This window comes from Candidatus Sororendozoicomonas aggregata (genome assembly GCF_031528575.1).
In the GTDB taxonomy this organism is placed as follows: Bacteria; Pseudomonadota; Gammaproteobacteria; order Pseudomonadales; family Endozoicomonadaceae; genus Endonucleibacter; species Endonucleibacter aggregata.
In genome coordinates, this window is record NZ_JAVLSP010000024.1 from 1 (window position 1) to 41,373 (window position 41,373).

The following is a 41,373-nucleotide window of genomic DNA, read 5'->3' on the forward strand; positions in this document are numbered from 1 at the left end:
TCGTCAAATAGCCCCACTATTATCCTCAGAAGCAGAAATTTTTATCCTCAATTTCTCGTAATCCTCGCTACGGGCGCTATTCTCGGTCAGGCTCCTAGTCCACAGAATAGACCATCGAAAATCACAAGTGGCCCACGACAAGGTGTTGACGCTTACACATACCGGGTTGATGGATGATTTTTGTCCATCCACCACAGGGTTTGACATTAAGGGCTTAAATTATCGATATACTTCTCCGCATCCAGTGCCGCCATGCAGCCGGTACCTGCGGAAGTGACAGCCTGGCGGTAAACATTGTCCATCACATCACCCGCGGCAAATACTCCCTCAACAGATGTTTGAGTGGCATTGCCCGTAAGACCACTGTTAACGGTAATATAACCGTCTTTCATATCGAGCTTACCTTCAAAGATACCCGTGTTAGGGGCGTGACCTATGGCAATAAAGACACCGGTAACATCAAGGTCGGTCTTTTCCTGGGTATTTTTGTTTTTTATACGCAAGCCGGTAACCCCTAATTCATCACCGAGAACTTCGTCCACTTCGCTGTCCAATACCAATGAGATATTGCCGTTTTTGACCTTTTCCATCAGTTTGTCCTGCAGCATTTTCTCTGCACGGAATGTTTGCCGACGGTGAATCAGTGTTACCTTTTCAGCAATGTTGGCCAGATACAATGCTTCCTCAACGGCTGTATTACCACCGCCAACAACAGCCACATGACGATTACGATAGAAGAAACCGTCACACGTCGCACAGGCCGACACGCCCCTGCCCTTAAACGCTTCCTCGCTCTCCAGTCCCAGATAACGGGCGCTTGCGCCGGTGGTAATAATCAGGGCGTCACACGTAAAGGTGTTGGCCCCCTTGAGGGTGAAAGGGCGCTTACTCAGATCAACGTCTTCAATATGATCAAAGATAATTTCTGTCTCAAAGCGCTCGGCATGTTCCTGCATCTGCTCCATCAGAGCAGGCCCCTGCAAGCCTGCTTTACCCGCTGGCCAATTTTCCACATCGGTCGTGGTGGTCAGCTGCCCCCCTTTTTGCATGCCAGTGACCATCACTGGCTTCAGATTAGCGCGCGCCGCATAAATAGCAGCCGTATAGCCGGCAGGACCCGACCCCAGAATTAACACTTGCGCATGCTTACTATCACCCATCGAGAAAACTCCTGAAAAGGGCTAAAATTGCGATAATAATAGCGATAACAGCGGAATAGGGGAAATTGGAATTGATGATAAAGAAATAGTCGATTTCTATAGTGTTTCAAATCCAATAGACTATTGTTTTTTATCTGGCAACAAGCATTAACGGTAATGAACAATAATACCCCTGACCTGACAGGCCCCGGTTTTTTCGCAATGGGGCTACGAACTATTTTCGAGCCAGCCCTGCGCTGGTTTGTGCTTTGGCCAATTTTAATCAATGTCGTGGTATTCGCTGGCCTGGCTTACTGGGCTGTCTCCCAATTTTCCGGGTGGCAGGCGTCCATTGTGGCCGGATTACCGGGCTGGTTAAGCTTTCTGGAGTACCTGCTGATTCCCCTGTTTGCCATCGGTGCCGTACTCATGGTTTTTTTCACGTTCACGGTGGTGGGCAATTTTATTGCCGCGCCGTTTAATGCTATTTTGTCGGAAAAAATCCAGCAGCGAGAAGGCGCGCGATTGCCAGAAATGCAGCTAAAGGACTGGCTTGCCATGGTACCTAAAAGCATGGCGCGTGAGTTCAGAAAGCTCTGTTACTACCTGCCAAGGGCCATAGCCCTGATCGTGCTGTCTTTCATTCCCGTCATCAACCTGATATGTCCAGTGCTGTGGTTTTTGTTTAACGGCTGGATGATGGCATTGCAATACTGTGATTATCCAGCCGATAACCGCCAGGTTTCCTTTAATACCATGATGGCGCGCCTTAAACAACATAACCCTCAGTCCTGGACACTGGGCGCGACGGTCAGCCTCGTGATGCTGATACCGTTTGTGAATTTAGTCATTATGCCGGCAGCCGTGGTGTCTGCCACGCTGTTCTGGGAGCGTAGAATAGAAACCAGCAAGGGAGAGGAGGGAGAGTAATCAATGAGCTGCCTGTTTTGTAAGATGGTGACGGGTGAGATTCCCACTGACAAGGTTTGCGAAGATGACGATGTATTGGCATTTAACGATATTAACCCGGCTGCGCCCACACATGTTCTGATTATTCCAAAAAAACATACCAGCACGCTAAATGATGTGTCTGGGCAAGACCAGCTACTATTGGGAAAAATCATGGTAAGGGCCAGTCGTCTGGCTGAAGAACTGGGCATTGCTGAGGAGGGCTATCGGGTAGTAATGAACTGTAACCGCAATGGCGGGCAGTCTGTTTATCATATCCACCTGCACTTACTCGGAGGCCGTGCCATGCAATGGCCTCCGGGCTAGGAGCCTGACCGAGAATAGCGCCCTTAGCGAGGATTGCGAGAAATTTTTAGACCAATTTATCGCGACCGCGGTAGGGTAGTCTATTCTCGGTCAGGCTCCTAGCGCTTCGTTTCAGAACGTTCAACCCTGCCAGTAGATAATACTGGCAGTTTTTTATTACCGTATTGCCGCGTCTTTGTTAAAAGATTCCCGCATTTTTTGCAGAAGATAATAAAAGACAGGAACCAGCAACGTGCCCAAAATGGTCGCGGCAATCATGCCTGACATGACCGTGATACCGATGACACGTCGACTGGCAGCACCTGCGCCACTGGCCATTACCAAGGGCAGTACCCCCAAAATGAACGAGAACGCTGTCATTAATACCGCACGGAAGCGCAACTCGGCAGCATCACAGGCAGCATCAAAAATGCTTTTGCCCTGGGCGCGCTGCTCCATGGCAAACTCCACAATCAATATGGCTGTTTTTGCCGCAATACCTATGAGAAGCACAATGCCGATCTGCGCGTAAATATCATTGGCAATACTGGGAATCAGCTGCCTGGCCAGATTCAGACCAGCAAATGCGCCAAAACTGGCAACAGGCACAGCCGTCAGAATCGCCAGTGGCATATTCCAGCTTTCATATTGCGCGACCAGGAACAGGTAAACAAAAATAAGAGCCAGTCCAAACAGTATTGGCGCGAGACCTCCTGCTTCAATTTCCTGTTGTGATTGGCCGGACCAGGCAAAGGTATAGCCATCGGGCAGTTTGCTCGCCAGTGCTTCCATGGCGCTGATCGTATCTCCTGAGCTGAAGCCACTGGCAGCCTGTCCGCTGATAGTAGCAGAGCGGTGCAGGTTATAGTGGTCGATACTGCTTGGCCCAAGGGTGGGTGTCAAGCTGGCTACCGTTGTTAGCGGCACCATTTGGTTGTTGTTGTTGCGCACATAGAAATGGCTTAAATCAGCGGGACTGGTTCTAAACTCGCTTTCTGCCATCAGCGTTACCTTATAGGTGCGGCCAAATTTATTGAAATCATTGACATACAGCGAACCTAGCTGGGTTTGCAGGGTGTTAAAGATTTCAGCAAGGGGGATACCCAGTGTTTTCGCTTTGTTCCGGTCAACTTCCAGGTAATACTGAGGGATGTTTGCCCGCCAGGTGCTGAATGCCCGACCAATCTCCGGGCGCTGGTTAGCAGCTATAACCAGACCATTAAGCACCTGGGCTAGCTCTTGTGGTGAACGACCCTGTGTATCTTGCAGACGGAAATCAAACCCGGAGGAAGACCCTAACCCTGGAATGGACGGGAAGGCAAAGGCCATAGCCTGCGCGTCGGGCATAGTGAACAGCTTCATTTGTATTTTACGCAGTATCATGGACTGGTGCAGCGCTTTTCCGGGTCGTTTCGCCCAGTCATCCAGGATAGCGATGGCAAAGCCACTGTTTGAGTTGGCGCCACTCATCAAGCTAAAGCCTGAGACCGAAATGACGTTTTTAACGCCGGGTTCTGACTTCATCAGGTTGACGACTTTCTCCAGGGTGACTTCTGTGCGGTTAATAGAAGCCGCATCAGGAAGCTGAAGGTCAACCACAAAAAAACCCTGGTCTTCTTGAGGGACAAATCCGGTGGGTGTTGATGAGAACATCCAACCTGTGCTTGCCAGCAGTACGCCCAGTAAGCCTATACCCAGCACTGACCGTCGAACCAATGCCGTCACCCAATGCTTATAACCACCGGTGGCTTTTTTGATGGCGCGGTCAACGGGCGCCAACCATTTTACATGCCCCATTTTTTCTTTTTTGAGCAGTACAGCACACAGCGCGGGACTCAACGTTAAGGCGTTCACTGATGAAATCAGTACAGCAACAGAAATCGCCACGGCAAACTGAGAATAAAGTCCACCCGTAATACCCGGCATAAAACCGACGGGGACAAACACGGCGAGCAATACCAGTGTTGTCGCGATGATCGGCCCGGTCACCTCTTTCATGGCTCGGACGGTGGCCGCTTTAGGCGCCATACCTTCTTTATTAATCAGACGCTCAACATTTTCAATAACAACAATCGCGTCATCGACCACCACGCCAATGGCCAGTACTAACCCAAATAGCGTAATCGTATTGATTGAGTACCCCAATACGCTCATTACCGCAAAGGTGCCGATCAGGGAAACGGGGATGGCAATGGATGGTATCAGTGTTGCCCGCCAGTCCTGAAGGAACAGAAATACTACCAGAATAACCAGAAATACCGCTTGCAGCAGGGTTAAGACGACCTCCTTGATGGACTCATCAATGAACTTGGTGGTGTCGAACGGGATACCATAGCTTATTCCCGCTGGAAAGTTCTTGGCCAACGAGTCCATGACCGTTCTGACTTCTTTGGCAATCTCAAGGGCATTGGCATCAGACTGTTGATACAACACCAAAAAGGCGGTGTCTTTATTATCGAGCTGAGCATTACCGCTGTAATTGGCAGAACCCATTTCAACACGGGCGACATCTTTGAGGCGAACAATAGAACCGTCCGGTTTCGCGCGGATAATAATATTGGCAAATTGTTCTGGCTCTTGCAGGCGCCCTTGTGTCTTGATGGTATACTCAAACTGCTGATCGGGTTCATTAGGACTCTGACCCAGTTTGCCGGCAGCGACAATGGTGTTTTGCTCGTTAATGGCGTTTGAGATGTCAGAGGTAGTGATATCCAGCGAAGCCATCCGGTCAGGGTTCAGCCAGACGCGCATACTATACGTTTTGTCACTCATAACCTGCGCTTTTGCCACGCCATTGATTCGACTGAGAGGTTCTACCAGGTTATTGGTGGCGTAGTTACTGAGATAAACACCATCCATCGTTGGGTCGCTGGAGGTCAGGTTGACACCAAGCAACATGTTGGATGATTGTTTTTGCACCGTGATACCCAGTCGACGCACCTCTTCTGGCAAAGAGGGCTCAGCAATGGCTACCCGGTTTTGCACGTTCACTTGCGCTATATCTGAGTCACTGCCAGACTCAAAGGTCACCGTGATTGACGCAGTGCCATCACTGCCCGCTTGGGAGCTGATGGAGAGCATATTCTCTACCCCGTTGATTTGCTTTTCAATGGGGCGAATGACGGCCTGCTCAACAGTTTCCGCATCAGCACCGGGATAGGTTGCCGAGACTGTTACCTGCGCGGGCGTAATATCAGGGTACTGGGCCACCGGCAGAGTAAATATGGCAATAATACCGAGCAGTGTGATGACAATGGATACGACAAAGGCAAACTTGGGTCGATTAATAAAAAATTCACTGATCATTTTATGCCCCTTTATTGGAAGCCGGAGGCTCCACAATAGTGCCTGTTTCAGGGTTGATGGTCACGACAGTGGGGGTAACGGGGGCATTTGTTTTCACTTTCTGTAAGCCATCGACGATAATTTTTTCTCCGGACTTAAGGCCGCTATTGACTGCCCACATAGGGCCAATACGTTGGCCCATGGTGACTTGACGAATCTCAACCTCATTCTTGTCATTAACGACCAGAACAAATCGTCCGCTCTGGTTCTCCTGGACCGCAAACTGAGGGATAACGGGCTTTAGCTCCTTATCCTTGGACTCTGCAATCAGGGTAACGTAAAGACCCGGGTATAAAATACCTTCTGGGTTAGGGAAAGACGCCCTGACATTGAGCGTTCCTGTGGTTTCATCAACACTGGTATCAGCAAAGTTAAAAGTGCCTGGCTCATTGTAAGTGGCACCGTTGGGTAATTCCAGGGTGAGCTTAAGCGCATCTGCCGGGTCCCCCTGCTTTTCCTGCATGCGGTAATTCAACAGTTCCTGATCATTAACCTGAAAGTTGACATAGATCGGGTCAACGCTGGTCAACGTTGCCAGTGGTTCACTGGTAGGGGACACGAGATTGCCGACACTGTACCGGGCTTTACCAATTTTTCCGGTAAACGGTGCTGTAATTTTTGTATAGCTCAGGTTCAGTTTTGCCGTTTCAACGGTGGCTTTCGCGGCGTCAACAGCAGCGGCTGCCCGGTCTTTTTCACTGACTTTCGTGTCCAGGTCAGCTTGACTGATATGGCCTTTTTTAAACAGATCCTGGCTGCGGTCAAGATCTTTTTGTGCTTTTACCAGCGTCGCTTCTTTACTGGCGAGATCTGCCTCAGCTTTATTGAGGGAGACAAGATAAGGCTTTTGGTCAATTTCGAACAATAGCTTGCCTTCGTCAACCAGTTCGCCTTCAATGAAATCACGCTTATCGAGGAAGCCCTCTACACGGGTTCGCAAGTCAACCTGTCTGGCCGCTTTTGTCCGGGCAACAAACTCATGGGTATTGCTGACCTCCTGATTGGTCACTTTGATAACGGAAACACCCGGTGGTGGCATTTTGGCGTGTTTTTTCTCCTCGCTACATCCTGCCAGGATCAGTGTTGATGTTATAAAAAAACTTGTTACTAACCAGTTTCTGTGTTTAAAGCGTTTGACTATCGAGTTCATCGATACCTCCGTAGGAAGAATTCAGACAGCTATCTGTAAAAATTGAACAAAGTGTGGAGTTAGGACGGTCAGGAGTCCAGCAAAAAAACAGTTAGTGAGCTATAAGAAGCCGTCTTAAAAGTCATGCTCCTACTGCGGCTACGATAAATGGGGCTAAAAAGCCGCTTTTGTTCGTCAAATAGTCCCGCTATTCTCCTCACAAAAGCGACTTTTTATCCGCCATTTCTCGCGGTCCTCGCTACGGGCAGACTTTTAAGACTGCTTCTAAGAACTCCGTATTCTTCAAAAGGGTACAGATAAAGAGCTGGATTATAGAGAGTTGTATATTTTGTTAATAGCACTATTGTGCATTAATGGTGCTGATCCACTGGCTTTTATTCACTCCTGATGCAGCGCTGAAGAAAGCTAATGACTTTTTATACGCTTAAACTCTGGGTTTACACGAGGTTTACGGGGTGCGTGCACTCAGTGGATACGATCCTGTTTACCATGAAAAAACAAGCAGGCACTTTGTTTCAGGCCCGTTGAGTCCGCCTGGAACTGAGTATTAGCTTAAGTCCTGCTAATCTTATGAGAAATGTTCTGGTCATCTTGACCTGCTGATAATGGTAATACCATCTATCCTGATGGCGTCAACTTGACATAGGGTAGCGATGCCCGCAACAGTCCATTTCGCCGTTTAGCTGGGAAACGAACAGCGCTCTGCTCTGGCTGCTCGGCAATTGATCTGAACCGTGCGAGTATCGAAGTTGTCGTCATAAGGCGTCCCCATGATCCATTGTGCGTGCTTTTGGGTAATTTTTTCTGGAATCAGGTAAACCAATGATGAGTGAAAATATCAGGCTGCTATTGATTGATGATGATATTGAATTATGTGACTTGCTGGTTGAGTTCCTTGGTACGGAAGGATTTCACCTGAGTGCGGTGCACGATGGCGAGTCTGGTGTTGATGCCGCGCTGTCAGGTGATTACGCACTGGTTCTGCTGGATGTAACGCTCCCCAAGCTCAACGGCTTTGATGTGCTGAAAAAAATCCGGCTGGAGTCAGATATCCCTGTACTGATGCTGACTGCCAGAGGCGATGACGTAGATCGGGTCATAGGTCTTGAGTTTGGCGCTGATGACTATTTACCAAAACCGTATAATCATCGCGAGCTGGTAGCACGTATCAAAGCTATTTTGCGCCGGGGTCGCCCCTCACCTCAGGATGCCGCTGCCAAATTTTTGCAGCTCGATGATATCAGCCTGAACCTGTCTAACCGGGAAGCAGCTATTGACGGTGAGCCTCTGGAGTTAACCGCGACAGAGTTTCAGGTATTACGCTCACTGATTGAAAAAGCCGGAGAGTTGATCTCAAGGGATGATTTGACACAAATTGCCCTGAATCGCCGTCTGACACCTTACGACAGAGCTATTGATATGCATGTGAGTAATGTCCGAAAAAAAATTGGCACTCGAAAAGATGGACAGCAACGAATCAAAACTGTCCGAGGGGCTGGCTACTTTTATATCCGCCCTTAGGAAATCAACATGAGTCCTACTCGTAAACGTTTGGTTAGCTGGCACTTGCGAAGCCTGTTCTGGAAAATTTTTCTGTGGTTCTGGCTAACCATGGTTGCCATGCTAGTGGCATTGTTTATCACCTTTGCCGCTACTATGGACCCGTCTGACTTCCTGTCTGAACGACGGGCTCTGTTCAGGGAACTTGAGCTGGCGGCGGGCAAAATGGAAAGCCTGGCTCAGTGGTCTGTTACCTTTTCTCTGCCGAGTTATCCCGGCAGCAATTATTACCTGTTTGACAAGCAAGGTAATGTTCTTGGTGATACGCTAATCTCAGACGGTTTATTAAGCGCTTACGAGACGACACGGCACAACAAAATGCCGGCCATTGTCTTTAAAGGGGGCTTTTTAGTGGTTGGCCCCAGTCAAGTAATACTGAACGATTCGCCGTATCAACTGTACCTGACTAAAGAAATGCCTCGCCTTGTCCATTGGCGAATTCGTTCCGTGCTCGACAGTGAGTGGCAGTTAGTGCTGATGGCGCTCAGCGTAAGTTTCTTACTGTGCCTGATTTTGTCGCGCTATCTGGTAGGACCTATCAGACAACTACAAAGTGCTTCCCGCAAACTGGCCTCGGGGGATTTAACGGCCAGGGTTGGCAGGAAGGTGACTCGAAGAAATGATGAACTGGGCGAGCTGGGGCTGGATTTTGATGTCATGGCCGAGCAGTTGGAGTCATTACTGAGAAGTAAAGAGCGGTTGCTCCGGGATGTCTCCCATGAATTACGCTCCCCCCTGACGCGGCTACAGTTATCATTGGCGCTGGCTCGACGAAAAACGCCTGACGCTATTTCCGAGCATGACCGAATTGAACGTGAAATAGAACGACTGGATCAGCTGATCGGTCAAATTATTCGTTATTCACGGATGCAACATGGCGTGGCTGACCAGGCTTGGGAAATGTTCAACTTGAGCAAACTGGTCAAACAACTGGTTGATGATGGAGACTTTGAAGCCCAGGCTTTTAATAAAGCGGTTATCCTGGTGGATGAGTCAGACATCAGTATTCGTGCGGTTCGGGACTTTATGTCCAGCGCGGTTGAAAACATCATTCGTAATGCCATTCGTTTTACCCCTCAAGACACCAGTATTGAGGTGTCTTTGTCACGGGTAAATTCGGAGGTTATTATCTGTGTTAGAGACTATGGACCTGGTGTGCCGGAAGAAACCCTTGAGCACTTGTTTGACCCTTTTTTCAGAGTGGACGAGACGCGTGGTAAAGAGAATAATGGCACTGGCCTTGGCATGGCCATTGCGCGGGGCGCTGTGGCATTACATAAGGGCGTCATTGTCGCGAGCAATGCGAATCCGGGATTTCGGGTTGAAATACGTATCCCGGCCACGTGTGACTGATAACCAGCAGGTGAGCTAATGGTGTTGAGGTTTTCACAGAACAGCCGTTTTTTTACTGGATTGTTCCCCTTGTGTGGCAACGCTGGTAGCGCAGCGCTAATAATAGGAGCGCTGGTGATACCCCTTTTACTCCAGGGGTGTGCGGAAAAAACAACACAGAGCTTGAGCCAGCGTCAGCTACAAACCCTGATTGATGACAATTTTTTATCACCGCGCATTTTGCCGCTGAGTATTGCTCCTTGGGTTGGCGCTCAACTGTACATCAAAACTCCCCAGGTGACTGTTCGTGACGACGGACAGCCCCTGGGATTTTCCATAGCAGGCCTCATTGATGTGGATTTTATGGGAAACGCTGTGAAAAAGCGCTTGCCCATACAGCTAACAGGTGTTGCTGATCTCATGTACGACAGCAAAGAGCAGGCCTTTTTCTTTCAAAATATTCAACTGCAAGAAGCGCACCTTAAGATAGATATAGTCATGTTTGAAACGCTTATTATTGAGCAGCTAAGAAAAGCCATCACAAAAGCGTTGGCAACGCTGGCCATTATTCCTTTGAATGACGCGTCCGCCTTGCTGAAAAGCATTGCAGGGCGCGCGGTCAGCGTATCGACAGCGTCTGGTGAGCTACGACTGACGTTCAAAGAGCCGTCTTAAGCCCTTGGAGCCTGTCAGGCTTAGAAGCAGTCTTAAAAGTCATGCTCCTACTGCGGCTACGATAAATGGGTCTAAAAAGTCGCTTTTATTCGTCAAATAGTCCCGCTATTCTCCCTACAAAAGCGACTTTTTATCCGCCATTTCTCGCAGTCCTCGCTACGGGCAGACTTTTAAGACCGCTTCTAAGCTTTCGAGCATAAAACTCAGTAGAGCGAGTCAGATTTTTCGATGGATTTGTGCGAATAGTTGACCTATTTAAGCAAATTCATCGGAAAATATGGCCGCTCTTTCTGGATTTCAGGCCGAAATTGCCTTAATTCCGACAGGCTACTTGGGTATTAAGGGTACGCCACTGTCCCGGGCTTAAGCAATCAAGTGACCATGGCCCGATGCTGATGCGAATCAGACGAAGGGTTGGGTGACTGATAGCGGCGGTCATCCGCCTCACCTGACGGTTTTTTCCTTCATAAACGGTAAGTTCCAGCCAACTGTCTGGAATGGACTTGCGTTCTCTGACGGGGGGTATTCGAGGCCAGACAGCCGGTGCTGAAATAAGGCGCACTTTGGCTGGCCGGGTGATACCGTCTTTCAGGGCAATCCCTTCTTGTAATTGCCTGATGGCACGCTCATTGGGAATGCCTTCCACTTGCGCCCAATACGTTTTTGCCATTTTTTTCTCGGGCGAGGCAATGCAATGCTGCAGCTTTCCGTTATTGGTCAGTAGTAGTAAGCCTTCACTGTCACGGTCGAGGCGTCCGGCAGGATAGATGTTTTTGACCGGAATAAAGTCTTTCAGGGTCTGGCGGGACTCGGTGTCAGTGAATTGTGTTAACACATTAAAGGGTTTATTGAAGGCAATAAGCAGCGTATCTTCGATTTTTTTGGGGGCGATTTTTTTTGGGGAGCCCCCTTTGCCACGTAACCTGCGAGGGCGCGTCATTTGCCTCATACTCATATTATCACTTCGTAAATCACGATTTTGATTAAAAAGCCCAGCACGCCCAGACAGAGGGCGCCAAAGAGGATCATTGTGCCCAGTTTTCCGGCCTTTGATTTTTTAGCCAGATCGTACACGATAAACCCCATAAACAGCACCAGGGCTGAGATTAACACTTGCGTACTGACGGTTTCTACCGTTGCTATATCCATCATTTTCATTCCTGTTGCAGAGTATGGTCGCTGAGCAAGTTATAAGGATCTTATGGAATGATTACAAGTGCTTAGGAGCCTGTCGGGCTTAAACTTTCGAGCATGAAATTCAGTAGAGCGAGTCAGGTTTTTCGATGAATTTGTGCGAATAGTTGATCTATTTAAGCAAATTCATCGGAAAATATGGCCGCTCTTTCTGGATTTCAGACCGAAATTGCCTTAAGTCCGACAGGCTCCTTAGAAGCAGTCTTAAAAGTCTGCCCGTAGCGAGGACCGCGAGAAATGGCGGATAAAAAGTCGCTTTTGTGAGGAGAATAGCGGGACTATTTGACGAACAAAAGCGACTTTTTAGACCTATTTATCGTAGCCGCAGTAGGAGCGTGACTTTTAAGACTGCTTCTTAGGGCTGGGTTTCAGAAAATACCAACAATCCCTCATGCCTGTCTTTGCGCGAATGATCCTGAATTGGGGATGGTGCTTTATGGCTGATTTTTGTCATACCCCCCCTAAACTCTTTCTATGAAGCTAAATATTTGCTGTTATCAGTCGATCATTGTTTGGATATTCCATACACAGGGTAATAGACCGTGGCTCAGACAATAAAAAAAATCAATAAAGATAAGCTGCTAAAAAGCAGTGGCTATGTGCAAAGAGCAGCGAAGTCAGTGCTTGAACAGGCGTATGAGGCGCTGGAACAACAGGAGGCTTTTTTTAATCAAGCAGGAGTAACGGGGGAACAGGTAAAAGTGTTTCTGAGTCAGCAGCGTTTGCCTGATAAGGAAAAAGAAGCGCTGGATCTTTGGAAAGCCGCGTTTACTAATAGCCAACATCAGCTAGCAGAACGGGTCAAAAAAGACATGCGGGAGGCTAGAAAACTGCTGAAAAACAGACCGCGCAGTCGGCAATCAAGTGGTTTAAGGCGCTGTACAAAAATCTTTTAGATGGAGAAATAAATCGATGAGCTACGGTAACATTGATATACCCACAGGGAACATAGTATTCGATCCGGCCCTTGATCCAAACAAAAGCATGATGGATTACTCCTCTGATGCCTATCTTCAGCGAGGCAATGTACTGGATGAAAATGTTCGGTATCTGGTTAGAGAAATTGAACAGTCAAACGCTTACCTCGAAGAAATTAATAAGTTAATGGCAGAAGCCAATCGTGTCATTTATAACTCCGATAATTACGTCGCAACAACCTGGCAAACGGATTTTGCACCCGCTACAAACCCAAAAACAGTAGTACTGAGTAATGGCTATAACCTTGCTATTGACGGCAATAACCAATTCAGTTTGAAAGATAAAGATGGGAATACATTAACCTATCAGGCAGGAAATCTACAGCGAATACCAGCAGGAGAAACAGCGTCTGTTGGCGATATCAGTGTCAGCACATCAGGTAATACGACACTTGTCCTGGATGATTCAACAAAAATTACGCTGATTCCAAACGGTAACAATGGTATATCCAGCCTGGTCATTACCAGAGGGAATCAGGCGCTAACCATTAATGGTATTGATGGAGCGCCTTCAACAGCGGGTCCCGTTTTAAATGGGAATGCTGACAGTAATCATAATGATGGGGATGTCTATTTGGAAAACACTGGTGTTCATGAACTCTGGTTAGGGGTTGGCAATGAAAATAATTATGGAACTGGAAATGGCATATTAACGGCTGAGCAAGAAGCCTTTATCCGGGGGCAGCTCAACATTGATATTGACTTGCCTGAACCCATGACAACGCAAGCCTGGAACACCTTGAAATCGGAATTAACCCTGGTTCGGGACAATTTGACAGGAAGTAATCAGTTGCAGACAGTTTTACTGCAAAGTGCCTTGACCACATACAATCAAAACTATGACGCTATGTCTAATACGCAGAACAAGATTTATACCTTATTAAAAGACATTATTGGCAAGGTATAAAAAGAGACTGTAATTAAAATTGTGTAAACGCTCGTCGTTAAAACTCCAAAGAGGAGAATAACAATGAGCGTTACCCTCGACGATAAACTAATCGATCAAACAGCTTGCATTTTTTGCTCTTAATGGCCCTATCAAATTTGTTATTCATCAACCCTTAGACGACTGTCTTATTTTTGGGATGGATTTGAGTATAAATAAATTGTGTAGTGGAGCTAGCCCGGATATTTCATAAACATGCTCCTGTCCGATTGACCAGCTTATGCTCTTGAAAATGGGCAGTTATGCCGCAGTTAGAAAAGGCCACTGGTATAACCGGTATTATCAGGTAGACAATTCTTCTCGCTCCCTGAAGTAAGCAAGTGCTTCGGGGTTGGCAAGGGCTTCCTGATTTTTTACCGGTCGGCCATGAATGATTTCCCTGACCGCCAGCTCTACAATTTTGCCACTGACAGTGCGGGGAATATCAGCGACCTGGACAATTTTTGCTGGCACGTGCCGAGGGCTGGCATGGGTACGAATGGTCTGTCGTATTTTCTCCAATAGCGCCTCAGACAACAAAACCCTTTCACGGAGTTTCACAAATAACACCACCCGGACATCGCCATTCCAATCCTGACCCACGGCCAGAGATTCCAGCACTTCACTGACTTTTTCCACCTGCCGGTAAATCTCAGCCGTACCAATACGGACGCCGCCGGGATTGAGAACCGCATCGGAACGACCATGAATAATGATCCCGCCATCATCGGTAAGCTCACCATAATCACCATGAACCCAAATCCCGTTGAATCGATTAAAATAAGCATCATGGTATTTTTTGTTGTCAGGATCATTCCAGAACCCAACGGGCATTGCCGGAAAACTTGAAAGGCAGGCAAGCTCGCCTTTTTCATTGATAACAGACTGACCGTTGTCGTTCAGAAAGTGAACATCCATACCTAAACCCCGGCACTGGATCTGCCCCCTGCGAACAGGCAGAATTGGGCACCCCAACACAAAGCAAGAGATAATATCCGTGCCGCCGGAGATGGACGACAGGCAAAGATTCTTTTTAATATCACGGTACACATAATCAAAACTTTCGTGGGCCAGTGTCGACCCTGTAGAAAGCAGGGTTCGTAATGCCAATAATTGGTGTGTTTTATCAGGCTTTGCCCCTGCTTTTTCCAGGGCGCTGATATATTTGGCACTGGTACCGAAGACAGAGACTTCCTCTTCATCAATAATATCCATTAATGCGGTAGGTGAAGGATAAAAAGGTGAGCCGTCAAACAACACCAGTGTAGCGCCCAAAGCTAACGCGGATACCTGCCAGTTCCACATCATCCAGCCACAGGTGGTGAAATACAACAATCGGTCGTCTTTTTTAAGGTCTGTATGCAACCCCAGTTCTTTGACATGCTGAAGCAGTGTGCCACCGTGGCCGTGCACAATGCATTTTGGCACACCGGTTGTCCCGGAAGAATAAAGAATAAACAGCGGGTGGTTAAACGCTACCGGCTCAATATGCAGTGTCTGATGATGATTGTCCAAAAAACGACTGTAGCTGAGGGTTTTCTCTTTTTGAACGGTAACGCTATCTCGAATAAATGGCACAACAACAGACTGAGTGATGCCGGGAATGGCTTGTTGCAGCGCGTCGAGCTTGGGCAAACAGTCGATGGTTTTACCGTTATAGTAATAACCATCAACCATAACCAGTACTTTTGGGGTAATCTGACCGAATCGGTCAATAATGCCCTGCAAGCCAAAATCCGGGGAGCACGATGACCAGATGGCCCCGAGCGTTGCCGTAGCCAGCATCATAATGACGGTTTCAGGGCAGTTTGGCATAACACCTGCCACACGGTCCCCTTTAGTGACGCCTGCCTTGATCAATCCGCCTTGCGCTGCCGTGACGGCCTCGGTCAAATCAGCAAACGATAAGACCACGCGCTTGCCCTGTTCGCCTCGAAAAATAATGGCACTTTGGTTGTCTGCGCGCCGTAACAAATGTTCGGCATAATTCAGTGTTGCACCCACAAACCACGTTGCTCCTGGCATTTTGTCGTTTTTCAGGACAGCTTCTGCCGGGGCGTGGAATTGGATGTGAAAATATTCCACGACAGATGACCAAAACTCCGCCCTGTGTTGAACACTCCAGTGGTGCAACGAGTGATAATCAATACCAGTGAACCCCTGCCGGGTTCGAACATGTTGCATAAACTGAGTCAAGGTTGACTGTTCAATACGCTGACGGCCTGGGAACCACATAACCTCTGTCATCATTATTTCTCTTGGTGTGCGGATTTATCAGGAGGCGTTTTTATCGGTAACTTTTCACAAACTGTACGACTGTCTTAAGGTATTGAGCATTAACACCGGTTTTAATGCCCATACCCTGCAACATATATAGCACTTTTTCGGTGGGAACATTGCCTGATGCGCCCGGTGCATAAGGGCAACCACCAAGGCCACCCACAGCCGCATCAATAATGGCAACGCCTTCTTCCATCACAGCATACAAGTTGGCCAGAGCCTGACCGTGGGTATCATGGAAGTGGGCCGCTATTTTGGCGATCGGCACTTTTTCGGCAACGTTTGTCACCACCGCTTTGGCCTGTAATGGCGTACCAATACCGAGGGTATCCCCCAAAGAGACTTCATAGCAACCGATATCAATGAGAGCCTGACTCAAATCGGCGACCTGAGCCACCGGGACATCACCATCATAGGGACAACCCATGACACAAGACAAGTAACCCCTCACAGGAATACCAGCCTTTTGTGCTTGTTCAATCACGGGGTTGAATCGATTGATGCTCTCGGCGATGCTGCAGTTAATATTGTGCCGGGAAAACCCTTCGGAGGCAGAACAAAAAACGGCCACTTCATTCGCGCCCGCTGCCAGGGCATCTTCAAAACCTCGCAAATTTGGCGTTAGGGCACTGTAGATAATGCCCGGCTTGCGTTTAATGGCTTTAAAAACCTTATCAGAATCAGCCATGGCAGGAACCCGCTTCGGTGAAACAAAACTCCCCACCTCAATATGCCGTAAACCCGCCTCTGTCAGTTTATCCACCAGAGCCACCCGGGTTTCTACAGGTAACACCTGGCTGATATTTTGCAGTCCATCCCTCGGGCCCACCTCAACAATTTTTACCCGCGACGGAAAATCACCAGACACTTGCATCAGCTCTCCTCCCCGAAAGCTAGCAATAAAGCACCGGCATTGACCTGATCACCGGCGGCACAACAAAGCTGTTCGATTATCCCCTCATGGGGCGCTTTAATGCTGTACTCCATTTTCATTGCTTCCAGTGTCAGCAACAGTGCACCTTGGGTAACGGTCTCGCCAGCGGCCACATTCACATGGGTGATTAATCCATTCATGGGCGCGGTAATGGTTTTCTCGGTGTCCGCGCTGGCCGACAGCCTGCAACCAGGCAAGCCGATAACGAGGGAATAACCTGAGACAAAAACGTGGAGTTGCTGTCCAGGCTGGGGTATAACACGTCCTTTATATGGCCTGTCAGCCACAAACAGCTGACCCGAGAGTCCTTCGGTTTCTGGTTGCCATTTTACCGTGATGACCTCTTCGCGCTCACCACAACTAACGGAAAATGCGTCAAGTCTGTTATCCACAGGCGTCACTGTGACGGTAAAGGCATTACCTTCCACGGTAAAATAAAAAGGCGTCTTGCGCAGATTATATAAAGCGTGGGATGTGCATTCATGCTTCGTCGTATAATATTGGTACAACCCGGCAAGGCTTAACAGTAATTCCTGCTGATCACAAGTCAGGGTTATCTCCTGCACATGGTCTTCTATAAATGTTGTGCACAGTTGTGCCTGGCGAAAAGCAGGCTGATTGAGTAATGACAACAGGTAGTTTCGGTTATCAGCCAATCCCGCCTGAAAAGTCTCTGACAGTGCCCCCACTAAATGGTCAATGGCCTGTTCACGTGTATCACCTTTAGCGATCACTTTTGCCAGCATCGGATCATACCAGCTACTCACTGTGTCGCCTTGGACCACGCCGGTATCGACGCGAACGGTTTCACTGGCCTGTGGCCAGCTTAAGTGATTGAGCCTGCCAGCAGAAGGCATAAAACCCTGGGCAGGGTCTTCAGCGTAAAACCGCGCTTCAATGGCATGCCCCTGACAGACTAACTCATGCTGTTGCAATGGCAGCTTTTCACCGGCAGCAATCCGCAGCTGCCAGGCCACCAAGTCCAACCCTGTTATGTATTCTGTGACCGGATGTTCCACCTGCAGCCGGGTGTTGACTTCCATAAAATAAAAGTCATTACCAGCGAGCAGAAACTCAACGGTGCCTGCTCCTTCGTAATGGAGTGCTTTACCGGCAGCAACGGCTGCTTCACCCATGGACTGGCGAACAGTGTCTGATACATTGGGGGCCGGTGCTTCTTCAATGACTTTTTGATAGCGACGCTGGAGGGAACAATCCCGGTCAAACAGGTAAATCCCCTGACCATGACTGTCAAAAAAGAGTTGCACTTCAATGTGACGGGTTTCACTCAGGTAAGCCTCCAGTAACAGCGTGGGATCGCCAAAAGTTGACTGTGCCTCTCGTCGAGCCGCCTGAATATTCTCCAGCAACTCTCCTTCAGCCGTTACCACCCGCATACCTTTACCACCGCCACCACTGGCTGCTTTAATCAGCACAGGAAAGCCAATAGCCAGTGCCTCTTGTATCAGGGTTTGATCGGTCTGATCATCACCGTGATAGCCTGGAATCAAGGGGACACCCGCTTTAGCCATAATGGCCTTTGCCTGGCTTTTTGACCCCATAGAGGCAATGGCAGCTACCGGTGGCCCGACAAATCGAATCCCCCTTTGCTGGCACGCCTGAGCAAAGGCCGCATTTTCTGAGAAAAAGCCATAACCCGGGTGAATACTGTCAACATTCGCCTGTTCAGCGATGGCTAATAAGCGATCGCTGTTCAGGTAACTTTCTGATAAGGGGGCGCCACCCAGATGGTAGGACTCATCGGCCATTTGGGTATGTTGCGCCTGCGCGTCAGCGTCAGAATAGACGGCCACGGTGGTAATACCCATGCGCCTGGCCGTGCGAATAATACGACAGGCAATTTCACCCCGATTGGCAATCAGCAACCGGCACACTTTATTACGGCGTGTGTTGATCATGAGGCATCCCATTTGGGTTTGCGTTTATCAAAAAAAGCACCAAGGCCCTCTGTGGCTTCTTCGGTAATCCGAATAGCCGCAATACGTTTAGCGGTCAATGCCATAAGCTCATCAGAGAACGGCTGGCGCGTGACTTCCCCCATCATCTTTTTAACGTTGTTGTGTGCCACCGGCCCTCCTTTTAACAGGTGACTCACCAGGGTATCCACGTGATGATTCAGCCCGTCAAGGTCACAAATCTGGTGAACCAGACCCAGGGCGTTGGCCTCGGTTGCATCAAAGACTTCCGCCGTTAAAAAGTAACGCCGGGCCTGCCGTGCCCCCATGGCACTGATAACGTAGGGGCTAATGACAGAAGGGATCAACCCCAGCTTCACCTCGCTGAAACAAAAGCGGCTGTTATCGGCAGCCACGGTAATGTCCGAAGCGGCTATTAACCCCAGGGCACCCCCATAAGCAGCGCCTTGAACAGCGGTAATCACCGGTGCTGGAAACCGCGACAGTCGCTTGAGAAAACTGGCGAGTTTTAAAGCATCCTGGTAATTCTCCTGCTGTGTCAGGGTTTGGGCTTTTTGCATCCAGCCGATATCCGCGCCCGCTGAAAAGTGATTCCCCCGGGCGCGTAATATCAGCACGCGCGCGTCCTCTCGCACCAGTGCCTGAAGTGTATGATCAAGCTCGCTGATCAAAGCCTCATCCAGGGCATTATTGACCTTCGGTCGATTAAGCGTCAGTTCAACAACACCATGGCTCGCACGGTTTACCAGTAACTTTTTATCGGGCATGTTATCTGTCATGGGTTCACCCTACATTCTAAAAACACCAAACTGTGTCTGTTCAACCGGCGAACTTAACGCTGCCAACAGGCTTAACCCCAGAATATCCCGGGTTTCTGCCGGATCAATAATGCCATCATCCCATAACCGGGCACTGGCATACAAAGCACTGCTTTGTTCTTGATAAGATGCCAGCACTGGCTGCCTTAACGCCTGCCTGTCTTCGTCAGTCATATGGCCGCCTTTTTTTTCGAGGGCACTTTTTTTTACCTGCACCAGCACATCGGCCGCCTGTTCAGCGCCCATCACACCGATACGACTGTTTGGCCAGGTCCATAAAAAGCGCGGGTCATACGCACGGCCACACATACCATAATTACCCGCGCCAAAACTGCCACCGATAATGACGGTCAGTTTTGGTACACGGGCACAGGCTACGGCATGAACCAGTTTTGACCCGTGTTTGGCAATACCTCCCGACTCTGCCTTGGAACCCACCATAAAGCCGGTAATATTTTGCAAAAACACCAAGGGGATACGACGCTGACAGCATAGCTCAATAAAGTGCGCCCCCTTTTGGGCAGATTCACTGAACAATACGCCGTTGTTGCCCAAAATGCCCACAGTAAACCCATGAATATGGGCAAACCCACACACCAGGGTGTCGCCGTACAATGCTTTGAACTCGTCGAACACTGAACCATCGACAATACGGGAAATCACCTCGCGCACATCGTAGCTGTGTTTAAAATCAGTGGGCACAATGCCGTACAGCTCTTTTGGGTCGTACAGCGGCGGTTTTGGCGGATGCTGACGATGAACGTCAGGTGTTGTCAGGTTCAGCCGTGAGACACTGCGCCGAATGATCTCAATGGCATGGGCGTCATTGTCGGCATAGTGGTCTGCAACACCGGATTCCCGGCAGTGCGCATCGGCACCGCCTAATGCTTCTGCCGTCACCTCTTCACCCGTCGCGGCCTTGACTAAAGGAGGTCCTGCCAGAAAAATCGTGCCCGTGTTTTTCACAATAATGCTTTCATCAGCCATGGCCGGTACATAGGCACCACCGGCGGTACACGAACCCATCACGGCGGCAATTTGCGCAATGCCCTGGGCGGAAAGTCGTGCCTGATTAAAAAAGATTCGTCCGAAATGTTCACGGTCAGGAAACACCTCACTCTGGCGAGGTAAATTGGCACCCCCTGAGTCCACCAGATAAATGCAGGGAAGCCGGTTTTGTTCAGCGATGGTTTGGGCCCGCAGGTGTTTTTTTACGGTTAAGGGGTAGTAGGTGCCCCCTTTTACGGTGGCGTCGTTTGCGACAATCATGCACTGCTGCCCTGAGACAGTGCCAATACCCGCTACGGCTCCGGCACAGGCAACGGCTTCTTCGTAGACGCCTTCAGCGGCAAAGCGACCAACTTCCAAAAAGGGGGAACCCGGATCAAGTAGCGCGGCAATACGCTCTCTCACCAGCAATTTGCCCTTTGCCTGGTGGCGCTGACGGGCTCTTTCTCCCCCGCCCCGGGCAATACGGTCAAAGCAGGTATTAAGTGCCTGCAGTTTTTCCTGCATCCACTGACTGTTTTTTTGATACTCAGCGCTGCCGATGGCAACCTGTGATGCCAGAATCATGGTTAGCTCCTCGTTTCTTCAAACAGCTCTCGCCCGATCAGCATACGTCGAATCTCTGAAGTGCCAGCGCCGATTTCATAAAGTTTGGCATCGCGCAGCAAACGTCCTGTGGGGTAGTCGTTGATATAACCATTGCCACCGAGAATCTGAATGGCATCCAGTGCCATTTGAGTGGCTTTTTCAGCACAGTAGAGGATAACACCCGCCGCGTCTTTCCGGGTGGTTTCTCCCCGGTCACAAGCCTTGGCGACAGCGTAAAGATAAGCGCGACAGGCATTGAGCGTGGTATACATATCGGCCACTTTACCCTGAATCAGCTGGAACTCACCGATGCTTTTACCAAACTGCTGTCGGTCATGAATGTAGGGCACAACCACGTCCAGACAGGCCTGCATGATACCGGTGGGGCCACCGGCCAGGACAACCCGCTCATAGTCGAGGCCACTCATCAGCACTTTTACGCCGCCATTGAGGGTGCCGAGTATATTCTCTTCGGGCACCTCGCAATCCTGAAATACCAGCTCACAGGTGTTTGAACCGCGCATACCGAGCTTATCGAGCTTTTGTGCCTGAGTAAAACCGGGGAAGCGCCGCTCAATGATAAAAGCGGTAATGCCGTGAGCGCCCTCTTCTGGTGCTGTCTTCGCGTAGACCACATAGGTGCTGGCATCGGGCCCGTTGGTAATCCACATTTTATTCCCGTTAAGGATATAACGATCGCCTTTTTTCTCAGCCCTGAGTTTCATGCTGACCACATCAGAACCCGCGTTGGGTTCGCTCATAGCCAGCGATCCCACTGCATGACCGCTGATTAAATCAGGGAGGTACCGTTCTTTTTGCGCGTTTGTGCCATTACGGAATATCTGGTTAACACACAAATTAGAGTGCGCGCCATAACTTAGCCCAACGGAGGCTGACGCGCGACTGATTTCCTCCATCGCCAGCACATGGGCCAGATAGCCCATACCCGCCCCACCGGAGGATTCATCCACGGTAATGCCGAGCAGGCCAAGGTCACCAAATGCTTTCCAGAGGTGTGAGGGAAATGCATTTGTTCGGTCGACCTCTTCAGCAATAGGGGCTACCTCCTTTGATGCAAACTGTGAGACCTGTGACCGCAAAAGTTCGCAGGTTTCTCCAAGGCCAAAATTTAACGAATGGTACGCGCTAGAGACTGTCATGTTGCTAACTCCAAGGAAATAAAGCGCTTAAAATGACTTAAAACACAAAACAGGCGCTCAGTTGCTGCCGGTACCCCGAGAGGGGGGTAATGCCAAAACGGTAGTGGGTTAAACCTGTAGTTAATACTCCTGCATCCTTGTCCCCCAAGGGGAGTAAAGTTAAAAACAACACGTTCAGTCACTGCTGCCAGAAGATCAGGGTACAACTCAGCCATGGGCTTTTTTTCTGTTCAGCCAGGAGCCTGTTTATGAAATATCCGGGCTAGAGTTGCCCACAGTATATTTAACCTTTCTTGTGGCGTAAATGCTGGTGTAACTATGTCAATTAAAACGAGAAACCTACACTGGCTTGTTCATGGGAAACGCTGCTGGCAACCCTTTCATTATCGGCCAGTGAACGATGGATATTCTCTACGTCCGCCAGAAAAGCAATCGCCCATGCGAGGATATTGATGAGTATTAATACAAAAAGCGAATGGCATGTCTTATTTTGAAAACCCTTGCATTTATTAATTTTTTTCGATGAAATGGAAAGGAACGCCCTTTGGGGGTAGGCTTTTTGTACATCAGTTTATATTATAAGCAGTGATGGTGAATCCAGGGCGGGACATTAAACATGCATGGAGCTAATAATAATGAAACTCGCACACCTTAGTACCTTAAGTATTGCTGTTATAATGGCCTCATCCGCGCAAGGGAATGCCTTTGTGGAGGATGCCTCACTGGATATTCACCTGCGAAATTATTTTAAAGGTAATTCGTATAAAAACGATCAACAAATGGAAGATTCCCACTCCCAATGGGCACAGGCCGTCCGATTAAATTTTAGCTCAGGTTATCTGGTGAACCTTGTTGGGGTGGACCTGGGAGCCCAGCATTCCTTAAAGATCAGGGGTGATAAAAACAGCGATAACGGCTTGCTGCACCCTGATAGTAACGGTAATGCCGATGGCTATGGTAAAACGTCTTACGCCCTCAAGATTAATCTTTTCGATATGGGGGTGGCAAAATATGGGCGCCTGTTTATTGATACACCGTTACTCAGTGATTCAGATTCCAGGGCACTGACAAGCTTAACAGAAGGTTTCTATGCGGAAGGCCAGTATGACGCGTTAGGCCTTTACGGCGTTATTGCCATTGAACGCAATTTTGTTACTACATCCGGTTTTCAAAAGTTTGGCAACATGAATGCGAATAACGAATTTAAAAATGAATCCGTTAATATCATTGGTGGCACGTATGATTTTGGGCATGGTTTAACAACACATCTGGCCTATGGGAAGCAAAAAAATACCGAAAAACGTTATTTAGCCGATGTAAAGTACTCCACGAATTTACAGGCTGTTGGTCTTGACTTTGGGGTTCAGTATGCCAAAAACACGGTTATCGGTGATCAAAGAACGGAAAATCAATCAAGTGGCACCACAGATAGCAGCCAGCACACCTGGGGGGCCATGGGGACAGCGCATATAGGTGCCGTCAGTATTGGTGTTGCCTATACCGCTGTCCAGAAAACGCAGCTGAATGATTTTGATTTTGAATGGAGCGTGCGCAACCCCGGAGAGGAGGGGAGTGTTGGCGATGAAGGCAACTACTTTGGATACAATGCGGTTCAGTACTCTGATTTCAATAAAGGAGGACAAAAAGCCTGGGGGCTTAACGCAAGCTACAACCTGAATGACATGATTGAAGGGCTAAGCGTCTATGGTGCTTACGTAACGGGTAAAGTGCGCCGGCAGGATGATAATGGGGATAATTTGAGCGCCTGGACTGAAAAAGAATACAATCTGGGTCTTTCTTATTACTTGCCAATGATTGAAGGATTATCAGCTCATCTCATGTATGCGTACAATACGGAGAAAGATCAAGGCGAAAATGACAGTGGTGATACTACAGACCTTATCAATAAAGATACCCGTGTGATTGTAAAGTACGACATAGCTGTTTTCTAACCTGAATTGACCTGACTGAGCGTGTTCTCCCTAGGCGCCTGACCGAGAATAGCGCCCGTAGCGAGGATTGCGAGAAACTGAGGATAAAATTTCTGCTTCTGAGGAGAATAGTGGGGCTATTTGACGAAGAAGCAGGAATTTTTAGACCCATTTATCGCAACCGCGGTAGGGTAGTCTATTCTCGGTCAGGCTCCTGGCAAGCCGAACTTACATCCCTCACTCAAGAGGGTGTCGCGAAACGCTTAATTTTCTCCGTCGTCATCCCGTACAGGGATTGTAAGGGATCTATGCCACAAGGACGTGAATCACTAAACCCGCATGACACGTGCGGTTAGAGTGCCTTCCATAGCGTGTGGTTCCTGTACGTTCCCTGTGCGGGATGACGGTGCGGGGTGTATTTCAGCGTTTCGCGACAGCCTCCCAAAGTAAGGGATTTTACGCTCGTTCCATAAGCGATGAATGCACCTGAACCCATTATTTACAGGCTTGGCTTAATCTTTCTGTTGTTTTGGTATCAAACACATATGGCAACGATTGCTAAACCTATTATCACGACAATCAAAGCGTGCTTGTAATAACGTGTTACCCGTCGCTTGTTTGATCTCATCAAAGTGTAATGTCAGGGCCATGGTGAAGAAGCTGCTTTCTTCAGTAGAAATGCATTTTTTTGCTGCCACGAAATTATGAACGTCTGAGGTCACCGCGAACTCTACCCTCATATCAGGGTACACCATAAAATTCAGGCTCTGAGTTTTAGAAATAAAGGCAAACCCGGCAATATTTTTCCCTTGATACATTGAATTACCCGACATGCTTATTGCCCTGAAAATCAAAGCGACCAAACTCTGGTTCAAAAAGACTGACAACGCTTCGATATTTCTTGTCACCCAGGAAAACTCTTCTTCACTTGTCAGCTTTTGCCATTCTTTAAAACTGTCTTCATCGCTATTTTTAGTTTTCTTAGTAACTAACTTTCCACCAACGTAGTAATTTGCACGGGCCAGATCAACATACATATACTTGGACATACCATGCCCTGGTGGTTTTGCTTCCTTCACAATCTCGGTATTAATCAATTGTATCAGATGATTTTTGAAGGCAAAGGTAAGGGATCCCCTGGACTCGTACCGGTCAGATAGCGCTTGTACTGGAGGGGCTAGAGCAGCATAAGGATATATAGTAAACATAGATTTATCTCCAGATAATACCAATGGCCTTTTGTCGCTACAATCCTCCTATCTTGGCTATCAGGCTGTGGACGTACCCTTCCACCCATGAATTCTGCCAGACGTTAGGGTGATAGAAACCGTATTTCTGACAGGGAGACGAAAAAATGCTTTTTCTTCGAAGTACAGTAAGCATATGTCTCTTGTGCAGTCAGCCTGGTTCTGGCTGGAATGTTTGGGAACAAGGGCGAGAATAAAGTACTTCGAGACAGGCTAGTCTGAGGGTATGACAATTCGTATAAAACCTGTTATCCCATTGCCTGTGGATTGTGGTATCGTCATACCCCATGGAATGTCAAAAGTCGGTTTTCAGGCTATCAATCTTGTTTGCGGCCTCGGCTATCACCTTATTTATTACGCCCTCCTTAAAACAAAATCATAAATTTTATTTTCTTTTGTATTGATCATGAACTTATTATAATATTTCGGGTTAGTGAAAGAGTCATGATCTATCCCTGGCCAGCTATTTGCGTTAACATCACCGGCTTTATAAGTAGTGTGGTTGTCAGAGCTTTGATACTTCCCATTCTTAAAGAAGAAATAGTATTTTTCTTTATCGGGGTCATAAAAAGCTGTTGTCAGCCCTTTATTAGCGACAATTGACTCGTGTATTACCGTACCAAATACATTGGCGATAGATTCAGGCTGGGTAACATGGCCATTTAAAAATTGAAAGCAGGTATTGTTGGATAGGAAAAAATAGGTTTTATCATCCGGTGGATAATAAAATCCTGCGACGATAGTATTTGAACCTATGGCTTTTGTTATTCCCGGCCAGTCTTTTGAATTGTTAAAAGGAGCAGGCCCGTAAACTTCATTCACGTCACCATCAAACCATATATACGTTTTATTATCTAATAAGAAATAATAACTGGAAGGGTTTCTGGAATCTCCCGCAATGGCAGCAATGATATTTCGGTTCCAGGCAGTATCTTTATCCTGAAGGTGCTTTATCAGTGACGGAAAATTTTTTTTCACAGATTTTGGAAAACCGTCATCGACTAACTGAAAACCGTAGTTTAGTCGATAGTCTATGGCCGCTGGAACACAAATAGTTTTAATTCTGTCCTTGTCGTATGCTAACCCTAAAGCTACACTTTGTTTTGCCTCTTTTTCGGTTCTCCCGTACCCACTGCGTGAATAGGCATAGAAGGGGTTATCAAGCTTAAGACCAACAGCCCCACATAATTGTTTATCGCCCTGTGCGACAATGGCCATGGTGTCGCACTTACCACCACAAAGCCTGTTAAGGTCTTTTTTAACGGCTGCCTTGCTGGTGCCGGTTATAGTGTTCAGACGACATATAGCCGTAAAATATCTCGCGTGCGCGTACGCGCCAACACCAGCGTATTCAATTGCCGGTGCGCTAAAACTCATTAAGCAACCTAGTAGTAAAAGAAGGGGATAACATATTTTACCCGATGGCTTACATAATGATTCAATAACGTTAAGACACATGTTAAAACACAAGTTAAAACACATAAGAGTACCTCACATTATTACTTTGCCGTCCGGTTCAGTATTTCGGGTATCGTCCAGAATGATGATCTTAATGCTGAAAGTAAAGCTTTACTTGCCGTTCAAAGTGGTTCACATGTTGCTGGGTACTTACTGCTATCGCAGCCAGCCACAAAGGATTCTATACCCGTCGTTTTGAAATTGCTACCGCCGCATTGCCAGTCAACTACTGGTAGCGCACCGTTTCAATGTGTTTGACAGGTTCAGTGGTTGTAGAGTGATCCTATGCAAAGGGGTACTCCTACGCACTTATGCCAGATCACCAAAAGGCTTTTTTCTTAAATGCGGTAACCATAATCAACCTCATCATTAAAAGCTCTTTGAACTGATACTTTGGCTATAATGGGAAAGCCATCCATCAAGTAAACATTGTCGTGAACCGCTACGTTGGCGGCGTTCGTTCACCCCAATCACCTGCTTTTTTACAGGCTCCTGGGGCTTCACTTACTTGCTGTAGCGTAACAGCGTGGAATTCTTTGGGTACAGTTATGCCTCATGGCATGTAAAAAGTCGCTCTTCAGGCAGTCAAACCGGTACCTCAGCTATCACCTTTTTTATGATGCTTTTCTTAAAACAAGATCATAAATTTTATTTTGTTTTATATTGATCATGAACTTATTATAATACTTTGCGTTAGTGAAAGAGTCATAATCTATTCCTGGCCAGGTAGTCGAGTCAACACCCCAAACGTAATGAGTACTGGTTTTGTCAAAACGTGAATACTTCCCATTTTTAAAAAAGAAATAGTGCGCTTTTTTATCGGGATCATAAAAAGCCGTTAGCAGCCCGTTATTGGCAGAAATCGATTTTTGTATTAAATCACCAAATATATCAGCAACAGGTTTAGGCTGGCTAATATGACCATTTGAAAATTGAAAGCAGGTATTATTGGATAGAAAAAAATACGTTTCATCAGCAAGTGGATAATACAACCCAGCAACAATAGTATTTGAGCCAATAGCTTTCGTTATTCCCGGCCATTCTTTTGATTTTTCGAGGGATACAGGCCCGTGAAACTTGCTATCATCACCATCAAACCATATATATGTTTTATTATCTAATAAGAAGTAATATTTGGAAGGGTTTCTAAAATCTCCCGCAATGGCAGCGGTAATATTTCGTTTCCAGTTACCATCTTTATCCTTAAGATAGTGTCTTATAAGCGACGGAAAATTTTTTTCCACAGACTGTGGAAAACCGTGCTCTACACGTTGAGAATCAAAGTCTAATCGATATTCTATAGCCGTTGGGGCACAAATACTTTTAGCCTTGGTGAACGAGAACCCCACACCTAAGTCGAGTTCTGCTTGCTCTCTACTTCTCGCATATACACTTTTTGAACGAACATACCAGGCAGGCCAGCCAAGATCAAGGCCAACAGCACCACATGGTTTCGCATCACCCTGTGCTGTAATGGCCTCAGCATCACACTTACCGTGACATATCTTTTTAAGGGCTTTTTTGACTGCTGACTCGCTGGTGCCGGTTGTAGTATCCAGATAATACTTCGACGTGACAAACATCGCATGCCCATACCCGCCAACACCCGCGTATTGAATTGCTAACGCGCTAAAACTCATCAAATAACCCAGGAGGAAAAAGGGATAACGCATGTTACAGGATGGCTTACATAATGATCTAATAACGTTAAAACACATAAGAGTACCTCACATTATTGCCGTCCGGTTGAGTATTTCAGGCATTTAGCCTATTGCTGAACATTGCTTCAGTGAGAAGCACAAACTCAACAAATAGAATCTAGTGTCGTATATTAGGACGTAATATTTTTCCAGGAGCCTGTCCGAGAACAGCGCCCGTAGTGAGGATCGCGAGAAATTGAGGATGAAAATTTCTGCTTCTGAGGAGAATAGTGGGCTATTTGATCAAGAAGCAGGAATTTTTAGACCCATTTATCGCAACCGCAGTAGGGCAGTCTATTCTCGGACAGGCTCCTAGCCCGGATATTTCATAAACATGCTCCTGGCCTTGCTTGCTCCTTGCGGCTCTAAGGGCAGTTTATGAAATATCCGGGCTAGTGCTGTTAAGCGCTAATACCCATACAGTCGTCATTCCCGCGAAGGCGGGAATCTACCAGAAAATGGACTCCCGCCTTCGCAGGAGTGACCAAAGTGATGGTTGTGTATATTAACGCTTGTTTGCACTGGATGATAACCCCCTCTGAAGCATGACTATCACTGCGCAAAATCTGTTTACCTTATTACCTGCAGATTTTGGTGTAGTCATGCCCGGTAGAATGTCAAAAGCCGGTCTTCGGGGAGTTAATCCTGTTTGTAGTCAAACCTATACCTCAGCTACCACTTTCTTTATGATGCTTTCCTTAAAACAAGATCATAAATTTTCTTTTCTCTGGTATTAATCACGAACTTATTATAATATTTTGAATGAGTAAAAGAGTCATAATCTAACCCCGGCCAGCTGTGCGAGTCAACATTCCAGACGGAAGTAATCTCTTTGTTTATAAGACGTATATACTTCCCATTCTTAAAAAAGAAATAGTATGCTTTTTTATCGGGATCATAAAAAGCCGTTAGCAGTCCTTTATTGGCGATAGTCTCTTTTTGTATTTCATTACTAAATATATCGGCAATAGGTTTAGGCTGGGTAATATGTTTCTTGAAAAATTCAAAGCAGGTATTGTTGGATAGGAAAAAATACGTTTTATCAGCAGGTGGATAATAAAATCCGGCAACAATAGTATTTGCCCCAACGGCTTTCATTATTTCAGGCCAATCTTTTGATTTTTCGAGTGATACAGGACCGTGAACCTTACTATCCTTATCATCAAACCATATATACATTTTATTATCTAATAAGAAGTAATATCTGGAGGGGTTTCTGGAGTCTCCTGCAATAGCGGCAGTGATATTCCGGTTCCAATTATTATCTTTATCTTTAAGGTATGTTATAAGTGTCGGAAATTTTTTTTCCACAGACTGTGGAAAACCCTTGTCTACGAGTTGAGAACCATATTTTAATCGATAATCCATAGCAACTGGCGCACAAATACTTTTAACCTTGTCGTATACGGACTTTGGAGTGATATTGTCTTGCGCTTCTTTCCTGGTTCTCCCGTATCCACTGCCTGAATGAACATACCAGGAGTCAAGTTTAAGGCCAACAGCACCGCATAATTGTACATCACCCTGTGCTGTAATGGCGATCTTATCACACTTACCATCACATCGTTTGTTAAGTTCTTTTTTAACGGCTGACTCGCTGGTGCCGGTTGTAGCATCCAGATAATACTTAAACATTTCATGCCCATACCCGCCGCCAACACCAGCGTATTCAATTGCCAACGCTCTATAACTCACCAAGCAACTTAGTAGCAAAAGGAGGTAACACATTTTACAGGATGACTTACATAATGATTTAATAACGTTAAAACACATAAGAGTACCCTCACATTATTACTTTTTACTTTTTCGTCCGGTTGAATATTTCAGGCATCTGGCATATCTCTGAAAGCTGCTTCAGCCAGAAAAACATATTCAAAAAATAATACCTAATGTCGTATGTTAGGAAGTGATATATTTTCAACAATCCTTACCTTACGCGCTGTTTATCAACTAATATTCCTGGTGTGATGACCTTGGCGCTGAAAAATATAGCTTTGCTCACAATTAAAAGTGGTTCAAATTTTGCTGAGCGCAGTAAACGGATTACCGCTATTGTGACCTGCCATAAACGAGTCTATACCTGTAATTTTGAAATTGCCACTGCCGCATTGCCTGCTCCACTCCCAGTCAACGACCAATGCTACTGAGCGCTGATACCCTGATATACACAAAAATATGCTTTGATACGCTTTTTTATCTGTTGGTAAAAGTGGCATGGATGCAATCAAAGCATACTCAAAAAATCAGTTTATCAGAACCCTACCGCAATCGGTGTCTCTATGATGTACGGTTTGATCCCGGAACCTGGTTTGTTCCAGGATCAGGGGTCATTATTTATACTGTTCTGCTGTGAACAGGAGTAATATTACAATCCAGATACAAGCGCGCAATACTAACATAACTTCAAGTGGGAGGATATAAACGATACATGTAATTTAAAATAGACGACTTTAAAATAGACGACATTTGACTTTATTGACGTAAGCATAAGTAAAATTCTCACACGATACAGCTCAAAACCTGGGGTATTCCACTGTTTATCCTATTTGGCCGCTTCCCTGGCAATGGCTGAGCCAGTTCGTTATGAGGCGCGCGAGCGAGCAAGCTGTGGTGCCGGGTTGATGCGTGCGGACTGACTGATTGAGAAATTTTTCCCTTGGAGCTTGTCGGACTTATGCCAATACCCATTGGTGCGATGCCAGCAAGCCCTGTTTGTAATCCGAAGGAAATGATCTTCATGATTGATACTAAAGCACTAAGCAAACTCCTGTTCGGCACTGTTTTCTGGGCAGGGTGCAGTGTACAAAGCGCGTATCCCGTTGAGATGAAAAAAAGTCCAGTAATGCATGTTCAGCAATTGCCAGAACAGCAGCAGGAACTCGAAACCATTTATCAACGCTATGTAAACTGGACAGTAGGCAGCGGCACGCTCAGTAAATCGGACCCGTTAGTTCGGGCACAGCACGATGAGATGCTCAAGGTCTTTGCCGAGGTTGAAAAGCAGTTTGTCAGCAAAGGTGGCGTTGCCGGTCTGGGTAAAATCAGTTTTGACCGAACTAAGGACAAACAGCCGGTAGCTCGCTATGTTTTTGATACGCTATTACCGTCGTTAAGTATGTCCTATGCCTATCCTGGTCTGGCAGACAGCCCCAATCCTGGCTATAAAAAACCCGAGACACTGGCCACTATCATTGCTGTGCTTGACCATATGTACGCTTCAGGCTGGAAGCGAGGTGTGGACACCGGTTTTGATTTTGACAGGCTGAGAAAAACCGGCTTTACCGACTTTGGTGGTAGTATTAACAACAACATTTCGGGGTACTCAAAAACGTTATTGTTAATGCGTGACGAATTACGCAAAGCGGGTCGTCTGAAACGTGAACTTAATACGCTGGACTGGGTTACCCGGATTTTTGCTCCCGAACAGGACGGACGGGGCATGACGCAGTTCCAGTTTCCGGGATTCAACTCCGATGGGTTTAAATCAATGGTCAGAAACCGTCTGACTTACGTTGTCACGGAGCTTCCCGACGACCCTGCCCGGATCGAGAATATGACCTTCCTGACTCGGTTTTATAATAAGGCTTACACTCTGGCCCCCGGCTGGGCTGATACCATCAAACCGGACGGTGTCGGCTATCACCACAAGGGCATTTATGGCAACGGTTACTCTGAAGAAGCGCTGGAAGCAGCGGCAAGAAGTATTTATCTGCTCAATAATACCTCCTTTCAAGTCACCGATAAATCCATTGCTAACGTCAAACTGGGGCTGAAAACATTCAGGATATACTCACAAAAATACGACATGCATCGGGGTATTACCGGACGATTCCCCAACAACCTGAATTCATTAGTCCATCTTGTGCCAGCTTATGCCTATTATGGGGTGAAAAACGGTCTTGATGATCCAGAAATGAAAGCCATCTTTGCCCGTCTATGGGATCGTGACTATTTCCAGAGAAGCGGTTTGCTCAGTAAAAATTTTGCTGGTGAAAAGGGGCTGGGCGCATTTGGTGAAATCGAGTCCACGCTCGCCCTGGAGCAGGAGAATGTTGAGCCTGAGCCGCCTTTGTCGGGTCACTGGGATTACCCTTATGGCGCCATGAGCATTCATCGTCGTCCGGGCTGGATGGCTGCGGTGAAAGGTTTCAGCCGATACATCTGGGATTATGAATCAAAGAAGACCAAGAATCTCTATGGAGGCAATGCCAGTTCTGGTGTACTGCGACTCTATACTAAAGGAAATCCGGTCAATGCTTTTGACAGCGGTTATGGCATTAAGGGGTGGGACTGGCACCGTTTGCCTGGCGCTACCACCGTGCGCGTGCCTTATGACCATATGAAAAAAGGTAAAAGAAACTGGTCGTCCGAATCGTTTGTTGGTGGTTTAAGCGCAGAACAGTCAAACGGCGTGTATGCCATGATTTATGATAATCAGGTCGGTGGTGTTTCACTAACCGCTCATAAGTCACTGTTCTTTTTTGACGATCAGATCATTTTGCTGGGGAGTGATATTAATGGCGGTGACGGAGAACACGAGGTTGCTACCACGCTCTTCCAGACTCGTTTGCCTTCAGCGGATACAGTGACTTATTTCAATGGTTCAAGATTGACGGGCGAGAAAAACCGCTTTAATGTCGCCAGTCAACAACCCGTGTGGTTAACAGACAGTGTAGATAATGGCTACTATATCCCAAATCCGGCAGGATTATTAATGGTGCATCGTACCGTACAGGAGGCACCTGATGAGTCCGGTAAAAAGATGACCAAAGGCTTATACGCAACGGCTTGGCTATCCCACGGTAAGCGAGTCAATTCCGGGCGCTATGAATACGTGGCGCTGGTCAATGCCGGGGCTGATAAAACGCGGGAGTTTGCCCGTAACGCTACAAAAATCTACCGGGTCAAACAACAGGACAACCGGGCTCATATTGTTGAGCATATACAAAAAGGCATGACGGGCTACGCCTTTTTTGCAGCCGGTGACGGTTTTGCCTCAGACCTGATTATCGCCACGGACAGGCCAGCACTGGCTATGACCCGAAAAATGGCCAATGGCAATGTGATGCTCAGTGTTGTAAATCCTGATCTGGGCCTGGCGCCAAAGACTAAAACCATTACCAAAAACGATTTACGAGATAATCCAAAGTGGCTGTACCACGACAGTGAAACACCCAAGGTAACCATTACGCTCAATGGTCACTGGCAGGTGGTATCAAGTGGCGATGCCGGTGATATTACGCTGAAGACCAGGATGCAGGGTAACAGGGCCGTTACTGACCTTACCTTCAATACTAAACATGCGTTTAGTAAGAATGTTGAGCTGGCTCGCCAGTGAACAGTTAAATGGCCTGACACATATCGTCGTCTTTGTAACAATATTGGCGCAGTTGCAGGTATGACCCTGAAGCTTTCAGGATACTGGACGTTTCATCTGATATTAGGTAAACCTCTTGTTTCGCCGGGAGGAAAATTTCGTCTAACATTCTGCTAACAACACAATCGAACACTTTGGGATACCAGCGCTGGAACCGCTTCTCACTCATCGGTGAGTATCGACTCATATTGCGAAAATTGGCTTTGCCTTGTACGACAATGAGTGCAGAAAGAAGCAGAGCGATAAATGTCTTCTGAGGCTTTTTGACACTGGACATAGTATTGTATTCAGTGCAGTCTTAGCTATATAGTATCCATGAGAAGAATCTACGGATAGTTGAACTTAAATCTCTCTGATTATCATTGATGTCTTCTCATGGCGCCAGCTTGGGAAAACTGTCCGCAGTATTGAGTCTAAGAAAAATAACATATTTCCCCACTAGATTAACCAAGGTAAAGACCGATGAATCATATTTATTATTTAGGGGCTATTGACAGAACTGGTGGCAAGATTACTTGGGATTTTGATCAGAGTAGACTTTTGAATAACGAGGAAAGAGGAATATGTATGGGTCTTTGCGCCTATTGGATTAAACACCACGCTCAAGGCAATCATCTTAAAAATAAAATCAATGATGATAATGTTATCAATAAAATAAAATTTTTGCAAAATGACGAAGAGAGTTTTGATCCTGATATGTTAACATTGCCAAATCAGGTGGACAGTACAACCAGATTCTTAGCGCGTAAAGGTATACATCTCCTTTTCGACCCAGTAAAAAAAAATTATATATTTGACAGCAATGTATTTTACCCCAATATTGAACTTTACGAATTTAGCGAACAAGCCCATAATATGATCAATCAATTTGTTAGATTTAGATCATGCTACGTATTGATTCTTATGCATAATCTTGGATACGTTGAAGATAAATTAGCGGATGACTATAGCTGTTCAGCACACGTTACTTGTCTCTGGATCGGCAATCAACAAGAAGATGCGTGCTATTTTGATCCTAACCATGGTGAGGTATGGTTTGATAAAAGAGATAAGTTTATTGGTTTTGCGAGAGCATTTTTTCCTGGCCTTATGATGAGAAGCCGATGGTCAGATTGGGCGCTTTACCCATTGACGGTAGCAGCGTCGTCAACAACAAGGTAAAATTAACATTCGTAAGTACATGACCAAATGAAAACATATATTTTCTTGCTGGCAGGCCTTGCAAGGCCTGTAGACCAACTTGAAAAGCAAATGGTCATGTACTTAGTAGCCTGGTTTATGTTCTGCGGAGGCGCTCAATCTACTCTGTATTATCAAGCTCTGGCATCTTTGGATACAGTCTTTTACGTTTTATCCGGGCGTCTTCAGTGGTAAAACGCCACTGTGTAGTCACTTTTCTCGCGTCGCGCTTCTCTTCCCAAGCTTTGACTTCTCTGCGGAGAATGTCTTGGGTAGGGATACGCCGATCCAGACACTGGCGACTCAGTATACTCAGCTCAATTTCGGCCATATCCAGCCAACTACCATGCTTTGGGGCGTAATGAAACTCAAGCTTATCAATCATTCCGCGGGCTTCTTCTGGGGAAAAAGCTTTATAAAGTGATGCCGTAGAACGCGTGTTCAAGTTATCTCCAATCAGTATAACTTTCTCCGCGTTTTTGTGGCGAACATCGACCAGAAACTTGATTTGATGAGCCCAATCAATCGCTGTCCTGCGATCAGTCACCTCAACATGCCGCCAACCTGTTAAGGGTTCAAACATCATGAACAGATTGCTGACACCATTACGTTCATACTCTATGTCATAACGCTCCGGCTTGCCAGGCTCAACAGGCATTGGATTAACGACTTCTTTAACTTGCTACTTGCTACTTTCATCAAGGCAAACAAGTGGACGCCTTGGATCAAGAGGGCATTTATAGCCAGAAGGATATTGGCTCTACGTTTTTTGTGTTGTGCAACTTTGGGTTTTTCCTGCTTGATAAGCCGTTCAAGCATTGATCGTTCGTCCCCGCTGAGTTGAACATGATACTTGATGGTCATAATAACTCCGGCATTATGGAATCGGAGTTATTAGAATAGCATCTGCTTAACTATCATTTTTTGCCGGACGGAGTACTAGGAGCCTGTCCGAGAATAGACTGCCCTACTGCGGTTGCGATAAATTGGTCTGAAAATTCCTGCTTCTTCGTCAAATAGCCCCACTATTATCCTCAGAAGCAGAATTTTTTATCCTCAATTTCTCGTAATCCTCGCTACGGGCGCTATTCTCGGACAGCCTCCTAGAATGCCAAAACCGGTAAGTCTTCTGCCTCGTGGTGTCGTGATTGTAGATTATGCTTAATAACCCTCTATCTAAACCGGTATCCCTTCTCATTTTGAAGGATAAATGTCAGATTAAGTCTAGCCCGGATATTTCATAAACATGCTCCTGGCCTTGCTTGCTCCTTGCGACTCTAAGGGAGTTTTGCTCAGTCGACCGTACTCCCCGGTACGGCGCTCCTTCGCAAAATCCCTTAGAACCGCAAGGTTCCGCGCAATTCTCAGGGCAGTTTATGAAATATCCGGGCTAGACTACTGATTACCAAAAATGGTATTTTCTTCGAAAGGGAGGGCTGTAGGGCTGTCACCGAGTGACGTTTATTTTTCTCAATGTGTGTTTTTGTACTTTCGTACATCGCTAAAAGTGAAAAGTTGCCCTTCACTAATACCACTCCCCGCACGATGAAAGAATGGATTCCGCGCATGCTTTAGATAGTAACAGTGAGTGGCTTTTTCGCTGTCTGAGCAGATGTCCAAACGGTCACAGTTTTATTGTATGGAGTACCTAGAATGAACAAAGTATTACCCGCTATCGCGACCTTCATTTACATGACGTTTTTTTCAAATGCCAGTTTTGCTAAATTTGATCCGCCAGAAAGCCTGGAAGTCAGTTTTATTAATAACACTGGTTATGATTGCACCATAGAATCTCATCTTAAGCATGGTCAATGGCACAAAGAGCCACCTAAGACACTCCCGAAAAACTCTACCACTCATTGGGTCGCGATTCAGAAGTTTTTTTATGGTCCTGATATGACAATAAAATTTACCTGTGGCAGTTACTCTTTTAATACAAAAAATCAACAAAATTACTGTGAGCTTGAAGGCGGGAATCAAACTCTCAACACTTCTCATGTCGATAAACATTTACATGTTACCAACAAACAAATTCAGCATGCCTCTATTAGTGGAAATAAAAAGGGTAAGGCACAAATAGTTGTTTCACTTAAAGGAGATCAATTTAGGTTTGAGTAAAACGTGAAACACGCTGAAAGTGAAAAGTCAGCTTTCGCTCACATCATTCCATGGCACGATGCATGAGCGTAATGTATTGCGCGCAAGCTTCAGAGGGTATTGATGAGCAGCTGTTTTTAGCTATGCTGACATAGGAGGCCAGGTGTTCAAATGGCCACTGTCTTATAGTATGGAGTATCTGAAATGAACAGAGTATTACCCGCTATTGCAACCTTTATTTACATGATGTTTTTTACAAATGCCAGTTTTGCTAAGTTTGATCCAGAGGAAAGTTTGGAAATCAGTTTTACTAACAATACCCCTTATGATTGCATAGCAGCCGCTCATCTTAAGCGCGGTATATGGCATACAAAGCCACCTAAGAGGCTCAAGAAATATTCGGTAACTAGTTGGGTTGTGCTTCAGACTCATTACTATGGTCCAGATTTGACGGCAACGTTTAACTGTGGTGGTTACTCTTTTAGCACGAGAAATCAACAAAACTTCTCTGGATTTGAAGGTGGGGATCAAACTCTCAGTACTTCTGATGTGGATAAACATTTAAAGGTTATCAACAAGCAGGTTCAGCATGCCTCTTGTGGTAAAGAAAAGCCGGGTGTAGCAGAAATCATTGTGTCACCTAAAGGCGGTTAATTTGGGTTTGAGTAAAACGTGAAACACGCTGAAAGTGAAAAGTCAGCTTTCGCTCACATCATTCCATGGCACGATGCATGAGCGTAATGTATTGTGCGCAAGCTTCAGAGGGTATTGATGAGCAGCTGTTTTTAGCTATGCTGACATAGGGCCAGGTGTTCAAATGGCCACTGTCTTATAGTATGGAGTATCTGCAATGAACAGAGTATTACCTGCTATTGTCACCTTCATTTACATGATGTTTTTTACAAACGCCTGTTTTGCTGAAATTCTTAACCCAACCCGCTATTTGATAGTAGATTTTATTAACGATACCAATTATGAATGCAAAATAAACGCTTATCTTAAACATGGTAAATGGAAAAAAAAGCCACCTGAGTCGATCCAGAAACAGTCGAGCACTTATTGGGTTGGTGAACAGACCGCCTATGGCCCTAATATAATTGTAACGTTTACCTGTGGTGGTTACTCTTTTAGTACCAAAAATCAACAAAATTACTCGGGACTTAGGGGCGGAGATCAACATTACACTACTTTTGGTGTAGATAAACATCTACATGTTATCAACAAACAAACTCAGCATGCCGCTTATTGGAAAAAAGGGGGTAAGGCAGAAATCATTGTGTCATCTAAAGGAGGTCTCTTTGGATTTGAATAAAACGTGAAACACGTTGAAAGTGTAAAGTCAGCTTTCGTCAACATCACTCCACGGCACGGTGCATGACTGTATTGTGCATAGACTTCAGAGGGTAATAGTAAACAGTTGTTTTTCCATGTGACCAGGTGCTTACATGGTCACTGTTTTATAGGAGTATCTGAAATGAACAAAGTATTACCTGTTATTACAACCTTCATTTACATGATGTTTTTTACAAACGCCAGTTTTGCTGCTTTTCATCAAGCGGAAAGTTTGGAAGTATTTTTTACGAACAACACGGATTATAAGTGCACGCTAGACGCTTATCTTAAACATGGTGAATGGCATAGAAAGCCACCTAAGTCGGTCTCGAAACATTCGGTAGTTTATTGGATTGCGGAACAGGGCATCTATGGTCCTGATATAATCATAACGTTTAACTGTGGTGGTTACTCTTTTAGCACGAAAAACCAACAAAATTTCTCTGAATTTGAAGGTGGGGATCAACATTGCAGTACTTTTGATGTGGATAAACACCTGTATGTTACCAACAAACAGACTCAGCATGCCGCTTTTGGGTCAAAATTGGGTAAGGCAGAAATCTATGTTGCATTAAAAGGCCGTTAATTTTGGGTTGAGTAAAACGTGAAACACGTTGAAAGCGAAAAGCGGCCTTCGCTAACACCGTTTTATGGCACACTATGGCACAATGCGCAAGCGTGTATTGCGCACAGGCTGTCAGTGGTAATAGTTAGTAGCTGTTTTTCGCTGTCTGCGCAGATATCCAAACGGACACTGCCTTATAGTATGGAGTATCTGAAATGAACAGAGTATTATCGGCTATTGTAACTTTCATTTACATGATGTTTTTTACAAATATCAGTTTTGCCAAGAAGTATAGCCCAGAGGAAAGTTTGGAAATCACTTTTATCAACAAGACCGATTATAGTTGCGCGGCAGATGCTTATCTTAAGCATGGTCAATGGGATAAAAAGCCACCTAAGTCGATCCCGAAACATTCAACAGCTAATTGGATTGTGTATCAAAGTGTTGTCTGGGGTCCTGATTTGAGAATAAAGTTTACCTGTGGTGGTTACTCGTTTAGTACGAAAAATCAACAAAATTACTGCGTATTTAAAGCTGGGAATCAACATTACAGTACTTCTGGTGTCGATAGACATTTAACTGTTACCAACAAACAGACTCGGCATGCCGCTTATGCTTATGATGGGATTAAATTATCGGGTAAGGCAGCGATAATTGTTTCATCTAAAGGCCGTCAATTGGGGGTTGAGTAAAACGTGAAACACGTTGACAGTGAAAAGTCAGCTTTCGCTAACATCACTCCATGGCACGGTGCGTGAATGTATTGCGCGCGGGCTTCAGAGGGCATTGATGAATAGCTGTTTTTAGCTATGCTGATATAGAGGGCCAGTTATTCACATGGTCGCTGCTTTAACTTTATAGTATGGAGTATCTGAAATGAACAGAGTATTACCCGCTATTATGACTTTCACTTACATGATGTTTTTTACAAATGCCAGTTTTGCCAAGTGGTTTAACCCAGAGGGACGTTTGGAAATCAGTTTTATTAACAATACCGATTATGATTGCAAAGCAAATACTCATCTTAAGCATGGTGAATGGGATCAAGAGCCACCTGAGACGCTCTACAAACATTTGACAACGGGTTGGGTCGTGAATCAGCTTCATGGCCATGGTCCTGATTTGAGAGTAAAGTTTACCTGTGGTGGTTACTCGTTTAGTACGAGAAATCAACAAAATCTCTCTGCGCTTGCAGGTGGGGATCAAACTCTCAGTGTTTCTGATGTCGATAAACATTTAACTGTTACCAACAAACAGATTCAGCATGCCTCCTGGTGGAATGAAAAACCGGGCAAGGCACAAATAGTCGTTACACCTAAAGGGCGTCACTTTGGGTTTGAATAAAGCGTGAAGTACGCTGAAAGCGAAAAACTGCCTTCGCTAAAACCCCTTTAGGCACGCTATGGCACAATGCCAGCGTGTATTGTGTACAGGCTTCAGGTGGTAATAGTGAGTCGCTTTTTCGCTATCTGAGCAGGTGTCCAAACGGGCACTGTTTTATAGTAAGGAGTATCTGAAATGAACAGGGTATTACCTGCAATCGCGATCTTCATTTACATGATGTTTTTTACCAATGCCAGTTCTGCTAAGTTTAACGCAGAGACGTTTGCCCCAGAGGAAAGTTTGGAAATCAGTTTTACTAACAATACCCCTTATGATTGCATAGCAGCCGCTCATCTTAAGCGCGGTCTATGGCATACAAAGCCACCTAAGAGGCTCAAGAAATATTCAGTAACTAGTTGGGTTGTGCGTCAGACTCATTGCTATGGTCCAGATTTGACGGCAACGTTTAACTGTGGTGGTTACTCTTTTAGCACGAGAAATCAACAAAATTTCTCTGGATTTGAAGGTGGGGATCAAACTCTCAGTACTTCTGATGTGGATAAACATTTAAAGGTTATCAACAAGCAGGTTCAGCATGCCTCTAGGGGTAAAGAAAAGCCGGGTGTAGCAGAAATCATTGTGTCATCTAAAGGTGGTTAATTTGGGTTTGAGTAAAACGTGAAACACGTTGAAAGCGAAAAGCTGCCTTCGCTAAAACCCCTTTATGGCACGCTATGGCACAATGCGAGCGTGTATTGTGTACAGGTTTCAGGTGGTAATAGTGAGTAACTTTTTCGCTATCTGAGCAGGTGTCCAAACGGGCACTGTTTTATAGTAAGGAGTATCTGAAATGAACAGGGTATTACCTGCAATCGCGATCTTCATTTA

The 41,373-nt window shown here is 46.2% G+C and carries 33 protein-coding genes and 1 pseudogene; 17 read left to right on the forward strand and 17 right to left on the reverse strand.

Annotated features, from left to right (window positions below; translation table 11 throughout):
* Positions 1 to 206: 206 nt before the first annotated feature.
* Positions 207 to 1,160, reverse strand: a complete 954-nt coding sequence (trxB, locus tag V4C51_RS06685) for a thioredoxin-disulfide reductase (protein WP_330925369.1) — start codon at positions 1,158 to 1,160, stop codon at positions 207 to 209.
* Positions 1,161 to 1,316: 156 nt separating this feature from the next.
* On the opposite strand from trxB, the gene cysZ reads away from it, so the two are divergent.
* Together cysZ and V4C51_RS06695 are read left to right on the forward strand one after the other, a co-directional pair.
* Complete coding sequence (gene cysZ, locus V4C51_RS06690) at positions 1,317 to 2,069, forward strand: sulfate transporter CysZ (RefSeq protein ID WP_330925370.1); 753 nt, start codon at positions 1,317 to 1,319, stop codon at positions 2,067 to 2,069.
* A 3-nt stretch (positions 2,070 to 2,072) separates the two neighbouring features.
* Positions 2,073 to 2,414 (forward strand): histidine triad nucleotide-binding protein, encoded by a 342-nt coding sequence (locus tag V4C51_RS06695; RefSeq protein WP_330925371.1) that lies wholly within the window; start codon positions 2,073 to 2,075, stop codon positions 2,412 to 2,414.
* A gap of 156 nt (positions 2,415 to 2,570) precedes the next feature.
* Here V4C51_RS06695 and V4C51_RS06700 read toward each other — a convergent pair whose 3' ends face one another.
* Together V4C51_RS06700 and V4C51_RS06705 are read right to left on the reverse strand one after the other, a co-directional pair.
* Positions 2,571 to 5,699, reverse strand: a complete 3,129-nt coding sequence (locus tag V4C51_RS06700; RefSeq protein ID WP_330925372.1) for an efflux RND transporter permease subunit — start codon at positions 5,697 to 5,699, stop codon at positions 2,571 to 2,573.
* Position 5,700: 1 nt separating this feature from the next.
* Positions 5,701 to 6,888 (reverse strand): efflux RND transporter periplasmic adaptor subunit, encoded by a 1,188-nt coding sequence (locus tag V4C51_RS06705; protein WP_330925373.1) that lies wholly within the window; start codon positions 6,886 to 6,888, stop codon positions 5,701 to 5,703.
* 822 nt (positions 6,889 to 7,710) lie between these two features.
* Between V4C51_RS06705 and V4C51_RS06710 the strand changes: the two genes are divergently transcribed.
* From V4C51_RS06710 to V4C51_RS06720, 3 genes are read left to right on the forward strand one after another with little or no spacing between them, the layout of a single operon-like run.
* Entirely contained in the window at positions 7,711 to 8,409 is a 699-nt protein-coding gene (locus tag V4C51_RS06710) for a response regulator (RefSeq protein WP_420797636.1), read from the forward strand.
* 9 nt (positions 8,410 to 8,418) lie between these two features.
* Entirely contained in the window at positions 8,419 to 9,801 is a 1,383-nt protein-coding gene (locus tag V4C51_RS06715) for an ATP-binding protein (protein ID WP_330925374.1), read from the forward strand.
* An 18-nt stretch (positions 9,802 to 9,819) separates the two neighbouring features.
* Positions 9,820 to 10,455 (forward strand): hypothetical protein, encoded by a 636-nt coding sequence (locus V4C51_RS06720; RefSeq protein WP_330925375.1) that lies wholly within the window; start codon positions 9,820 to 9,822, stop codon positions 10,453 to 10,455.
* A 313-nt stretch (positions 10,456 to 10,768) separates the two neighbouring features.
* Here the strand turns inward: V4C51_RS06720 and V4C51_RS06725 are convergent, their stop codons facing one another.
* Both V4C51_RS06725 and V4C51_RS06730 read right to left on the reverse strand, forming a co-directional pair.
* On the reverse strand, positions 10,769 to 11,410 hold the full coding sequence (locus V4C51_RS06725) for a pseudouridine synthase (RefSeq protein WP_420797637.1): 642 nt from the start codon (positions 11,408 to 11,410) through the stop codon (positions 10,769 to 10,771).
* Positions 11,407 to 11,607, reverse strand: a complete 201-nt coding sequence (locus V4C51_RS06730; protein WP_330925376.1) for a DUF2788 domain-containing protein — start codon at positions 11,605 to 11,607, stop codon at positions 11,407 to 11,409. The genes V4C51_RS06725 and V4C51_RS06730 overlap by 4 nt, the downstream gene beginning before the upstream one ends.
* A gap of 584 nt (positions 11,608 to 12,191) precedes the next feature.
* On the opposite strand from V4C51_RS06730, the gene V4C51_RS06735 reads away from it, so the two are divergent.
* Together V4C51_RS06735 and V4C51_RS06740 are read left to right on the forward strand one after the other, a co-directional pair.
* A complete protein-coding gene (locus V4C51_RS06735; RefSeq protein WP_330925377.1) occupies positions 12,192 to 12,545 on the forward strand; it encodes a hypothetical protein in 354 nt (117 codons plus the stop codon).
* 16 nt (positions 12,546 to 12,561) lie between these two features.
* Complete coding sequence (locus V4C51_RS06740; RefSeq protein WP_330925378.1) at positions 12,562 to 13,533, forward strand: hypothetical protein; 972 nt, start codon at positions 12,562 to 12,564, stop codon at positions 13,531 to 13,533.
* Positions 13,534 to 13,854: 321 nt separating this feature from the next.
* On the opposite strand, the gene V4C51_RS06745 is transcribed toward V4C51_RS06740, so the two are convergent.
* From V4C51_RS06745 to V4C51_RS06775, 7 genes are read right to left on the reverse strand one after another with little or no spacing between them, the layout of a single operon-like run.
* Positions 13,855 to 15,801, reverse strand: coding sequence for an acetoacetate--CoA ligase (locus V4C51_RS06745; protein ID WP_330925379.1), 1,947 nt, complete (start codon positions 15,799 to 15,801; stop codon positions 13,855 to 13,857).
* A gap of 37 nt (positions 15,802 to 15,838) precedes the next feature.
* Positions 15,839 to 16,705 (reverse strand): hydroxymethylglutaryl-CoA lyase, encoded by an 867-nt coding sequence (locus V4C51_RS06750; protein ID WP_330925380.1) that lies wholly within the window; start codon positions 16,703 to 16,705, stop codon positions 15,839 to 15,841.
* A complete protein-coding gene (locus V4C51_RS06755) occupies positions 16,705 to 18,684 on the reverse strand; it encodes an acetyl/propionyl/methylcrotonyl-CoA carboxylase subunit alpha (protein ID WP_330925381.1) in 1,980 nt (659 codons plus the stop codon). Before V4C51_RS06755 ends, V4C51_RS06750 begins: the two co-directional genes overlap by 1 nt.
* Positions 18,681 to 19,481 carry an enoyl-CoA hydratase-related protein gene (locus V4C51_RS06760; protein WP_330925382.1) on the reverse strand — a complete coding sequence of 267 codons (801 nt, stop codon included), beginning with the start codon at positions 19,479 to 19,481 and terminating at the stop codon, positions 18,681 to 18,683. The genes V4C51_RS06755 and V4C51_RS06760 overlap by 4 nt, the downstream gene beginning before the upstream one ends.
* A gap of 9 nt (positions 19,482 to 19,490) precedes the next feature.
* Complete coding sequence (locus V4C51_RS06765; protein WP_330925383.1) at positions 19,491 to 21,095, reverse strand: carboxyl transferase domain-containing protein; 1,605 nt, start codon at positions 21,093 to 21,095, stop codon at positions 19,491 to 19,493.
* 2 nt (positions 21,096 to 21,097) lie between these two features.
* The gene (locus V4C51_RS06770; RefSeq protein ID WP_330925384.1) at positions 21,098 to 22,276 is read right to left on the reverse strand and encodes an isovaleryl-CoA dehydrogenase; all 1,179 of its coding nucleotides are present in this window, start codon (positions 22,274 to 22,276) and stop codon (positions 21,098 to 21,100) included.
* On the reverse strand, positions 22,273 to 22,491 hold the full coding sequence (locus V4C51_RS06775) for a hypothetical protein (protein ID WP_330925385.1): 219 nt from the start codon (positions 22,489 to 22,491) through the stop codon (positions 22,273 to 22,275). The genes V4C51_RS06770 and V4C51_RS06775 overlap by 4 nt, the downstream gene beginning before the upstream one ends.
* 420 nt (positions 22,492 to 22,911) lie before the next feature.
* Between V4C51_RS06775 and V4C51_RS06780 the strand changes: the two genes are divergently transcribed.
* The gene (locus V4C51_RS06780) at positions 22,912 to 24,228 is read left to right on the forward strand and encodes an OprD family outer membrane porin (RefSeq protein WP_330925386.1); all 1,317 of its coding nucleotides are present in this window, start codon (positions 22,912 to 22,914) and stop codon (positions 24,226 to 24,228) included.
* A gap of 491 nt (positions 24,229 to 24,719) precedes the next feature.
* On the opposite strand, the gene V4C51_RS06785 is transcribed toward V4C51_RS06780, so the two are convergent.
* From V4C51_RS06785 to V4C51_RS06800, 4 genes are all read right to left on the reverse strand, one after another.
* Positions 24,720 to 25,415 carry a hypothetical protein gene (locus V4C51_RS06785; protein WP_330925387.1) on the reverse strand — a complete coding sequence of 232 codons (696 nt, stop codon included), beginning with the start codon at positions 25,413 to 25,415 and terminating at the stop codon, positions 24,720 to 24,722.
* 393 nt (positions 25,416 to 25,808) lie between these two features.
* A complete protein-coding gene (locus tag V4C51_RS06790; protein ID WP_330925388.1) occupies positions 25,809 to 26,831 on the reverse strand; it encodes a hypothetical protein in 1,023 nt (340 codons plus the stop codon).
* A 695-nt stretch (positions 26,832 to 27,526) separates the two neighbouring features.
* Positions 27,527 to 28,552, reverse strand: a complete 1,026-nt coding sequence (locus V4C51_RS06795; protein ID WP_330925389.1) for a hypothetical protein — start codon at positions 28,550 to 28,552, stop codon at positions 27,527 to 27,529.
* A 744-nt stretch (positions 28,553 to 29,296) separates the two neighbouring features.
* Positions 29,297 to 30,292 carry a hypothetical protein gene (locus V4C51_RS06800; protein WP_330925390.1) on the reverse strand — a complete coding sequence of 332 codons (996 nt, stop codon included), beginning with the start codon at positions 30,290 to 30,292 and terminating at the stop codon, positions 29,297 to 29,299.
* 994 nt (positions 30,293 to 31,286) lie between these two features.
* Here V4C51_RS06800 and V4C51_RS06805 point away from each other — a divergent pair.
* Positions 31,287 to 33,950, forward strand: coding sequence for a polysaccharide lyase family 8 super-sandwich domain-containing protein (locus V4C51_RS06805; RefSeq protein WP_330925391.1), 2,664 nt, complete (start codon positions 31,287 to 31,289; stop codon positions 33,948 to 33,950).
* A 501-nt stretch (positions 33,951 to 34,451) separates the two neighbouring features.
* Positions 34,452 to 35,150 carry a hypothetical protein gene (locus V4C51_RS06810; RefSeq protein WP_330925392.1) on the forward strand — a complete coding sequence of 233 codons (699 nt, stop codon included), beginning with the start codon at positions 34,452 to 34,454 and terminating at the stop codon, positions 35,148 to 35,150.
* 139 nt (positions 35,151 to 35,289) lie between these two features.
* Here the strand turns inward: V4C51_RS06810 and V4C51_RS06815 are convergent.
* Positions 35,290 to 35,910: pseudogene (locus V4C51_RS06815) on the reverse strand (IS630 family transposase); the annotation flags it as partial.
* 911 nt (positions 35,911 to 36,821) lie between these two features.
* Here V4C51_RS06815 and V4C51_RS06825 point away from each other — a divergent pair.
* The 7 genes from V4C51_RS06825 to V4C51_RS06855 all read left to right on the forward strand — a co-directional run bounded on the left by V4C51_RS06825 (position 36,822) and on the right by V4C51_RS06855 (position 41,145).
* Positions 36,822 to 37,286, forward strand: coding sequence for a hypothetical protein (locus tag V4C51_RS06825; protein ID WP_330925393.1), 465 nt, complete (start codon positions 36,822 to 36,824; stop codon positions 37,284 to 37,286).
* Positions 37,287 to 37,469: 183 nt separating this feature from the next.
* Entirely contained in the window at positions 37,470 to 37,919 is a 450-nt protein-coding gene (locus V4C51_RS06830) for a hypothetical protein (protein ID WP_330925394.1), read from the forward strand.
* 196 nt (positions 37,920 to 38,115) lie between these two features.
* Positions 38,116 to 38,577, forward strand: a complete 462-nt coding sequence (locus V4C51_RS06835) for a hypothetical protein (RefSeq protein WP_330925395.1) — start codon at positions 38,116 to 38,118, stop codon at positions 38,575 to 38,577.
* Between the two features lie 162 nt (positions 38,578 to 38,739).
* Positions 38,740 to 39,183 carry a hypothetical protein gene (locus V4C51_RS06840; protein WP_330925396.1) on the forward strand — a complete coding sequence of 148 codons (444 nt, stop codon included), beginning with the start codon at positions 38,740 to 38,742 and terminating at the stop codon, positions 39,181 to 39,183.
* Positions 39,184 to 39,377: 194 nt separating this feature from the next.
* Positions 39,378 to 39,854: a hypothetical protein gene (locus tag V4C51_RS06845; protein WP_330925397.1), complete on the forward strand. Its 477-nt coding sequence runs from the start codon at positions 39,378 to 39,380 to the stop codon at positions 39,852 to 39,854.
* Between the two features lie 184 nt (positions 39,855 to 40,038).
* Positions 40,039 to 40,506, forward strand: a complete 468-nt coding sequence (locus V4C51_RS06850) for a hypothetical protein (RefSeq protein WP_330925398.1) — start codon at positions 40,039 to 40,041, stop codon at positions 40,504 to 40,506.
* A gap of 174 nt (positions 40,507 to 40,680) precedes the next feature.
* Positions 40,681 to 41,145 (forward strand): hypothetical protein, encoded by a 465-nt coding sequence (locus V4C51_RS06855; RefSeq protein WP_330925399.1) that lies wholly within the window; start codon positions 40,681 to 40,683, stop codon positions 41,143 to 41,145.
* The last annotated feature ends 228 nt before the right edge of the window (positions 41,146 to 41,373 follow it).

Excerpts from the sequence above, each read along its gene's own strand:
- trxB (WP_330925369.1), bottom strand. The coding sequence starts at position 1,160 with ATGGGTGATAGTAAGCATGCGCAAGTGTTAATTCTGGGGTCGGGTCCT.
- cysZ (WP_330925370.1), top strand. The coding sequence starts at position 1,317 with ATGAACAATAATACCCCTGACCTGACAGGCCCCGGTTTTTTCGCAATG.
- V4C51_RS06695 (WP_330925371.1), top strand. The coding sequence starts at position 2,073 with ATGAGCTGCCTGTTTTGTAAGATGGTGACGGGTGAGATTCCCACTGAC.
- V4C51_RS06700 (WP_330925372.1), bottom strand. The coding sequence starts at position 5,699 with ATGATCAGTGAATTTTTTATTAATCGACCCAAGTTTGCCTTTGTCGTA.
- V4C51_RS06705 (WP_330925373.1), bottom strand. The coding sequence starts at position 6,888 with ATGAACTCGATAGTCAAACGCTTTAAACACAGAAACTGGTTAGTAACA.
- V4C51_RS06710 (WP_420797636.1), top strand. The coding sequence starts at position 7,711 with ATGATGAGTGAAAATATCAGGCTGCTATTGATTGATGATGATATTGAA.
- V4C51_RS06715 (WP_330925374.1), top strand. The coding sequence starts at position 8,419 with ATGAGTCCTACTCGTAAACGTTTGGTTAGCTGGCACTTGCGAAGCCTG.
- V4C51_RS06720 (WP_330925375.1), top strand. The coding sequence starts at position 9,820 with ATGGTGTTGAGGTTTTCACAGAACAGCCGTTTTTTTACTGGATTGTTC.
- V4C51_RS06725 (WP_420797637.1), bottom strand. The coding sequence starts at position 11,410 with ATGAGTATGAGGCAAATGACGCGCCCTCGCAGGTTACGTGGCAAAGGG.
- V4C51_RS06730 (WP_330925376.1), bottom strand. The coding sequence starts at position 11,607 with ATGATGGATATAGCAACGGTAGAAACCGTCAGTACGCAAGTGTTAATC.
- V4C51_RS06740 (WP_330925378.1), top strand. The coding sequence starts at position 12,562 with ATGAGCTACGGTAACATTGATATACCCACAGGGAACATAGTATTCGAT.
- V4C51_RS06745 (WP_330925379.1), bottom strand. The coding sequence starts at position 15,801 with ATGATGACAGAGGTTATGTGGTTCCCAGGCCGTCAGCGTATTGAACAG.
- V4C51_RS06750 (WP_330925380.1), bottom strand. The coding sequence starts at position 16,705 with ATGCAAGTGTCTGGTGATTTTCCGTCGCGGGTAAAAATTGTTGAGGTG.
- V4C51_RS06755 (WP_330925381.1), bottom strand. The coding sequence starts at position 18,684 with ATGATCAACACACGCCGTAATAAAGTGTGCCGGTTGCTGATTGCCAAT.
- V4C51_RS06760 (WP_330925382.1), bottom strand. The coding sequence starts at position 19,481 with ATGACAGATAACATGCCCGATAAAAAGTTACTGGTAAACCGTGCGAGC.
- V4C51_RS06765 (WP_330925383.1), bottom strand. The coding sequence starts at position 21,095 with ATGATTCTGGCATCACAGGTTGCCATCGGCAGCGCTGAGTATCAAAAA.
- V4C51_RS06770 (WP_330925384.1), bottom strand. The coding sequence starts at position 22,276 with ATGACAGTCTCTAGCGCGTACCATTCGTTAAATTTTGGCCTTGGAGAA.
- V4C51_RS06775 (WP_330925385.1), bottom strand. The coding sequence starts at position 22,491 with ATGGCTGAGTTGTACCCTGATCTTCTGGCAGCAGTGACTGAACGTGTT.
- V4C51_RS06780 (WP_330925386.1), top strand. The coding sequence starts at position 22,912 with ATGAAACTCGCACACCTTAGTACCTTAAGTATTGCTGTTATAATGGCC.
- V4C51_RS06785 (WP_330925387.1), bottom strand. The coding sequence starts at position 25,415 with ATGTTTACTATATATCCTTATGCTGCTCTAGCCCCTCCAGTACAAGCG.
- V4C51_RS06790 (WP_330925388.1), bottom strand. The coding sequence starts at position 26,831 with ATGAGTTTTAGCGCACCGGCAATTGAATACGCTGGTGTTGGCGCGTAC.
- V4C51_RS06795 (WP_330925389.1), bottom strand. The coding sequence starts at position 28,552 with ATGAGTTTTAGCGCGTTAGCAATTCAATACGCGGGTGTTGGCGGGTAT.
- V4C51_RS06805 (WP_330925391.1), top strand. The coding sequence starts at position 31,287 with ATGCCAATACCCATTGGTGCGATGCCAGCAAGCCCTGTTTGTAATCCG.
- V4C51_RS06810 (WP_330925392.1), top strand. The coding sequence starts at position 34,452 with ATGAATCATATTTATTATTTAGGGGCTATTGACAGAACTGGTGGCAAG.
- V4C51_RS06825 (WP_330925393.1), top strand. The coding sequence starts at position 36,822 with ATGAACAAAGTATTACCCGCTATCGCGACCTTCATTTACATGACGTTT.
- V4C51_RS06830 (WP_330925394.1), top strand. The coding sequence starts at position 37,470 with ATGAACAGAGTATTACCCGCTATTGCAACCTTTATTTACATGATGTTT.
- V4C51_RS06835 (WP_330925395.1), top strand. The coding sequence starts at position 38,116 with ATGAACAGAGTATTACCTGCTATTGTCACCTTCATTTACATGATGTTT.
- V4C51_RS06840 (WP_330925396.1), top strand. The coding sequence starts at position 38,740 with ATGAACAAAGTATTACCTGTTATTACAACCTTCATTTACATGATGTTT.
- V4C51_RS06845 (WP_330925397.1), top strand. The coding sequence starts at position 39,378 with ATGAACAGAGTATTATCGGCTATTGTAACTTTCATTTACATGATGTTT.
- V4C51_RS06850 (WP_330925398.1), top strand. The coding sequence starts at position 40,039 with ATGAACAGAGTATTACCCGCTATTATGACTTTCACTTACATGATGTTT.
- V4C51_RS06855 (WP_330925399.1), top strand. The coding sequence starts at position 40,681 with ATGAACAGGGTATTACCTGCAATCGCGATCTTCATTTACATGATGTTT.